This is a genomic window from Streptoverticillium olivoreticuli subsp. olivoreticuli, assembly GCF_003391135.1.
GTDB classification, from domain to species: domain Bacteria; phylum Actinomycetota; class Actinomycetes; order Streptomycetales; family Streptomycetaceae; genus Streptomyces; species Streptomyces blastmyceticus.
Genome location: NZ_CP031455.1, coordinates 7,593,256 through 7,649,414, shown reverse-complemented (window position 1 = coordinate 7,649,414; position 56,159 = coordinate 7,593,256). Strand labels below are relative to the sequence as shown.

At 72.7% G+C, this 56,159-nt stretch carries 50 protein-coding genes (2 of these 50 only partly in view); 21 read left to right on the top strand and 29 right to left on the bottom strand.

The window, feature by feature from the left end; genetic code table 11:
- The 3 genes from DXZ73_RS33190 to DXZ73_RS33180 form a co-directional block, all read left to right on the top strand.
- Window positions 1-651, top strand: partial view of a CAP domain-containing protein gene (locus tag DXZ73_RS33190; protein ID WP_116214648.1) — the 3' portion only. 243 nt of this gene lie to the left of the window's left edge; 651 of the gene's 894 nt are visible here — the last part of the coding sequence; its start codon lies beyond the left edge, outside the window; the stop codon is at window positions 649-651.
- Between the two features lie 60 nt (window positions 652-711).
- Window positions 712-1,062, top strand: coding sequence for a VOC family protein (locus DXZ73_RS33185; RefSeq protein ID WP_116214647.1), 351 nt, complete (start codon window positions 712-714; stop codon window positions 1,060-1,062).
- Between the two features lie 159 nt (window positions 1,063-1,221).
- Window positions 1,222-2,736, top strand: coding sequence for a glycosyltransferase family 39 protein (locus DXZ73_RS33180; RefSeq protein WP_240351602.1), 1,515 nt, complete (start codon window positions 1,222-1,224; stop codon window positions 2,734-2,736).
- A gap of 366 nt (window positions 2,737-3,102) precedes the next feature.
- Here DXZ73_RS33180 and DXZ73_RS33175 read toward each other — a convergent pair whose 3' ends face one another.
- From DXZ73_RS33175 to DXZ73_RS33155, 5 genes are all read right to left on the bottom strand, one after another.
- Window positions 3,103-5,088 carry a DUF5107 domain-containing protein gene (locus tag DXZ73_RS33175; protein ID WP_116214646.1) on the bottom strand — a complete coding sequence of 662 codons (1,986 nt, stop codon included), beginning with the start codon at window positions 5,086-5,088 and terminating at the stop codon, window positions 3,103-3,105.
- Between the two features lie 15 nt (window positions 5,089-5,103).
- Complete coding sequence (locus tag DXZ73_RS33170; RefSeq protein ID WP_240351601.1) at window positions 5,104-5,670, bottom strand: GNAT family N-acetyltransferase; 567 nt, start codon at window positions 5,668-5,670, stop codon at window positions 5,104-5,106.
- A gap of 98 nt (window positions 5,671-5,768) precedes the next feature.
- Window positions 5,769-7,169 carry a CoA transferase gene (locus DXZ73_RS33165; protein WP_116214644.1) on the bottom strand — a complete coding sequence of 467 codons (1,401 nt, stop codon included), beginning with the start codon at window positions 7,167-7,169 and terminating at the stop codon, window positions 5,769-5,771.
- A gap of 104 nt (window positions 7,170-7,273) precedes the next feature.
- The gene (locus DXZ73_RS33160) at window positions 7,274-7,771 is read right to left on the bottom strand and encodes a MarR family winged helix-turn-helix transcriptional regulator (protein WP_116214643.1); all 498 of its coding nucleotides are present in this window, start codon (window positions 7,769-7,771) and stop codon (window positions 7,274-7,276) included.
- On the bottom strand, window positions 7,696-9,252 hold the full coding sequence (locus DXZ73_RS33155) for an MFS transporter (RefSeq protein ID WP_116214642.1): 1,557 nt from the start codon (window positions 9,250-9,252) through the stop codon (window positions 7,696-7,698). The genes DXZ73_RS33160 and DXZ73_RS33155 overlap by 76 nt, the downstream gene beginning before the upstream one ends.
- A 410-nt stretch (window positions 9,253-9,662) precedes the next feature.
- Here DXZ73_RS33155 and DXZ73_RS33150 point away from each other — a divergent pair, with 410 nt between their 5' ends.
- Together DXZ73_RS33150 and DXZ73_RS33145 are read left to right on the top strand one after the other, a co-directional pair.
- Entirely contained in the window at window positions 9,663-11,438 is a 1,776-nt protein-coding gene (locus DXZ73_RS33150) for a SulP family inorganic anion transporter (protein ID WP_162890422.1), read from the top strand.
- Window positions 11,435-12,025: a DUF4232 domain-containing protein gene (locus DXZ73_RS33145; protein WP_116214640.1), complete on the top strand. Its 591-nt coding sequence runs from the start codon at window positions 11,435-11,437 to the stop codon at window positions 12,023-12,025. Before DXZ73_RS33150 ends, DXZ73_RS33145 begins: the two co-directional genes overlap by 4 nt.
- Window positions 12,026-12,087: 62 nt before the next feature.
- On the opposite strand, the gene DXZ73_RS33140 is transcribed toward DXZ73_RS33145, so the two are convergent.
- The 3 genes from DXZ73_RS33140 to DXZ73_RS33130 all read right to left on the bottom strand — a co-directional run bounded on the left by DXZ73_RS33140 (window position 12,088) and on the right by DXZ73_RS33130 (window position 14,263).
- Window positions 12,088-12,987 (bottom strand): oxidoreductase, encoded by a 900-nt coding sequence (locus DXZ73_RS33140; RefSeq protein ID WP_116216037.1) that lies wholly within the window; start codon window positions 12,985-12,987, stop codon window positions 12,088-12,090.
- Window positions 12,988-13,163: 176 nt separating this feature from the next.
- On the bottom strand, window positions 13,164-13,448 hold the full coding sequence (locus tag DXZ73_RS33135) for a DUF397 domain-containing protein (protein ID WP_338059149.1): 285 nt from the start codon (window positions 13,446-13,448) through the stop codon (window positions 13,164-13,166).
- Complete coding sequence (locus tag DXZ73_RS33130) at window positions 13,436-14,263, bottom strand: helix-turn-helix domain-containing protein (protein ID WP_116214638.1); 828 nt, start codon at window positions 14,261-14,263, stop codon at window positions 13,436-13,438. Before DXZ73_RS33130 ends, DXZ73_RS33135 begins: the two co-directional genes overlap by 13 nt.
- Window positions 14,264-14,395: 132 nt before the next feature.
- Here DXZ73_RS33130 and DXZ73_RS33125 point away from each other — a divergent pair, with 132 nt between their 5' ends.
- Genes DXZ73_RS33125 through DXZ73_RS33120 form a run of 4 tightly spaced genes read left to right on the top strand, consistent with a single transcriptional unit; the run spans window position 14,396 to window position 15,441 of the window.
- On the top strand, window positions 14,396-14,629 hold the full coding sequence (locus DXZ73_RS33125; protein ID WP_116214637.1) for a hypothetical protein: 234 nt from the start codon (window positions 14,396-14,398) through the stop codon (window positions 14,627-14,629).
- A complete protein-coding gene (locus tag DXZ73_RS38495; RefSeq protein ID WP_162890421.1) occupies window positions 14,626-14,793 on the top strand; it encodes a hypothetical protein in 168 nt (55 codons plus the stop codon). Before DXZ73_RS33125 ends, DXZ73_RS38495 begins: the two co-directional genes overlap by 4 nt.
- Window positions 14,775-15,038: a DUF6255 family natural product biosynthesis protein gene (locus DXZ73_RS38490; protein ID WP_162890420.1), complete on the top strand. Its 264-nt coding sequence runs from the start codon at window positions 14,775-14,777 to the stop codon at window positions 15,036-15,038. The genes DXZ73_RS38495 and DXZ73_RS38490 overlap by 19 nt, the downstream gene beginning before the upstream one ends.
- A gap of 10 nt (window positions 15,039-15,048) precedes the next feature.
- A complete protein-coding gene (locus DXZ73_RS33120) occupies window positions 15,049-15,441 on the top strand; it encodes a VOC family protein (protein ID WP_116214636.1) in 393 nt (130 codons plus the stop codon).
- Between the two features lie 26 nt (window positions 15,442-15,467).
- Here the strand turns inward: DXZ73_RS33120 and DXZ73_RS33115 are convergent, their stop codons facing one another.
- The 12 genes from DXZ73_RS33115 to DXZ73_RS33060 all read right to left on the bottom strand — a co-directional run bounded on the left by DXZ73_RS33115 (window position 15,468) and on the right by DXZ73_RS33060 (window position 29,979).
- The gene (locus DXZ73_RS33115; protein WP_162890419.1) at window positions 15,468-16,625 is read right to left on the bottom strand and encodes a serine hydrolase domain-containing protein; all 1,158 of its coding nucleotides are present in this window, start codon (window positions 16,623-16,625) and stop codon (window positions 15,468-15,470) included.
- A gap of 175 nt (window positions 16,626-16,800) precedes the next feature.
- Window positions 16,801-17,259: a hypothetical protein gene (locus DXZ73_RS33110; RefSeq protein ID WP_116214635.1), complete on the bottom strand. Its 459-nt coding sequence runs from the start codon at window positions 17,257-17,259 to the stop codon at window positions 16,801-16,803.
- Window positions 17,260-17,330: 71 nt separating this feature from the next.
- Window positions 17,331-18,014, bottom strand: a complete 684-nt coding sequence (locus DXZ73_RS33105) for a 4'-phosphopantetheinyl transferase family protein (RefSeq protein WP_240351600.1) — start codon at window positions 18,012-18,014, stop codon at window positions 17,331-17,333.
- Between the two features lie 169 nt (window positions 18,015-18,183).
- Window positions 18,184-20,871, bottom strand: coding sequence for an AMP-binding protein (locus tag DXZ73_RS33100; RefSeq protein ID WP_338059148.1), 2,688 nt, complete (start codon window positions 20,869-20,871; stop codon window positions 18,184-18,186).
- On the bottom strand, window positions 20,868-21,098 hold the full coding sequence (locus DXZ73_RS33095; RefSeq protein WP_116214633.1) for a phosphopantetheine-binding protein: 231 nt from the start codon (window positions 21,096-21,098) through the stop codon (window positions 20,868-20,870). The genes DXZ73_RS33100 and DXZ73_RS33095 overlap by 4 nt, the downstream gene beginning before the upstream one ends.
- A gap of 5 nt (window positions 21,099-21,103) precedes the next feature.
- Window positions 21,104-21,736, bottom strand: a complete 633-nt coding sequence (locus DXZ73_RS33090) for an isochorismatase family protein (RefSeq protein ID WP_116214632.1) — start codon at window positions 21,734-21,736, stop codon at window positions 21,104-21,106.
- 47 nt (window positions 21,737-21,783) lie between these two features.
- Complete coding sequence (locus DXZ73_RS33085) at window positions 21,784-23,445, bottom strand: (2,3-dihydroxybenzoyl)adenylate synthase (protein WP_116214631.1); 1,662 nt, start codon at window positions 23,443-23,445, stop codon at window positions 21,784-21,786.
- Entirely contained in the window at window positions 23,442-24,650 is a 1,209-nt protein-coding gene (gene dhbC / locus DXZ73_RS33080; protein ID WP_116216035.1) for an isochorismate synthase DhbC, read from the bottom strand. Before dhbC ends, DXZ73_RS33085 begins: the two co-directional genes overlap by 4 nt.
- A gap of 176 nt (window positions 24,651-24,826) precedes the next feature.
- Window positions 24,827-25,642: a 2,3-dihydro-2,3-dihydroxybenzoate dehydrogenase gene (locus DXZ73_RS33075; RefSeq protein ID WP_205519279.1), complete on the bottom strand. Its 816-nt coding sequence runs from the start codon at window positions 25,640-25,642 to the stop codon at window positions 24,827-24,829.
- A gap of 156 nt (window positions 25,643-25,798) precedes the next feature.
- Window positions 25,799-27,781: a prolyl oligopeptidase family serine peptidase gene (locus DXZ73_RS33070; protein WP_116214629.1), complete on the bottom strand. Its 1,983-nt coding sequence runs from the start codon at window positions 27,779-27,781 to the stop codon at window positions 25,799-25,801.
- Window positions 27,782-27,815: 34 nt separating this feature from the next.
- Window positions 27,816-29,153, bottom strand: a complete 1,338-nt coding sequence (locus DXZ73_RS33065) for a M20/M25/M40 family metallo-hydrolase (RefSeq protein WP_116214628.1) — start codon at window positions 29,151-29,153, stop codon at window positions 27,816-27,818.
- Window positions 29,146-29,979 carry a M55 family metallopeptidase gene (locus DXZ73_RS33060; RefSeq protein ID WP_116216034.1) on the bottom strand — a complete coding sequence of 278 codons (834 nt, stop codon included), beginning with the start codon at window positions 29,977-29,979 and terminating at the stop codon, window positions 29,146-29,148. Before DXZ73_RS33060 ends, DXZ73_RS33065 begins: the two co-directional genes overlap by 8 nt.
- A gap of 273 nt (window positions 29,980-30,252) precedes the next feature.
- Between DXZ73_RS33060 and DXZ73_RS33055 the strand changes: the two genes are divergently transcribed.
- Complete coding sequence (locus DXZ73_RS33055; RefSeq protein WP_116214627.1) at window positions 30,253-30,618, top strand: hypothetical protein; 366 nt, start codon at window positions 30,253-30,255, stop codon at window positions 30,616-30,618.
- On the opposite strand, the gene DXZ73_RS33050 is transcribed toward DXZ73_RS33055, so the two are convergent.
- The 3 genes from DXZ73_RS33050 to DXZ73_RS33040 form a co-directional block, all read right to left on the bottom strand.
- Window positions 30,608-31,549: a GlxA family transcriptional regulator gene (locus DXZ73_RS33050; RefSeq protein ID WP_116214626.1), complete on the bottom strand. Its 942-nt coding sequence runs from the start codon at window positions 31,547-31,549 to the stop codon at window positions 30,608-30,610. The genes DXZ73_RS33055 and DXZ73_RS33050 overlap by 11 nt on opposite strands.
- On the bottom strand, window positions 31,546-32,130 hold the full coding sequence (locus DXZ73_RS33045; RefSeq protein WP_116214625.1) for a cysteine hydrolase family protein: 585 nt from the start codon (window positions 32,128-32,130) through the stop codon (window positions 31,546-31,548). Before DXZ73_RS33045 ends, DXZ73_RS33050 begins: the two co-directional genes overlap by 4 nt.
- Before the next feature lie 98 nt (window positions 32,131-32,228).
- Window positions 32,229-33,842, bottom strand: a complete 1,614-nt coding sequence (locus tag DXZ73_RS33040) for a carboxylesterase/lipase family protein (RefSeq protein WP_162890418.1) — start codon at window positions 33,840-33,842, stop codon at window positions 32,229-32,231.
- A 184-nt stretch (window positions 33,843-34,026) separates the two neighbouring features.
- Here DXZ73_RS33040 and DXZ73_RS33035 point away from each other — a divergent pair, with 184 nt between their 5' ends.
- Window positions 34,027-34,743 (top strand): hypothetical protein, encoded by a 717-nt coding sequence (locus DXZ73_RS33035; RefSeq protein ID WP_116214623.1) that lies wholly within the window; start codon window positions 34,027-34,029, stop codon window positions 34,741-34,743.
- Between the two features lie 25 nt (window positions 34,744-34,768).
- Here DXZ73_RS33035 and DXZ73_RS33030 read toward each other — a convergent pair whose 3' ends face one another.
- The 5 genes from DXZ73_RS33030 to DXZ73_RS33010 all read right to left on the bottom strand — a co-directional run bounded on the left by DXZ73_RS33030 (window position 34,769) and on the right by DXZ73_RS33010 (window position 42,068).
- The gene (locus DXZ73_RS33030) at window positions 34,769-35,491 is read right to left on the bottom strand and encodes a class I SAM-dependent methyltransferase (RefSeq protein WP_116214622.1); all 723 of its coding nucleotides are present in this window, start codon (window positions 35,489-35,491) and stop codon (window positions 34,769-34,771) included.
- A gap of 99 nt (window positions 35,492-35,590) precedes the next feature.
- Entirely contained in the window at window positions 35,591-38,008 is a 2,418-nt protein-coding gene (locus tag DXZ73_RS33025) for an ATP-binding SpoIIE family protein phosphatase (protein ID WP_116214621.1), read from the bottom strand.
- 150 nt (window positions 38,009-38,158) lie between these two features.
- On the bottom strand, window positions 38,159-40,609 hold the full coding sequence (locus tag DXZ73_RS33020; RefSeq protein WP_116214620.1) for an MFS transporter: 2,451 nt from the start codon (window positions 40,607-40,609) through the stop codon (window positions 38,159-38,161).
- A gap of 278 nt (window positions 40,610-40,887) precedes the next feature.
- Window positions 40,888-41,331, bottom strand: coding sequence for an SRPBCC family protein (locus DXZ73_RS33015; protein ID WP_116214619.1), 444 nt, complete (start codon window positions 41,329-41,331; stop codon window positions 40,888-40,890).
- 143 nt (window positions 41,332-41,474) lie between these two features.
- Window positions 41,475-42,068: a HEAT repeat domain-containing protein gene (locus DXZ73_RS33010; protein ID WP_116214618.1), complete on the bottom strand. Its 594-nt coding sequence runs from the start codon at window positions 42,066-42,068 to the stop codon at window positions 41,475-41,477.
- Window positions 42,069-42,417: 349 nt separating this feature from the next.
- On the opposite strand from DXZ73_RS33010, the gene DXZ73_RS33005 reads away from it, so the two are divergent.
- From DXZ73_RS33005 to pssA, 9 genes are all read left to right on the top strand, one after another.
- Window positions 42,418-44,250: a 3-hydroxyacyl-CoA dehydrogenase family protein gene (locus tag DXZ73_RS33005; protein ID WP_116214617.1), complete on the top strand. Its 1,833-nt coding sequence runs from the start codon at window positions 42,418-42,420 to the stop codon at window positions 44,248-44,250.
- A 100-nt stretch (window positions 44,251-44,350) separates the two neighbouring features.
- Complete coding sequence (locus tag DXZ73_RS33000; RefSeq protein ID WP_116214616.1) at window positions 44,351-45,178, top strand: TetR family transcriptional regulator; 828 nt, start codon at window positions 44,351-44,353, stop codon at window positions 45,176-45,178.
- Window positions 45,179-45,561: 383 nt separating this feature from the next.
- Window positions 45,562-46,899, top strand: coding sequence for a crotonyl-CoA carboxylase/reductase (gene ccrA, locus DXZ73_RS32995; protein ID WP_116214615.1), 1,338 nt, complete (start codon window positions 45,562-45,564; stop codon window positions 46,897-46,899).
- Complete coding sequence (locus tag DXZ73_RS32990) at window positions 46,899-48,911, top strand: protein meaA (RefSeq protein WP_116214614.1); 2,013 nt, start codon at window positions 46,899-46,901, stop codon at window positions 48,909-48,911. The genes ccrA and DXZ73_RS32990 overlap by 1 nt, the downstream gene beginning before the upstream one ends.
- On the top strand, window positions 48,908-49,873 hold the full coding sequence (locus DXZ73_RS32985) for an HpcH/HpaI aldolase/citrate lyase family protein (RefSeq protein ID WP_116214613.1): 966 nt from the start codon (window positions 48,908-48,910) through the stop codon (window positions 49,871-49,873). The genes DXZ73_RS32990 and DXZ73_RS32985 overlap by 4 nt, the downstream gene beginning before the upstream one ends.
- A gap of 5 nt (window positions 49,874-49,878) precedes the next feature.
- Window positions 49,879-50,391, top strand: coding sequence for a MaoC family dehydratase (locus DXZ73_RS32980; RefSeq protein WP_116214612.1), 513 nt, complete (start codon window positions 49,879-49,881; stop codon window positions 50,389-50,391).
- 1 nt (window position 50,392) lies between these two features.
- A complete protein-coding gene (locus tag DXZ73_RS32975; protein ID WP_116214611.1) occupies window positions 50,393-51,598 on the top strand; it encodes an acyl-CoA dehydrogenase family protein in 1,206 nt (401 codons plus the stop codon).
- A 170-nt stretch (window positions 51,599-51,768) separates the two neighbouring features.
- Window positions 51,769-52,416 (top strand): phosphatidylserine decarboxylase, encoded by a 648-nt coding sequence (locus DXZ73_RS32970; RefSeq protein ID WP_116214610.1) that lies wholly within the window; start codon window positions 51,769-51,771, stop codon window positions 52,414-52,416.
- The gene (gene pssA / locus DXZ73_RS32965; protein WP_205519278.1) at window positions 52,403-53,257 is read left to right on the top strand and encodes a CDP-diacylglycerol--serine O-phosphatidyltransferase; all 855 of its coding nucleotides are present in this window, start codon (window positions 52,403-52,405) and stop codon (window positions 53,255-53,257) included. The genes DXZ73_RS32970 and pssA overlap by 14 nt, the downstream gene beginning before the upstream one ends.
- 105 nt (window positions 53,258-53,362) lie before the next feature.
- Here the strand turns inward: pssA and DXZ73_RS32960 are convergent, their stop codons facing one another.
- Window positions 53,363-54,544, bottom strand: a complete 1,182-nt coding sequence (locus DXZ73_RS32960; RefSeq protein ID WP_116214608.1) for a glycerate kinase — start codon at window positions 54,542-54,544, stop codon at window positions 53,363-53,365.
- A gap of 153 nt (window positions 54,545-54,697) precedes the next feature.
- Here DXZ73_RS32960 and DXZ73_RS32955 point away from each other — a divergent pair, with 153 nt between their 5' ends.
- Window positions 54,698-56,159 carry the 5' portion of a BCCT family transporter gene (locus DXZ73_RS32955; RefSeq protein WP_116214607.1) on the top strand. 269 nt of this gene lie beyond the right edge of the window, so the window shows 1,462 of its 1,731 coding nt (coding positions 1-1,462); the start codon lies at window positions 54,698-54,700; the stop codon falls past the right edge of the window.

Sequence of the window (56,159 nt, the reverse complement as noted above, 5' to 3'; positions counted from 1 at the left end):
GTGAAGGCGCTCGGCAAGTGCCTGGACGTGGCGTCGAGCGGCACCGCCGACCGGACCGCGGTCCAGCTGTGGGACTGCAACGACTCCGGTGCCCAGAAGTGGGTCTACGCCGAGGGCGGCGTCCTGGTCAACCCGCAGTCGAGCAAGTGCCTGGACGTCCCGGGCGGCAACGCGGCCGACGGCACCCAGCTGCAGATCTACACCTGCAACTACACGGACGCCCAGAAGTGGTCGCGCCCCTCGGGCGGCGGCTCCACGACGCCGCCCGCCGGCACGCTCCAGCAGCAGGTGCTGGACCTGGTGAACAACTACCGCGCGCAGAACGGCAAGCCGGCCCTCCAGTACGACCCGGCTCTCACCCACACCGCCCAGGACGAGGCCGACGAGGAGGCCCGCCGCGGGCAGCAGGGCCACTGGGCGTTCGGGCACATCTACGAATCGCTCAAGGCGTACGGCTACACCCACGGCGGCGGTGCCGCCGAGAACGCCGCGGGCTATCCCGGCTTCTGGAAGGACGCGCGTTCGGTCGTCCAGGCCTGGATCGACGAGCCCGGCCACCGCCAGATCATGCTCGGCGACTACAAGTACACCGGTGTCGGCGTCACGGTCGTCGACGGCAACTACTGGTGGGCGCAGGACTTCGCGGGCTAGTACCGGCTTGTTCCGGTTGCCGCGCCCGCGGGGGCGTCGCCTCCAACTAGCCTTGTTCCCATGAACATTCTGGGGACTTCGCTGAGGGTGTGTGTCAACGATCTGGAAGCAGCCGTCGCCGTCTACGAACGCCTCACCGGCGCGGAAGCTCTCCGCTTTCAGCGCGGTGGCGTCTCCGTCGCCGCCGTCGGCTGCTTCTTCCTGATGAGCGGCCCGGAGCGGGAGCTGTCGATCCTGCGGAAGATCACGGCCACCATCGCCGTCTCGGACGTCGACGAGTCGCTGGCCGATCTCCGGGCGGTCGGCGCGGAGATCATCGCGGGGCCGGTGCCGACGCCGATCGGCCGCAATCTGGTGGCCCGGCACCCGGACGGCCTGGTCTTCGAATACGTCGACCGCAAACCCGGCTGAGCGCACACGCTCCACGAGGACCCTCGAAGCCCCGGCACGGAAGCCACCGTGCCGGGGCTTCGCGCGTCCCGTGGATCTTCGGTTGACCTCGGCACACCCTCTCCATCATGCTTTCACTAAGTGATTAGTGAAAGCATGATGGAGGGAGGCCAGGGAACCTTGGCAACACTGGCTCCACCCCGGCCGTCCACCACCGGCCGCGCCCCCGCCGCGATCCCCGCGGCACGGCGGCCGCGGCTGCGGACCCGCGCCCTCGTCCCGGGCATCCCGGCGGCCGTGACGCTCGCCCTCGGGCTGTGGGGGATCACCCGCCGGCACAGCATGTGGCGCGACGAGGCCGCGACCTGGCAGGTCACCCATCGCTCGCTCGGCGGGATATGGCACCTGCTGGACGAGGTCGACCTCGTCCACGGCCTCTACTACGTGATCACGCACGGCCTCTTCGCCCTCTTCGGGGACAGCCTCTACACCCTGCGGGTGCCCTCCGCGCTGGCCATGGCCGCGGCCGCCGCCCTCACCGCGTCCCTCGGCGCGCGGCTGGCCGGCCCCTGGGCGGGGCTGAGCGCGGGGCTCGCGTTCGCACTGTTCCCTGCGGTGCAGCAGTACGCGCAGGAAGGCCGGGCGTACGCCCTGGTCACGGCCGGGGCGGCGCTGGCCACCCGGCTCCTGGTCGCCGCGCTGGAACGCCCGGCGCCGAGGTGGCGGTGGGTCGCGTACGCCCTGACGGTGCTGGCCGGCGCGCTGCTCAACTGGTTCTCGCTGCTGGTCCTGCCCGCCCACGCCCTGTCGGTCGCGCTCGTACGGCCCGGCCGTACACCGGTGCGGCGGTGGGCCGTGTCCGCGGCGGCGGCCGTCGGCGGGGCGCTGCCCCTGATCGCGGCGAGCCGCGCCCAGTCCTTCCAGGTCTCGTGGATACGCCCGCTCACCTGGCCCACGGTCCTGGCCATCGGGCTCCTGATCGCCGTGGGCTGCCTGTGCGCCAGGGTCTCGCACCGGCGCGCGGGGCGGATATCGCCCGTGTCGATAGCGCTGCCGCTGCTCGCGGTGCCGCAGCTCGCGCTCGTCCTGGCCTCGCTGGTCCAGCCCGTCTACCTCGTGCGCTACGTCCTCTACACCCAGATCGGGCTGGCACTGCTGCTCGGCCTCGCGGCCTGCCGGGCGATCCGGGCGGTGACCTCCCGGCGGCGGACGGCACGGCCCCGGCTCCTGCTCACCACCGCCACCGGGCTCGCCTTCACCGCGCTCCTCCCCGTGGAACTCCACCTCCGCACACCGCACAGCCGCGTCGACGACGTCCTCGCGGCGGCGGACCAGGTGGCACGGGTCGCCCGCCCGAGCGACGCGGTGCTCTTCATCCCGGCGGCCCGGCGGGACACGGCGCTGGTGTCACCGTCGAAGTTCACCGGACTGAGGGATGTGGCCCTGATCGAAAGCCCTGGCCGTTCGGGGACGTTGAAGGGCGAGGAGGGATCGCCCCGGGAGATCCGCGCTTCGCTTCGCGCTGTGCGGCGGGTGGTGGTGGTCAGTGACGCGGCGCGGATCGCGGGGCGGTCGCTGGATCCTGTCCGCGAGCGTACGAAATTGAGCGTGCTGCGGGAGGAATTCCGGATCGTCTCGGACGTGACGGTGAACGGCCGTCGGGTGGCAGTGTACGAACGCGCGGACGCGCGCTGATTTTTTCCCCCACCCCGCCCCTTCCCACAGCGTCTGATGCGCGGCTCCGCCGCGGCCGGGGCTCCGGCCCCGGACCCCCGCTCGGGTGCGGCCCGGCGGGCTTTGTTCCCCTACCCCACCCCTTCCCGCAACTGGGGCGCGTGCCCCAGACCCCCGGCTGCGGGCCGGTTGCCGCCTGCGGCGGGAGCGGCCTTCGGCCGCGTCCTCAATCGCCGGACGGGCTGATTCAGCCCGTCCGGCGATTGAGGACAGCGCGCGAAGCGTGCTCCGGGGTCTGGGGCGAAGCCCCAGTTCGGGAAGGGGCGGGGCTGGGGAACAAGCCCGCCGCAGGCGCAACGTACGCAACGGACCCGCACCCACAGCCGCTTACTCAGGTCGCATGCGGAACTCATACCCCTCAGGCAACCGCGCCTCCGACCCCAACCGCTCCGCGATCGCGTACCACGTATCCGTCAACACCTCGTCCCCCTCCCGCAGATCATCAACCTCGAACCCCCGGTCGAAGATCTCGCGAGCCCCCACCGCATCCCCCTGAGCAAGAAGCACACGCGCGTGCAAAAGCCGGAAACGGCCGCGTTCGCGGATGCCGGGGCGCAGGCCCGCCAGGACCGTCGCGGCGTCGTCGGCGCGGTCCACGGCGAGCAGGGCCTCGATCGTCTCGCGGCCGAGCGCGGCCGTCGCGGCCGTCCACGAGGCGCCTTCGTGGGCCTGCGCGCGGGCGCTGTCGAAGGATTTCAGGAAGCGGTCCGCGGCCCGCTCCGGGTGGCCGTCCTCCTGGTCGGCGACGGCGAGGCAGCGCATCGCGGGCCAGTCGCCGTCGGCGATCTGTTCCCAGCTGCGGACGGCCTGCGAGCGGTCCCCTGCGTGCCAGCGGGCGACGCCGAGGTGGTAGGCGAGGTAGCGGTCGTAGTGGGGGTTGCCGGTCTCGGCGGTCTCCAACTGGTCGCGCCAGTAGGGCGACACCAGGGTCGGCACCGGTGGCAGCACCTGCCGCGGCGGGGTCAGGGAGCCGGAGCGCAGCAGCTCCAGCCAGGGCGCCTGCTCCTCGCCCAGGGTCGAGGGGTCGAAGGGCGTGCCGGGCAGGGTGAAGCGGCCGCGCTCGACTTCGAGGGCGCCCCAGCCGGATCCCGTCGCGAGGCTCTCCTTGGGGTCGAGGTCGGCGTAGGGCCGCCACGCGGCGTACGCCTGCTCGACGTCGGCGCGCGGCAGCGCCGCTTCCAGCCGGGTCCCGACCTCGCCGCACGCGGCGCCCCAGTCGGCGCCGTGCACGGTGGCGGGGTCGGCGGCCAGCGGCCCGTACGCCTCCAGCCAGGCGAACTCCCCTTCCGCTTCGAGCCGGACGTGCTCCAGCTGTGTGCGGGCGAGGCCGGCCTGGATCTCGGCGTAGCCGGGCGTGCCGGGCTCGGTGAGCCACTGCTGCCAGCGGCGGCCGCCGCGCCCGGCGCCCCAGACGAAGAGCTTGCGGCCGCGCAGCAGGTCGGTCGAGGTCTGCACCAGGCCCCGGCCGTCCGCGTCCAGGGAGGCGATCCAGCGGCGCGCGCCGTCGGGCACCTCGTAGAAGAAGTCGGCGGCGTGCTCGCTGTTGAGGGGGTATGTGCGATCGGCGCCCTCCCAGTGCGGCACGGGGACGCGGCGCAGGCTGCGTTCGTAGCCGAAGCGCCAGGCCTCGTCGGCGGGGGCGAGCACCCGGCTCGTCGCGCTCTCCGGCACGGCGATGTTGGACCACCAGTAGACGGGGGCGGGCCGGTCGTGGGGGTTGCGGATGCGTACGCCCACGTAGAGGAAGTCGGAGTCGTCGGGCAGCCACAGGTCGACCTGGAACGGCAGGTCGCGCATCCGCTCCCACTCCCACAGCCGCAACATCTCGCCGCCGTCGGGGGCGGGGACCCGGGCGGCGTGCAGGGGTGCCATGGAGAGCGGGGTGTGGCCGGTGGCGCCGATGTTCCACTCGATGCCGCCGGAGAACCAGGCGCCGTTCAGCGCGAACTCGGCGGGCTGGACGACGGGGTTGCGGTAGAGCAGCTGGGTGCCCGTCGGCTTGTGCTCCAGGGAGTGGACGCGGCCGCCGAGGCCGGGCAGGACCGTCGCGCGCAGCCGGTCGTTCTCGATGACGACGGCCTCGACGTCGGTGGGGGTGCGCTCACGGGAGTAGCCGTCGCGGCGGCGGACGGGCAGGACGGAGCGGAGCGGGCCGTAGCCCACCTGCCGGGCCATGGCCGTGGGGAGCCGCGCGCGTTGCGCGGCGTCGAGGTGGTGCGGCTTGAGGGGGGACAGCAGCGCGGGCAGCGGATTCTCCGGGCCCAGCGGGGCGGCGGGAAGCGACAGCACGGCTCGTCTGATGGTCGTGGGCACGGCAACCTCGTTCTCTCAGCCCTGGTGGTCCGGGATCATTTCGGCGGTGATCGCCCAGCGTTTGTGGTCGCGCCACGCCCCGTCGATGAAGAGGAACCCCGGCGAGAACCCCTCCAGCCGGAACCCGTGCCGCTTGACCAGCCCCAGGGACGCTGCGTTGCCCGGCTGGATGTTCGCCTCCAGCCGGTGCAGGCCCAACGGGCCGAAGGCGTGGCGGAGTACGAGCCCGAGGCCCTCGCTCAGGTGCCCGCGCCCGGCGCTGGGCGCGAAGGCGCCGTAGCCGAGGGCCCCGCTCTGGAAGCCGCCGCGCACGATGTTGTTGATGTTGACGAATCCCGCTATCGCCCCTCCGGAGTCGGGCAGGCAGACCAGCAGGGACACCGACTGCCGCTCGGCGATGCGGTCGACGTACGCCGTGAACGCCGCGTACGCCGTGGGCATCGCCAGCCACGGGTGGTGCAGTTGCGTGCTGGCGCGCGCGAGGGCGGTGAACTCGGCCGCGTCGTCGTGGGTGAGGGGGCGGAGGGCCACGTGCGGGCCCCGGGCGAGGTAGGAACCGTGCTGGTGATCGGGATCGGGCACGTTTTCATCGTAAGGGCCGGTACGGACATCGCCCGGTCCCCGGCAGGGGTCTTGACGCGACGGCTCCGCCGCGCCGCGCCCCGCCGCTGCCTGAACCGTCAGTTCCACTTCGGCTCGTCCGTCCCCCATCGCCCCGGCGTACGCGACCAGTCGGCCGGTCCGCCGGCGAACCGCACCGGTGACCCCGCGAATCGCACGCGCCCCAGGGGGCCGTCCGCCTCCCGCAGCCACTCCCCCGGCTCGTACGTACCGCTGGGTTCTCCCGTGTCCCGCCCGCCCGTTCCGCCGCCGGTCAGCCATGCCGCCGTCTGCGCGAGTGCGAACCGCGCGAGGTGGGTGCCGCCGCCCGCGCACTGGTCGGTGAGCGCCCGCAGCACGGCCGCCGCCAGCAGGTATCCCGTGCCGTGGTCCAGCGCCTGCGCGGGCAGGGCGCCCGGCGTCCCGTCCGGCGCCGCCTCGGTGACCGCGATGCCGCAGGCCGCCTGGACCAGGCTGTCGAAGCCCCGCCGGCCGCCCCACGGCCCGTACGTCCCCCACGCGCTCAACTGGCCGATGACCAGCCCCGGGCGGCGCTCGGCGAGCGCCTCGGCCGACAGCCCGTGGCGGTCCAGCGCTCCGGGGCGGTAGCCGGTCACGACGACGTCCGCGGCCGCGAGCAGTTCTTCGAACGTGGCCCGGTCTGCGGCCCGTCCGAGGTCGAGCAGGGCGGAGCGCTTGCCGAATCCCGTGTCGTCGTGGGCGTCCTGGCTCTCGGGCAGCTCCGGCGTGTCGATCCGCAGCACGTCCGCGCCGAGCAGCGCGAGCGTGCGGGTGGCCACGGGGCCTGCGATGACCCGGGTGAGGTCGAGCACGCGCAGCCCGTGCGCGGCCGGACCCCTCTCCGGCCTGCGTACGGGTCCGCCCGCGATCCGGTCCAGGGAGAGCAGGGGCCGCCGCGCGACGGCCGCGCCCTGGGGGTGGCGGGCCCAGTCGCCGGGGGTGCGGACGGCGACGGCGAGCGCACCGGCCGCGTACGCCGCCTCCTCCACGTCCTCGGCGCGCCGTTCCGCGAGTGCGGCGGTGACACGGGCGACGAGGGCGTCTTCATCGGCGGCGTCGGCGATGCCGAGCGCGGCGAGGAGACGGGCGCGGTGGTGGGGGTAGTTGGCGTGTGTGCGCACCCAGCCGTCCGCGCTCCGCCAGAACCGGGACAGCGGCGCGAAGGTGCCGACCGCGCGCCCGTCGACCCGCAGAAGGCGCTCGCTGACGAACGCGGTTGCCACGGCCCCGTCGTCCACCGTCACCCTCGGCAGCGTGCCGCCGCCGCGTCGTACGGTGCTCAACTCGGCCGCGGCGAGCGCGCACACCGCGACGGTCGCCCGCGCGAACTCCCCGACGGGCAGCGGGGACGGCAGCGTCCGGGCGTCGGGCCCGCCGTACCCGACGGCGGCGGTGAGCGCCGGATCCCCGCCGAGCAGGGCCCAGGCCCGGTCGGTGGCGTCCGCGGATCGCTTGATCATCAACGCAGTCTGGCACTGGTGACCCCCGAGCCGCCAGCCTCAATATCTCTGCCCCGCGGCCGAGGTGGGCCCTTCCGGCCGGTCGGGGACGGCCGGGAGGCATGTCAGGAGGGGCTGCCCGGATCGAGGAGGTCGGCGATGCGGAGCAGGGCGGGGAGGGCCGCGCGGACGGCCGACCGGTCGTCCGCGTCCAGCGATTCGAGGGCCTCGCTCAAGCGGCGTTCGTGGGCCTGCGCCCACGCCGCGAGTTGTCCGCGGCCGGCGTCGGTGAGGGTGACCGCGGAGGCGCGGCGGTCCCGGGGGTCGACGGCGCGGGCCACGAGACCGGCGCCGATCATCTGGCCGATCAGGCCGCTGACGGTGCTGACGGCCAGGCGTTGCCGCGCCGCGATGTCGCCGACCCTGGCGGGTGAGTGCTCGGCCAGCACCTGGAGCAGCTCGACCTGGGCCATGGGCAGCGTCTCCCACGGGTATTCGGTGCGGATCGAGGCGCGCAGGGCCCGGCGGAGGTGGGTGACGGCCTCCGTCAGGAGCCGGGCGTCCGGTGCGCCCGCGGCGGTGGGCCGGGCCGTCGGCGGGTGGTGCCTGGACTGCGGGGACATGGCATCACTGTAATCGGCGCGGGGAGACGGCCGGTCCCCGGAAGGGTGCCAGGGGCCGCGTTCCGCCGCGCGACGGCGAGCGCGGCCAAGGCAGCGGCCAGCAGGGTGAGTACGGCACGCTGCGGGCCGTCCGGCCAGTGTGTGCCGCCGGGGAGTTGGAGGGCGAGGGAGACGAGGGCGACGCCCAGGGCCGTACCCAAGCCGCGGGCCATGTTGACCAGACCGCCGCCGGTGCCCGAGGAGCGCGCGGGGATCGCGGTCATGACGAGGGTGTTGTTGGCGGGGACGTGGACACCGAGCCCGAGACCGAGGAGGGCGAGGAGCGGTGCGAGCGACGAGGCGTGCCAGGGCAGGACGAGCATGAGGGCGAGCGCGCCCGCGGACAGGGCGGCGCCGAGCGTGCAGCGGGACCGCTCGTCCCATGCGTACGGCAGGACCCTGTCGGCGGTGGCGGCGGCGAGCGCGAAGCCCGCCGGGAGCGCGCTGAGCACCAGCCCGGCGCTCAGGGCCGAGGATCCGTGGGCGGTGAGCGCGAGGGGCACGAGCACGAGCGGGCCGAAGAGCACCAGGTAACCGCACAGGGCTCCGGCCAGGCCGAGGGGGACGGCGCGCACGCGCAGCAGTCCGGGGCTGAGCAGGGGTGACACGGCCCGGCGCTGGCGTACGGCGAAGCCGCCCGCCGCGCCCGCCGCGAGGACGAACAGCCCGGCGGTCCACCCCGCGGGGACGGCCGGTTGGGGCAGGAGGGAGAGGGCGAGCAGCAGGCCGGTGGTGGCGACGGCCAGGAGCGCGAGCCCGGGCCAGTCGAAGCCCTGGGCGCGGTGGCGGGTGCGCGTGCGCGGCAGCAGATAGTGCCCGGCGACCAGGGCGGCCAGTCCCACGGGCACGTTGAGGGCGAAGATCGACCGCCAGCCGAGGGTGGAGACCAGCAGGCCGCCCGTCAGGGGCCCCAGCGCGAGCCCGAGCGCCTGGGCCGCCGCCTGTACGCCCAGGGCGAGGCGCAGGCGGCCCGGGGGCGTGCTGGTGGTGACCAGGGCGACGCTGTTGGCCTGCATCATCGCCGCGCCCGCGGCCTGCACGACGCGCAGGGCGATCAGGGCGGAGAGGCTCGGCGCCAGCGCGCAGGCCGCGGAGCCGGCGGTGAAGACGACGAAGCCGTGGAGGTAGAGCAGCTTGCGGCCGTGGGCGTCGGAGAGCCGCCCCACGGGCAGCAGCAGGGCGACGAGGGTGAGGAGGTAGGCGAGGGACACCCAGGTGACGGCGGCGAGCGAGGCGTGGAACTCCGCGCGGAGGCTGCCGTAGGCGAGGGTGACGATGCTGGCGTCGAGCTGGCCCATGAAGGCCCCGGCGCACACGGTCGCGACGGCCGGCCGCCAGGCGCCCGGGCGGTTGCGTATGCGTTCCGGCCGCGCGCGCTCGCGCATCAGGACGCCGGGCACGCGGGGTCCGGGTGTGCGTGGACGTCTCAGGTCGCTTGCCATGCCACCTCCCGCGACTGAGATTACATCGGTCACCGAACTATTCGGCAACCGACGAGTCAAGGGCGCGGAGGGGTGCGGGCGGCGCCCGGGGGCGCGCGGACGGGCGGGCGCCCCCGGGAAATCTCCGTGGCCGGGGCACGGGAAATGCCGTGCAATTCCCCCTCTGTCTTGTTTTCGATGCACCTTCCAGGGAGTTCCCCGAACGCGGTTTCCCTCTTGCGTCGACGCCGTCGGAAATGCCAGCGTGCAACAAACGACGTACAGCGCACACGGAACCCCGGGTGCCGCGCTCACCCCTGTCCACCTGCTGCGATTCCTCAGGAGCCACGACCGTCCGACGCCCTCCTATTCCCCCCGCACCGGATTTCGGCAATGCGAAAAAATTCCAGATGATAAACACAGGAGACGTCATGTCGCACACGCAGACCGCCGTCCGGTATCTGTCGCGTGCAACGGCCCGGGTCCGCGGATACCTGCCCACGCATCTACCCACGTATCTGCCCACGCGGGACGACCTCGCCGTGATGTGCGCGTCGCCGCGCGAGGACGCCGTGGCCGGGCTGTCCGTGGCCGTGGCCGCGCTGCCCCTGTCCCTCGGTTTCGGCGTGGCCTCCGGACTGGGGGCGCAGGCGGGGCTGGTCAGCGCGGTGGTCGCCGGAGGGCTGGCGACGGTGCTCGGCGGCTCGAAGCTGCAGATCACCGGGCCGACCGGGATCCTGGCCGTGGCCCTGCTGCCGGTGGCCCGGGCCTATGGGGCCGCGGGCGCGCTGACGACCGGTCTGCTGGCCGGTCTCGTGCTCATGGCCGCGGCCCGCTTCGGGATCGGCCGGTACGTGCGCCTGGTGCCCGCACCCGTCGTCACGGGCTTCGTCACCGGCGGCGCCGCGGTGATCGTGTGCCAGCAGATGCCCGCGGCGCTCGGCACCCACGGCGCGGACGGCGAGGGCGTCGCCGTCTCGGCGGTCCGGGCCCTCGGCGACTTCTCGCCCGACCGGAACGGGGCAGCGGCGGCGATGACGATCGGCGTGCTCGCGCTGTGCCTGGCGGGCCGGCACCTGCGCCCCGTCCTGCCCGTACCGCTCCTGGCCGTGGGCATCGCGACCGCGCTCACCCACTTCCTGCACCTGCCGCTCGCCACCGTCGGGCGGCTGCCCGCGGGACTCCCGGCCCCCTCCCTCGACTTCGTCTCGCCGATGCTGGTGCCGCACCTGCTGCCCTCGGTGCTCGCCGTCGCGGCCCTGGGCGCGCTCGAAGCCCTGATGACGGCAGCGGCGGCGGACGCGCTGAGCGATGGCGAGCGCCACGACGGCGACCGCGTGCTCCTCGGGCTGGGCGTCGCCAACGTGGTCGCTCCCCTGTTCGGCGGGGTGGCCGCGACGGGCACCGTCTGCCGCACCGGCATCAACATCCGCTCCGGAGCCGTCTCCCGGCTGGCCGCCCTCGTCAACGTGGCCGCCATCGCGCTCGTCGCCCTCACCGCGGGTCCGCTGGTGTCCGCCGTCCCCCTGGCCGCGCTGGCGGGCTTCCTCATCGCCACCGCCGCGCGCATGGTCGACCTCACCGCGCTGCGGGCCCTGCGCGGCTCCGGCCACGGGCAGTTGGCCGTGGCCGCGGTCACCGCGACGTCCACCCTGCTGTTCGGTCTCGCCACCGGTGTCACCGTCGGCGTCGCGCTCACCGCGGCGCTGTCCCTGCACGCGGTGACGAGGACCGCCGCGGTCCACCGCATGCTGCCCCGGCAGAACCCGGCCCGCGAGGGCGACGCACCGCCACCCGTACCCGACGACGCGTCCGTCGCCGTCTACCGCATCGACGGGCCGCTCCTCTTCACCACAGCCGAACGGCTCCTCAAACCCGTCAGCGGCTCCCAGGCCACCGTGACCATCCTGCACATGGCCCGCGTCACCATCATCGACGCCACCGGTGTGCTCGCCCTCGGGGAGGCCATCGACATCCACTACCGGCGCCGCGCCCACATCCTCCTCAGCGGCATCCGCCCGAACCACCGCCCCCACCTGGATTCCCTGGGCGTTCTGCGCAGGCTGCGCTCCCACGAGCACCACGCCTTCGCGGCGCCCGCCGACGCGGTCCGCTACGCGCAGCATGCCCTGCTCAACCCGCTCGCCCTGCCGGCGCCGGCGCCGGATGCGTCGTGGCTGGAGACGGATGACACGATGTCGGGATGAGACCGGCCGCATCCATATCCGCAGCACGGCTCCTCCGGCTCGGCGTGCTGCTCGCCGCGGCGGGGCTGCTCTCGGGCTGCGTCGTGCCGGCACCGAGGCCGGCGGGCCCGCTGTCCGCTGATCCGACGCCCCATCCGGCCGACGAGTTCGCCCCACTTGCCTGCCCCGCGTCGGGGCTCCTCGTCCGGACCGGCCCGTCCGACGCGGCGATGGGACTGCGGGTGCTGACGATCGAGGTGTCCAACTGCGGCAAGGAAGAGCAGGTCGTGAACGGCTATCCGGACGTACGGATCCTCGACCGCGACCGGAGGCCGGTGGAGGTGGAACTCGAGCGCGGGGCGAAGTCCATCCTCGCCCAGGAGGACTTCGACGCGGGGCCCGTGCGGTTGACGTTGCCGCCGGGACAGAAGGCGGTGGCGGCGCTGGCGTGGCGGAACACGGTGGATATGGCCGGGTCGCCTGTGAACGGGGCGTATGTGTCCGTCGCCCCCGTGCCGGGTTCTGCTCGACAGGACGTGCCGGAGACGATCGACCTGGGCACGACGGGGAAGTTGGGCCTGAGCGCTTGGGCGGCGCCGAGGCGGTAGTCGGCCGGGCTGGGTTTTGGGCCGAGCGTCTACCTGTCCCGCCTCTCCTTCGCGGCGCACCCCTATGGCGCGGTGCGGCCGATCGAATCGAGGAGTTCGAGTTCCTCCGCCGTCAGCCGGAGTGCGCCCGCCGCCACGTTGTCGACGAGGTGATCCGGGGCGCCCGTACCGGGGATGGCCAGCACGTGCGCGCCTTGGTGCAGGATCCATGCCAGGCGTACCTGCGCCGGTGATACGCCATGTGCGCGGGCGACGGCACGGACCTCGTCGTGCTCGGTAAGTACGGCTCCTGCCTCGCGCCCTTGCCCGGCGATGGAGAAGAAGGGCACGAACGCGATACCGCGTGTCGCGCATTCACGGATCATCTCCTCGCCGATGGGCGCGTCGATGCCGTAGCGGTTCTGGACGCACACCACCGGTGCGATCGCCTGGGCTTGCGCCAGGTGCTCCGGGCGGGCGTTGGAGATGCCGAGGTGGCGGACGAGGCCGGCGTCGCGCAGCTCGGCGAGGACCCCGAAGTGCTCGCTGATGGAGCGCTGACCCATGATGCGCAGGTTGACCACGTCCAGGTAGTCGCGGCCGAGTTGGCGCAGATTCTCCTCGACCTGGCCGCGCAGCTGGTCGGGCCGCGCCGAATCGGTCCACTCGCCGGATGTGTCCCTGGCCGGGCCGACCTTGGTGGCGATGACGAGATCGTCCGGGTACGGCGCCAGCGCCGAGTTGATCAGCTCGTTGGCGGAGCGCAGCCGGGAGAAGTAGAACGCGGCGGTGTCGATGTGGTTGACGCCGAGTTCGACCGCGCTACGGAGTACGGCGATCGCCTGACCGCGGTCGCTGGGGGCGCCCTGGTGAAAAGCGGCGCTGCCGGTCAGGCGCATGGCGCCGAAGCCGATCCTGTTGACCTTGAGGTCACCGAGCAGCCAGGTGCCAGAGGCTGCCGCGTTGACCGTGCCCGACGTCATCTTCTCCATCAACTCCATCCGATCAGCCGTCGCCCTCGACGGTTCAAGGCGCGGCGGTCCTGGAGTATGCGCAGGTGAGAGGCGTGGCGGGAAGGCGCGGAGCGTCGGGGGAATGTCACAGTGCGACCGGGGAACCCCCGCAGGACCCCCCGAGTTGTCACTACTGACGCTTCCCCTCACCCCTTCCGGAGGGTCAGCAGGAACTCCGTCCAGGACGCGGCGGGAAAGAGCAGCGGGGGAAGGTCGGGGGTCTTACTGTCCCGGACGGGGACGAGGTCGGGTATGTTGTCGGCGATTTCGACGCATTGACCTTCATTGCCGCCGCTGTACGAGGATTTACGCCAGCTCGCGCGCGAAGCGAAGTTTCGGGCGACCTCCACGCAGTTGCCTTCGTTGCCGCCGCTGTAGCTGGACTTGATCCACTCCGCACCGGAAAGGTCGAGCGTCTTCATCTGGTCCATTCCTCCATCACCTCACGAATCAGGTCAAGCGAATCCGATGGGGACAGCGCATCAGCGCGCAGCCGTTCGTAGGTTACGTTCGCATTCGCCACGATCGCAGGAGAGTCGATCACCTGGCCGGAGATCGGGTTCTCAACGTAGAGAACGTCCGGTTCCTCATCGCCGAACCGGAGAACGATGAACGGCAGCTGCGATGCCGGGGCACCCGACCTGAACGGAAGCACCTGAAGCGTGACGTGAGGCGACTCCGCCTCCTTCAACAGGTGTGCCATCTCCTCGCGCATGACTTCCGGGCTACCGATCATGCGACGGAGGCACGACTCATCGATGATCACCCAAAGCAGCGGCGGATTCTCGCGCTCCATCACTTGACGTCGCTTGAGTCGCCGCGTCACCTTCTCGGCGGTCACGTCCAGTTCGTCGCGCGGATGTGCTTTGCGGAACACGGCGTTCGCGTACCGCTCCGTCTGCAATACGCCCATGATGAGGTTCGAGCTGTAGTCCAGGATCACTGTCGCCCGCTGCTCCAAGCGCAGATACGGCTCGAACCACTCCGGATATCCACGCTGAGCGACCTGCCTACGCAGGCGCGCGAACGTGCCCGGCGTGCCGAAGATCCTGTCACATGCGGCCGCGAACTCCGGGCTCGCGAGCCGCTCCCCCGCCTCCACCTTGGCCACGTACTGCTGACCATACGTCGCCTTCTCGCCCAACTCGCGCTGGCTCAGCCCACGGTCCGTACGCCACGCGCGCACCTCGGTGCCGAAGTACGCCGCGCCGGTCAGGTGCGCCCCATCGCTCCAGTCGTCTGCCATGGCAAACCCCCTTCACCCCAGTCCCGTTGGGGTGACTTCAGATCTGTTCACCGTACGAGCGGAGGGCGAGCCTGGAACCACACACAGTGAACAACGCCCCATGTGGGCGAACCGGTTACGTGAGGTTGCCCTATGGCCCATACCCCTCAGCCCGCCCCCTACGCCGCCCGCAAGGGCGAACTCGTATGGGACAGCGCACTCGACCGCGTAGGCGAGGTCACGGACGACCGCTACCGGCTCCGTCCGCCCGGCGGCGGAGCCGAGTGGCACGCGGAGCCCCGCTCCATCCGCCCGGCCACCCGCGCGGAAGCGCTGCGCGCCCGCGTGGCCGTCGCGAACGCGGAGAGCCGGAAGGGGCAGAAGTGACCACTCCGGACGCCGCCGCGCAGGCGCCCGTACCACCGGCCCGCTGCGAGGAATGCCGACGGATCAAGGCCGGGCACTACGAGGCCAGTCGGGGTGGCGACCTCCAGAAGGCCAAGGCGTGGACGGCGGAAATGGGGCGCCACGTATGGGCGGCGCACGCGTGACCATGACCTGGCTGGGGCGCCTCGTCCGGCACTGCGCGCACGCGGCGGGCTGGCGCAGCAGCGGTGGGGTCGCGCGGTGCGCCGCCGGTTGCGGGACGGAGCGCTTCACGGGGTACGAGGCGCTGCTGCCCGCAGCAGGAATGGCCCCGGAACCGCCGCCTCCTACAGACACTTGGCGGGGACTCGGGGACACCCGGGACCAGCGCTGGACCTCCCCCCTCTACGCCGCGCGCGCCCTTGAGTGATGATGGCCCGATGAATCGTCTCGGCCTGGTGGCCCTCGTCGTGCGCGACTACGACGAGGCCATCGACTTCTACGTCAACTCCGTCGGCTTCGAGCTAGTCGAGGACACGCGCATCGACGAGCACAAGCGGTGGGTGGTCGTGTCCCCTCCCGGCGCGAGGGAGGCGGGCGTGCTCCTCGCGCGGGCCGTCACCCCGGAGCAGGAGGCCCGGATCGGCGATCAGACGGGCGGGCGCGTGGGGCTGTTCCTTCATACGGACGATTTCGCAAGGGATCACGACAGGATGCGCGCGGCCGGGGTCGCCTTCGAGGAGCAGCCGCGCGAGGAGCCGTACGGCACGGTGGCGGTCTTCCGGGACCTGTACGGCAACCGCTGGGACCTGCTCCAGCCCGCCCACGGCTAGTTCGTACGTCTACGGCCGACCCGACATCAGTGGCACAGGGCCTTGTCCACGAGGCTCTCCACGCGTTTCATCGTCGCCCCGTCGCTCGGCTGGGTGGTCACCGCGATATTGGCGGCGCGGCCCTTGGCGGTGACTCCGCCCCGGGTCTCGTATCCGGTGGTGCTGCCGCCGTGGCCCCAGTAGACGCCGCCGCACGACAGTGGCGTGCTCACGAGCCCCAGTCCGTAGCGGGCACCGTCGGCGAAGGGGGCTCCGGCGGGGACGGTGGTGTGCATCTGGGCGAGCTGGGCCGGCGGGAGGAGGCGGCCGGCCAGGAGCGCGGTGAAGAACTGGTTGAGGTCGGAGTTGGTGGAGATCATCTGGCCTGCCGCCCAGCCCCAGGAGGGGTCGAATTCCGTGACGTCGAGCGGGGCGCCCGCCACATCCCGGTCGTAGCCCTTGGGATGGGCTTCCCGGATGGTCGCGTCACCGGGGGCGGGGAAGTAGGTGTGGCGCAGCCCGATGCGCTTGATGATACGCCGGTCCATCTCCTTGGCGACGGAGTGGCCGGTGACCTTCTCGACGATCAGGCCGGCCAGCACGTAGTTCGTGTTGCTGTACTCCCATTTCTTCCCGGGGTCGAACTCCGCCTTGTGCCGGAGGGCGAGGTCGAGGAGCTCTCGGGGGACGTAGTACCGGGGTTCGTCGGCGAGGTACTTGACGTAGTTGGGAAGTCCGCTGGTGTGCTGGAGGAGCTGGCGGACCTTGATGTGGCGTCCGTCGATCCCCTCCCCGCGGACGAGGCCCGGCAGATAGGTCTCGACAGAGGCATCGAGACCGATCTTCCCCTCACCGACCAGTTGCAGCACGACCACCGCGGTGAACGTCTTGGTGTTGCTGCCGATCCGCACCTGCCCGTCGACCGGCACCTTCGAGCCGGTGGCCAGGTCGCCCGCCCCCGCGGTGTAGGTACGGGTGCGGCCCTCACGGTCCTTCACACTCGCCAGCGCGGCGGGCACGCCATCGGTGCGTACCAGCGAGGTCAGCCCCTGCTGGACGGTGTCCGGCCCGGCGGCGGCGAACGCGGCGGGCGGCGCCAGGACACCCACCGCCATGACGCCCGCGGCCACTGCGACCGGCACCGCTCTGCGCCGACCACTCCGCCGCCCGGAAGAACGGAACCTCTGCCATGTCTGCTCGCGCACGAGTCAACTCCTACGGAATCGTTGGGAAACCAGTGGTATGTACCGGGCCCAGCATTTCCGCATGCGACCGCCCGGGACGATCCCGCTACCCGCACGGCCGCAAGTAGGGCTAACCCCCGGTAGGGCCCTGGGGCAGCCGCGCGGACAGTGTGTGCCGGAAGACGTTCCCCGGGTCCTATTCCGGGGCGAGGCGGTCCGCGAGGCGGCCCAGGCCGCCCTTGATCATTTTTCCGTAGCCGTCGTCACCGAGCTCGTCCGCCGCGGCCTGCCCTCGGGCGAGGTGATCGCGCGCACGGTCGAGATCACCGAGCTTGCGGTACGCCTCTCCGAGGTTGAGGTGCAGCGAGGGGTAGAAGGCGGCCACCGGGCTCGGCACACCGGCCTGCCGCGCCCGCTCGTCCGTGATCAGATCGGCCGCTTCGAGCGCGCGCAGGTCCCAGAGAAGCTCCTCCCGGACGTCGTCCTGGACATCGGCCATCGAGTGCGCGAGCGCGCAGCGGTGCAGCGCGTCACCAGCGGGGCCGATCGCCTCCCACAGGTCGGTGAACAGGCGGCGGGCGCGCTCCCGTTCGCCGCTCTGGCCCAGCTCGATGCCGCGGCCGATCTCGGTCATCGTCGGGTCGGGTGCGCTCATGCTGACTCCTCGTCGGGGCGGACAACCAGTGATCGCCGAGCGTAGGGCCGACCACTGACAACCGGCCCCGGCTACCCCCCGGCGGTCGCCACCGCGATCGCCGCCGCGTATCCCCCGTCCACTTCAACGTCCGTCAGCGTCCAGCCTCGCGGTGACGTCGGGGTGCGGCCCGTGCCGACGTACTGCTTGGCGGGGTTCTCGGAAAGACCTGTTCCGATGCCCTTGAGGTACGCCTCCTTGCGCGTCCAGCAGCGCGCGAACGCCGTCGGGAGTTCCGCCGCCGGGAGCGCCGCCAGCTCGGCGGTCTCGTCGGGGTGGAGCATGCGCGCCACCCCGGTGACGACATCGGCCGGGTGCTCCTGCTCCACGTCCGCCCCGACCGGAGTGTCGGCGAAGGCAAAGAGCGCAAGGTCACCGGCGTGCGAAAGGTTGAAGTGGAAGGGTGCGCCGACCGCGGCGGGGCGGCCGTGCGGGCCGCCGCAGCCGGGGCACGGCTCGCGCGTCAGCGCGACGGCGGCCGGGTCGGTACCGAGGTAGGCGCCGAGCAGTTGGCGCAGCGCTCCGTGGCTCGCGACATAGCGCTGCCGGAGCGGTTCGCGCGCGAACGCGGCCGCTCTGGTCCGCTCCTGGGCGTCCAGTGTCTGCTCGTCCGCTTCTGCGGTGGTGTCGATGCGCAGCAGCCATACGTGGGGTGGGGTGGGGGTCCAGACGGCGGGGAGGGGGTCGTTGCCGAGGATGCGGGGCGTGATGGTCACCCGGTGGATCTTCCCCTACCCCGCCCCTTCCCGCAGCGTCTGTTGCACGGCTCCGCCGCGGCCGGGGCTCCGCCCCAGACCCCGAAGCACGCTTCGCGCGCTGTCCTCAAACGCCGGACGGGCTGGAAAAAGCCGGCCCCAGCGGCGGCATCCGCTGGGGCCGGGGTCATTACCGCAGTGGGCCTACGCGGTCGACACTGCCGTCGTCCCGCCACCGCGCAAGCACACCCGCGCGGTACATCCGAGCGCCCGGCGGCCCGTACGGATCAGGCTCCGTGTCCGCCGTCGCGAGCCGCTCACCCGCCACGTACAGCTCTCCCGCCACACCGGGCGGGCAGAGTCGGCCAGCCGGGTCGAGGACGTAGAGCCTGGTGTTCCAGGTGGGGCGGCCGATCGGGAGGGGGCCGGTCGTGCCCGGCTCGCACGTGTGGTGCGCCACGGCCTGCCCGTACAGCTGGTGCAGCCGGGTGCCGGGCAGCGCCCGGTGGAACGCGTCGGCCGTGGCGCGCGGCAGCGCGTCGCCACCGCTGAGCACGTCCCGCAGCTCCGTGCACGCTGCCGCGCCGGGCTCCGCGAGGAACGCCGCGAGCGCGGAGGGCGTGAAGTGCGCGACGGTGACGCGGTGTTGACGGATCGTACGGGCGACGCCCTCGGCGCCGGGTTCCGCGAGAACCAGCGTCGCGCCCTCGCGCAGCGGCCAGAACAGCTCCGGTACGGAGGAGCCGGTGCACAGGACCCGGTCCCCGGGGGCGAGGCGGTAGCGCGACTGCGTCCAGCGCAGCCGGTTGTCGACCGTGGCGTGCGGTACGGGCGCGGCCCCGGGGAGCGCGTACGCGGGGTGCTGCGGGGTCAGCGCGCGGCCCGGGTCGGTGGGGAGGTACGCGGCGAGCCCGGCGGTCAAATCAGGGTCGTCGAGGGCGAGCACGGGGACGCGGGCATCCGGCAGCGCGGCGCGCCCCGCGCGGTCGGTGAGGACGCACACAAGGCCCTCGCCCGACTCCGGCCGGTCGAGCGGCACATACGCGCCCCCGGCCTTAAGCACGGCGAGCAGGGCCACGACGAGCTCCGGGGAGTGCGGCAGCGCGACGGCGACGAGCGCACCGGGCCGTACGCCCAGCGTGCGGAGGTGGCGGGCGAGGCGGTTGGCCCGGGTGCCCAGTTCGGCGTAGGTGAGGGTCCCGGCGGCGGAGATCAGCGCGGGCGCGCCCGGGGTGCGGGCGGCGCGGGCCTCGAAGGGGCCGATGAGCGTGGTGGGCGGCACGGCGACTGCGGTGTCGTTGAACTCTGCGCGGATCCGGTCGCGTTCGGCGTCCGTGGCGAGGTCGAGGCCGGCGAGGGGGCGGTGCGGGTCGCTGTCGGCGAGGCGGGTCAGCAGGTCGAGGAAGCGGGTGTGGTGGGCGTCGAGCGCGTCCTGGCCGTAGAGGGCGGGGTTGGCCTCGTAGTCGATGCGCAGGCCGGTGCCGTCGGCGCGGTCGTGGAGGTGGACGGTGAGGTCGTCGACGGGCCCGGAGGCGAGGGTGTGCAGGTCGGAGCGGGCTCCGGCGAAGGCCGGTCCGTCGCTGAGGGGCACAATGTTGACGCGTGGCCCGGCGAGGGCCCGGTCCCGCCCGGTCAGGCCGAGGTCGCGGCGGATGTCCTCGTGGCGCAGGCGCTGGTGGCGGCGTGCGACGCGGATGCCGGTGACGACCTGGTGGGTGAGCTCGGCGAACGTGGTGTCGGGGGTGACGGTCAGCCGCAGCGGGAGCACGTTGACGGCCATGCCGGGGACGCGCAGGGCGACGGAGCCCGTACGGCCCATCACCGGCAGGCCCAGCACGACGACGTCGCTGCGGGTGGCGCGCGCGAGGTAGAGCGCCTGGGCGGCGAAGGCGGCGTCCTTCCAGGTGGCGCGCACGGACGTGGCGAGGTGGCGCAGCCGCTCGGCGGTGCCGGGCGCGAGGCGGGCGGTGCGGCGCAGCGGGGTGCGGGAGGGCGGGGCCGTGCGTCCGGCGAGGGTCGGGACCTCGGGGCGGTCGGCGAACTCGCCGAGCCAGTGGGCGCGGTCGCGGGCGCGGAGGCCGGAGGCGCGGTACGCGGCGTCCTCCTCGACCAGCGCGGCCAGCGGCCCGAAGGGGCCGGGGCCGGGCTCGGCGCCGGTGGCGAGCGCGGAGTACACCTCGGCGACGCGGCGGGCGACGAGCAGGTGTCCGTAGCCGTCGAGGACGGCGTGGTGCGCGCGTTGGTACCACAGCCACCGCCGCTCCCCGACGCGCAGGAGCGCGTGCCGGAACAGCGGTCCTTCGACGAGGTCGAGGGGCTCTTCGAGGTCGCCCCGCATCCAGGCCAGCGCGGAGGCGTCGGGGGCGCGCCGGTCGCGGAGGTCGGCGACGCGGAAGGGGAGGCGCAGCGGCCGGTGGACACCGGAGGGCGGAAGGGCGCGCAGGGATGCCCCTGAAGCGTCGGTCGCCTTGCGGTCGGTCGCCTTCTGGGAGGCGGGGGCGGGGTACGGGGCCGACGTCCCGCGGACCGGGGCCGTGCGCGGGGCGGTCGCGGCGCGCGGCGGCTCGGCCGGGCGGTGGGCGCCGGCCGCGGTCCCGTCCAGCGGTTCGAGTGCGACCGGCAGTTGGCGGAGGCCGTCGGCCGTCGGCACGATGCGGACGCGCAGGGCCTCGGCCTCGGTGACGGTGCGGTGCAGTGCGGTGACGAACAGGCCGGGGTCGACCGGGCCGTGGATCTCCAGGAAGCCGGCGGTGTCCGCGGGCCGGGCGGACCACATGGCCGCCTGTGCCGCGGTCAGCGGCAGCGGCGGGCCCGCCGACGCGGGCGGCTGCGGCCGCGCGTCGGCGGGTGACACCCGGTCCAGGGTGCGGAGGTTCATCCCCGGGCCCCCAGCAGGGGAACCCACTGCTCGATCGCCGGCTGTTCGGCCAGTTCGACGAAGGTGACCTCGGTGCCGTGCGCACGGCGCCAGCGCTCGGCGAGGGTCATGATGCGGACGGAGTCGAGTCCGTAGTCGACGAGGTTCTCGTCGTCGGGGATGTCGGCGGGGTCCTCGCCGAGTACGTCGGCGACGTCGGCCCGGATCTGTTCGAGGGTGAGTGCCATGGGTGTCACGCTCCTTCGAAGAGCCGGTCGGTGGTGGTGACGACGGCGCACTTGGCGGCCGCCCAGCGCAGGGCCATCGCGTGGTCCTCCGGGGAGAAGTCCGCGACGGCGTCGGCGACGACGAAGGGCTGGATGTCGCGCATCCAGGCGTCACCGGCGGTCATCAGCACGCCGATGTGCGCGTACACGCCGACGATGACGAGCTGGTCGCGGCCCTGCGCGGCCATCCGCTCGGCGAGGTCGGTGCGGACGAAGGCGCTGTACTTCCACTTCGTCAGGACGGTGTCGCCCCCGGTGGGCGCGACGGCGGCGGGGATCGCCTTCGCCTGCTCGTCGTCCGGCAGGCCCGGTCCCCAGAAGTCCTGCTGGAGGCCGCGCTCGGCGGGGCTCTGGCCGCCGGGCTGGGCGGAGTAGACGACCGGGACGCCGAGCCGCTCGCAGTGCTTCTTGAGCGTGGCGACGTTGGCGAGGAGCTCGGTGACGGGCGAGGCGCCCTCGGTGAAGGCACCGAGGAAGTAGTTCTGGAGGTCGTGCACGAGCAGGACGGCGCGGTCCGGGTCCACGGTCCAGCCGACCTTGTTCGCGGGCAGCGCGTCGGCGGCCGGCATGGGGTAGGGGGCGATGGCTGGCAGTGCCATGAAGGGGCCTTTCGGGTACGGGAGAGCTACGGGGCGGGCGGCGCGGCTCAGCCCGCGGCGGCGAGCGACGCGGAGATCGCGGCGCGGAGGTCCTTCTTGCTGACCTTGCCGATGCCGGTCTGCGGGAACTCCTCGACGAACTCGACCCGGTCGGGGACCTTGTAGGCCGCGAGTCCGCGCTCGCGCACGAACTTCTTGATGGCGAGGGACTTCACCGGCGCGGCGCCCGCCCGCAGGACGACGTAGGCGCAGGTGCGCTCGCCGAGGTAGGCGTCGGGCATGGAGACGACGGCGACGTCGTGGACGGCGGGGTGGGCGAGGATGTGGTTCTCGATCTCCTCGGCGGCGACCTTCTCGCCGCCGCGGTTGATCTGGTCCTTGGCCCGTCCCTCGACGACGAGGTGGCCGGTCTCCGTGAGCCGGACGATGTCGCCGGTGCGGTAGAAGCCGTCCTGCGTGAAGGCCGTGGCGTTGTGCTCGAGGGCCCGCCAGTAGCCGCGGATGGTGTAGGGGCCGCGGGTGAGGAGGTGGCCGGTCTCCCCCACGGGCAGGTCGTTGTCGTGGTCGTCGACGACGCGGATCTCGTCGTCCGGGGAGATCGGGCGGCCCTGGGTGGTGACGATCGTCTCGAAGGGGTCGTCGAGCCGGGTGTAGTTGACGAGGCCCTCGGCCATGCCGAAGACCTGCTGGAGCGTGCAGCCGAGCGCGGGCGTCACGCGCCGGGCGGCCTCCTCGCTGAACTTCGCGCCGCCGACTAGCAGCACCTGAAGGCTGCTCAGGTCGTACCGGGTCGTCGCGGCGGCCTCGGTCCACACCAGGGCCAGCGGCGGTACGAGCCCGGTCAGGGTGACGCCCTCGGCCTCGATGACGGGGAAGGCCACGTCGGGGCTGGGGTTCGGGGTGAGGACGACACGGGCGCCGGCGTGGAGGGCGCCGAGGGTGCCGGGCGAGCTGAGGGGGAAGTTGTGGGCGGCGGGCAGCGCGCAGAGGTAGACGCTGTGCTCGTCCACCGCGCAGATCTCGTTGGAGCCGCGCAGCGAGTAGATGTAGTCGTCGTGGGTGCGCGGGATGAGCTTGGGCACGCCGGTGGAGCCGCCGGAGAGCTGGAGGAAGGCGAGGTCCTCGGGGCGCGGGGCGTCCGGGGCCGGCACGGGGTCGCGGGGCACGTCGGTGAGCGCGGTGTGCTCCCCGGGGTCGCCGACGACGAAGACGTGGCGCAGGGTGTCCACCTCGGCCCGTACCTTCGAGGCCAGCTCGCGGTGGTCGAACCCGGCCTCGGTGTCGGGGACGACATAGGCGACGGCCTCGGTGAAGGCGCAGAAGTGCCGGATCTCGCTCTCGCGGTGCGCGGGCAGCGCGAAGACGGGCAGGGCGCCGATGCGGAAGAGGGCGAAGACGACCTCGAAGAACTCGGCGACGTTGGGCAGTTGGAGGACGACGCGGTCGCCCTTGCCGATGCCCTTGGCGAGGAAGCCGGCGGCGAGCCGGTCGGCGCGCTCGTCCAGTTCGCCGTAGGTCCAGGCCCGTCGCTCCTTGCCGCGCGCCGCGTCCGCGGGGTCGACGATCGCGATCCGGTCGGGGTGGGCGAGCGCGCGGTCGCGCAGCATCCCGCCGAAGGTCTCGCCGCGCCAGTGGCCGGCGGCGCGGTAGCGCTCGGCGTACTCGGCCGGGTACGCGGGGGCGTCGTGGGTGATCGGCTGGGCGCTCATCGGCCGGCCTCCTGGTGGTCGGCGCCGACGGCGTCGAGGAACGTACGGAACTTGGCGCCGGTCTCGGCGGTCTCGGCCTCCGGCGACGACCGGTCGACGATGCCCGCGCCGGCGTAGAGCCGCAGGGTGCGCTCCTCGGCCTCCGCGCAGCGGATGGTGACGACCCATTCGCCGTCGCCGCTCGCGTCGCCCCAGCCGACCATGCCGGTGAAGTAGCCGCGGTCGAAGGGCTCCAGCTCGCCGATGACGTCGCGGGCGGTACGGGTGGGGGTGCCGCACACGGCCGGGGTGGGGTGCAGGGCCGAGGCCAGTTCCAGCGCGGAGACGGCGGGTTCGGCGAGCTCGCCGCCGATGGTCGTGGAGAGGTGCCACATGGCGGCGGTGCGCACGAGCGTGGGGCGCTCGGGCACGTCGAGGCCGCGGCAGTAGGGGGTGAGCGCCTCGCGGACGGCGTCGACGACGACGGCGTGCTCGTGCAGGTCCTTCTCCGACTGCAGGAGGGCCGCGGCCCGCCGGACGTCCTCGGCGAGGTCGGCGCTGCGGGGGGTGGAGCCGGCGAGCGGGTTGGCGGTCAGGGTGGTGCCGCGCCGGGAGACGAGGAGTTCGGGGCTGGCGCCGAGCAGGGTGCGGCCGGGGCCGGAGGGCACGGCGAAGGTGTATCCGGCGGGGTCGCGGCGGGCGAGCCGCTGGAGGAGCGCGGGGAGGTCGAGTTCGCGGTCGGAGGTCAGCTCCAGGGTGCGGGCGAGGACGACCTTGGCGAAGTCGCCGCGCTTCATGCGGCGTACGGCTTCGGCGACGGCGGCGCCGTAGGCGGCGGGCTCAGGGACGGGGCGGATGTCCCAGCGGGCCGCGGTGGGCGCGGCGGCGGGCAGGGCGATCAGCGGGTCGTCGGCGAGCGGCGGCGCCCAGCGGACGGCCAGGGGCACGGCGAGCTCGGCGGGTGCGGTGGGGTCGAAGGGCACGGTGCCGACGACGATGGGTGCCTCGTGGCCTGCGAGCAGCTGGGCGTCGAGGGTCTCGGTGACGCGCCGGGCGAGGGGGGTGTCGCCGTGCGGCACCTCGGCCCGTACGCCGTGGGCCAGCAGGGTGCGGGTCGGGGAGGCGAAGAAGCGGGCGCGGCCGGGTTCGTAGGCGTCGAGGAGCGAGGTCGCGGCGCCGACGGTGTCGACGGCCCCGCCGGTTCCGCGCCCGGGGTCGCCGGGTATCGCGGTGAGGCGGCCGGCGGGGCGGGCGGCGGGTCCGCTCGTCCGGTCGGCGACATGGTGGACCGTGGTCACCTGTTGCTCCGTTTCCTCCGGTGGGTCTCACCGGCGTGGTGTGAAGGGGGTGCGGCGGGCCGGTGGGCGCGTCGGCCCCGGGTGCTGCCGGGTGTGGCGTGCCGTCAGGCGCGCAGCGTGGCGCCGCCATCGACGTAGAGGTCGTGCATGGTGATGTGCCGGGCGCGGTCGGAGACCAGGAAGGTGACGGCCTCGGCGATGTCGGAGGGCTCGGCGATGCGGCCGAGGGGGATGCCGACGCGGTAGCTCGCGGGGTCGCCGTCGATGACGCGCCGGGGCGCCTCGTCGTCGGTCCACAGGTCGCGCTGCATGGCGGTGTCGGTGGAGCCGGGCGAGACGACGTTGCAGCGGACGCCGCTGCGGGCCAGCTCCAGGCCGAGGCACTTGGTGAACATGGTGGCGGCGGCCTTGGAGGCGGCGTACGCGGCCATGCCGGTGCGGGGCACCCCGGCGGCGTTGGAGCCGACCGTGACGATGCATCCGCCGCGGCGTTCGGTCATCCGGCGGGCGACGGCCCGTGAGGCGACGAAGACGCCGGTGGAGTTGACGGCGAAGGTCCGCTCCCAGATCTCGTCGGTGATCTCGACGACGGGGGAGGCGCGGAGCACCCCGGCGACGTTGACGAGGATGTCGAGCGGGCCCATGGTGCGCTCGACCAGGTCGACGACGGCTTCGACGGCGGTGCTGTCGGCGACGTCGGCGGTGTGGGCGGTGACGGTGGCGGTGCCGAATTCGGCTTCGAGGCGCTTGATGCCGTCCGGGGTCCGGTCGAGGGCCGCGACGCGCGCTCCCTGTGTGACGAGGGCGCGGGTCACGGCCTCGCCTATGCCCTGGCCCGCGCCGGTCACCAGCGCGACGCGGCCGGAGAGTTCTGACTGCTGCACGGCGGTTCCCCCGATTCCCATACGAACGATTCCCATACGAAGTAAGGTAAGGCTTACCTTACATGACGGATTCGGTCGAAGCGCACCGGTCGGCACCTCCGCGACAGCGGCGCACCCAAGGGCTTAGGTTAGGCTAACCTCAGGCTCTTGCCTATAGGGGGAGCCCCCTGGGGTGACGGTTCGTCACCCCGCTCACCGCCTGAGCTCCAGGACGGGTGTGCCGGGCACCTCGACGCCGAAGGTCTGCGCGTAGAGGGACAGTTCCGCCTGCAGCGCGCGGACGATGGTCTCGGCGCGCCGGAAGCCGTGCCCCTCCCCCTCGAAGGCGATGTACGCGTGCGGCACCCCCCGCCCGGCCATCGCCGCGGCGAAGCGCTCGCTCTCCACCGCCGGGCAGACCGGGTCCTCCAGCCCCTGGAGCAGCACGAAGGCCGCCGAGATCCGGTCCACCCCGTACAGCGGCGAGCGCTCGCGGTAGCGGTCCTCGGACAGCGGGCCCACCAGCGTCTCCAGATAGCGGGACTCCATGTCGTGCGTACCGCCCCGGGCCCAGCTCAGCAGGTCCAGCACGGGGTACGCGATGGTCGCGCAGGCGTAGAGGCCGGTGGAGACGAGCGACGCCGCCGCCGTCCAGCCGCCCGCGCTGCCGCCGCGGATCGCCAGCCGGGCGCGGTCGGCGGTGCCCTCGGCGGCCAGCGCCTCGGCGACCGCCGCGCAGTCCTCCACGTCGACCGTGCCCCACGCCTCGCGCAGCCGGTCGCGGTAGGCCCGGCCGTAGCCCGTCGAACCGCCGTAGTTCACCTCGGCGACACCGATGCCGCGCGAGGTGAAATAGGCGATCTCCAGGTCGAGTACGAGCGGGGCGCGGCTGGTGGGCCCGCCGTGCGCCCACACCACGAACGGCGGCAGCTCCCCGTCGGGCGCCGTGTGGTCGGGGCTGTGCGGCGGGAAGACATGGGCGTGGATCTCCCGGCCGTCCGGGCCGGTGAAGGTGCGGATCCGCGGCCGGGGGTAGTAGGCGGGGTCCACGGCGTCGGTGTGGCGGGCGCCGATCGCGCGGGCCCGGCCGGTGCGGGTGTCGAGCTCCACCACTTCGTACGAGGTGCGGTCGCTCGCGGCCACCCCGACGACGCGGGTGCCGCTCACCGCCAGGGTCGGGGCCCACTCCGTCCAGGGCCCGGCCGCGTCGGCGATCTCGCCGGTGGCGGGGTCGAGTATGCCGAGGACCGCGGCGCCCCTGCCGTGCAGCACCGCGACGAGACCGCTGGCCAGCGGCGCGAACCAGCGCTGGTGCGTGCGCCACAGCGGCCCCGCGAACTCCTCCTCGCGGGCACAGAGATTGACGCTCCGTCCGGTGTCCGCGTCCACGCGGTGCAGATTCCACCAGCCGCTGCGGTCGGTCGCCGCGATCAGGGAGCCGTCCGGGGCCCACTCCGCCTGGGCGACGGACTCCCGCGGCCCGCCCAGGACCGTACGGACCTCCGTGAAGCCGCCGCCCTCGGCGACCCGGGCGGTCTTCAGCTCGCTGCCGTCCCAGGGCATCCGCGGGTGGTCCCAGGCGATCCAGGCCGCCCGCCGGCCGTCCGGGGAGAGCCGCGGTCCGGTCACGAAGCGGTGCGCGTCGTCCGTCAGCTCGCGGACGGCGGAGCGGTCCTCGGCCGCCGAACCGTCCAGCGGCACCGCGGCGATCAGCCTGCGCACGTCGGTGGGGCCCTCGCCGGTGAACTCCTCCAGCACGCACCACACTTCGCCGCGCCCGGGCAGGAGCACGGGATCCGCCCAGCGCAGCCCGCCGCCGACCGGGGAGCGCGGGGTCAGCGGCCGGGGCTCCCCGCCGCCCGGAGCGTCGGGCTCGACCGCGTACAGCCGCTGGTCGGCGAAGTGCGTGAACACCGCCAGCGGGCCGCCCTCGTCCCGGGGCACCGCCGCCCAGGGACCGCCGCCGTACTCGATGACCCTGCTCCGCACGTTCCACGGCGCGGCCGGCAGCGAGGACTCGGAGCCGTCGGCCCGCCGCCGCACCAGGGTGTGGCGGCCGCCCTCGGCCGGGCGTGGCTCCACCCACCACACCTCGTCGCCGACCACGCCCACGGCGTCCGGCCTGCCGCCGGAGTGCGCCGCGTGCCCGGCCTCGATCGGGGACTGCCAGGCTCCGTAGGGCGCCGTGGACACCATGTCCGTCACATCTCCTGTCCGTTGAAGTCGAATCTCAGAGGTCCATCAGGAAGTGGTCGAGCACCCGGACGCCGAAGTGCAGCCCGTCGACCGGTACGCGCTCGTCGACGCCGTGGAAGAGCGACTGGTAGTCGAAGCCGGGCGGCAGCCGGACCGGGGAGAAGCCGTAGCCGACGATGCCCAGGGAGGCGAACTGCTTGGCGTCCGTACCGCCCGACATACAGAAGGGCACCACGTGCCCGTCCGGGTCGAAGTGCTCGACGGCCGAGCGCATCCGCGCGAACAGCGGCACGTCGACGGGGGCCTGCAGGGCGTCTTGGCGGTGATAGAAGTCCCAGCCCACCTGCGGCCCGGTGAGCCGGTCCATGGTCGCCGCGAACTCCTCCTCACCGCCCGGCACCGTCCGCCCGTCCACGTGCCCGACGGCCGTCCCGGGGATGACGTTGACCTTGTACCCCGCCTGCAGCATCGTCGGGTTGGCGCTGTTGCGGAGCGTCGGGGCGAGCAGCGCGGCGGCCGGGCCGAGCTTGCCGAGCAGGTCCTCCACATCGAAGTCGGGGGCGTCGGGGTCGGCGTCGATGCCGTGCAGCGCGGCGATCTCCATCAGCGCCGCCCGCACGGTCGGGGTGAGCCGCAGCGGCCACCGGTGGTCGCCGATGCGGGCGACGGCGGCGGCGAGGGCGCTGACCGCGTTCTCCGTGTTGACCTTCGAGCCGTGGCCCGCCCGGCCCCGCGCGGTCAGTCCGATCCAGGCCGTGCCCCGCTCCCCCGCCGCCACCGGATAGAGCCTCAGCCGCGGGCCCGCGTGGAAGGTGTACGCGCCGGACTCCCCGATGCCCTCGGTGCAGCCCTCGAACAGCCCGGGGTGCTCGGCGGCGAGGAAGGCCGACCCGAAGACGCCGGTGTCCTCCTCGTCGGCGGTGAAGGCCAGCACGATGTCCCGGCGCGGCCGGACCCCGGCCCGCGCCCACGCCCGGACGACCGCCAGGATCATCGCGTCCGTGTTCTTCATGTCGATCGCGCCGCGGCCCCACACCACTCCGTCGCGCACCTCGCCCGAGAAGGGGTCGACGGACCACTCGGCGGACTCGGCGGGCACCACGTCCAGGTGGCCGTGGACGAGCAGGGCGTCCGCGTCCGGGTCGGTGCCGGCGATCCGGGCGACGACGTTCGTGCGGCCCGGCGCCTTCTCCAGCAGCACGGGGTCGAGACCCGCCTCGCCCAGCCGCTCGGCGACGTACTCGGCCGCCGGGCGCTCCTCGCAGTCGCCGCCGCCGCGGTTGGTGGTGTCGATGCGGATCAGCTCGGAGGTGAAGCGCACCGCCTCGTCCAGCGCCCGTCCGTCGACCCGCTCCGCCTGGGTGTCAGCCATATTCTTCCTCCACGGCGGCCGACACGACGGTCGTGACCGCTTTGAAGCAGCGAATGCCCTCGTACATGGTCGGCGTGGTGTAGGCGACCCGGCGCTCACCGCTCCGCTCGACGCCCGGCACGCACGTGGCGGCCCCGGCGAGGTGCTCGGCGTCGAACTCCAGCTCCATGGTGAGCGGCCCCCTGCGGACCGGCTCGTGGCGCACCGCGAGCGGCACCGCCTCCCGCGCCGCGGCCCGGATCTCCGCCGCCGTGCGCGCCGGGGTGCGGCACACCGCCGCGTACCGCGACACATAGTCCTTGACGGCGACCGAACGGGCCGCGGGGGCATAGCCCTTGGCGTCCTCGCAGGTCCGGTCGTCACCCGTCACCAGCACCACGGGCACACCGTATTCCGCGACGACCAGAGAGTTGAGCAACCCCTCGCTGGCTCGCGCGCCGTCCACCCATACGCCGGTGAGCGAATTGGCCAGATAGGTGTGCGCGAGGACGCCCTCGGCGCCGGCGGCCGCGTGATAGCCGACGAAGGCGACGCCGTCCACGTCGCCGTGCTGCACGCCCTCGACCATGCTCAGCGTCTTGTGCTTGCCGGTGAGCATCTCGGCGCGCTCGTCCAGCTTCTCCAGCAGGAGGTTGCGCATGCTCCAGTGCGCTTCGTTGACGAGGACCTCGTCGGCGCCGCCGTCGAAGAACCCGGCGATCGCGGCGCTGACGTCGGAGGTGAACAGATGGCGGCAGCGCTCCCACTGCGGGGCGCCCGGCAGCACGTCGCCCGGCCAGGTGACGCCGGTGGCGCCTTCCATGTCCGCGGAGATCAGGATCTTCACCATGCGACAGTCTTATCGCAGGGGGTGGCGGTGCGCACGGGTATCGGCGGGGTTTCTCTCCTCGCCCCGCCGAAGGGCGCTCGCGCGGGCACGAGGAGAGCGGCCGCCATCCGGCGATCGGCTCCGCCCCTCCTGGAGGCCAAGGGCCCCTTGGGGAGCGGCTGTTCGGCGCGCTCGGCGCGCAGCGCCCACCGACGAGTGAATCCCCGCGCGCGGGCGGGGTGCCGTGGGTAGCTGGGGGCACCAGACCGTCACCTTGCGAGGGGATTCCCGATGCGTATCCGCCGTGCCCTGGGCGCCGTTGTGCCCGTCCTGCTGCTCGTCGCCGCGCTCTGCCCGGACGCGCGCGCCGCGAACGGCGCGCTGACCGTGGAGTACGACCGGTGCTCACCGGGCACCGGCGCGGCGGACACGGTCTGCCTGCACGAGACCGTGCGGCGGCGCACCGAGAACCCGCCGGCCGGCAAGTGCGTCCAGCTGCTCTCCGGCGGGCACACCACGATCCTCCAGATCAGCAACGGGACGAACAGCCACGCCTTCTACTACTCCGACAACCGCTGCACCCGGCGGCTGGGAACGCTGGCACCGCGCGCAGCGGTCGGGAACGTCGCCGCGCGCAGCGTGAAGTTCACCCGCTGACCGGCCGGCGCGCCGCCTCCGGCACCGGTGTCCGTCCCCGGAGGCGGCGCAGCATCCGCGCGTCCTGGAAGCCGACCGCGCGGGCCGCCGCCTCCACGGTCGAGCCCTGGGCGATGAGGTGCTCGGCGCGCTCGACGCGCAGATCCTGCTGGTACCGCAGCGGGGTCAGGCCGGTGGCGGCGGTGAAGCGGCGGGTCAGGGTGCGCTCGCTGAGGCCGCAGGCCGCCGACAGGTCGGCGAGGCCCAGCCGTTCGGTGAAGCGGGCGTCGATCAGGTCCTGCGCCTGGTGGACGGCGTCGATCAGGTGGTCGCGGTGCCGCAGCATCACGCTCGCCTGCTGCTCGTCGCCGTTGCGGCGGGCGTGGACGACCATGGCGCGCGCCACGCGGGCGGCCACGGCCGGGCCGTGCCGGGCGGCCACGAGGTGCAGCGCGAGGTCGATGCCGCTCGCGATGCCCGCGGAGGTGACGACGCGGTCGTCCAGGACGTAGAGCACGTCGCGGACGACCCGCGCCCGGGGGTGGCGCCGGGCGAGCTCGTCCTGGAGGTCGTGGTGGGTGGTGCAGCGGCGGCCGTCGAGCAGGCCCGCCCGGCCGAGGGCGTCCGCGCCTGCGCAGACGCTGGCGACGGTGCCGCCCGCGGCGTGGTGCGCGGCCAGCCGCTCCAGCGTCGCGGCCGACAGGTCCCCGTTCTCGCGGAAGGTGCGGGAGCACCAGCCCGGGACGACGACAAGGTCGTCGGCGGTCAGCTCGGGCCAGTCGACGGCGGCCCGCAGCAGCACACCCTGGGCGGTGGGGACGTCCTCCTGCTCGGCCACGTATCCGATGGTGTAGTCGTGGCCGAGGCCGGCCGCCGTGGAGAAGACCTGGGCGGGCCCGGCGAGATCCAGCAGATGCAGCTGCGGGACGAGCAGGAAGACGACCTGTGTCACGATCCGGTCAGCTCCTCGACGGTGGCGATCCTGGCGAAGCGGCCCGCGAGCGCGTACTCGGTACGGGCGACGATCGCGTCCGTGGTCAGGGTACGGGGGTCGGCCAGGATCTCGTCGAGGCTCCGGCCGGCCGGGGCGTCCCAGTGCTCGATGGGATGGGTCGCGGTCGCGTCGGTGACGAAGGTGACGCCGTAGCCGAGGTCGGAGGCGACGCGCGCGGTGGTCTCGCAGCACTGCTCGGTGCGGATGCCGCTGACGACCACGTCACGGATGCCGCGTTCGGTGAGGAGCTGCTGGAGGTTGGTCGTCGTGAAGGCGTTGTGCGAGGTCTTGGTGATGACGGGCTCCCCCTTCAGCGGGGTCAGGCCGTCGATGAGGCGGGTGAAGCCGAGGGCGGGGTCGAAGACGTTGCCGGTGCCCGGCTCGTGGTGGAGCACCCAGACGACGAGGTCGCCCTTGGCCCGGGCGGCGGCGACCAGGCGGTCGACCTTGCCGACGATCCCGGGGTTGGACACGGCCGCCCAGTTGGGCCGCTGACGGAAGGACTCCTGGACGTCGATGACGACGAGTGCGCTGTTCATGGCCTCATCCTCGCCGCCGCGCGGGCCCTCGCCCAAGGCATGATCGGGGCCCGGTGCGGAACGATCCGGTCAAGCACCCGGGCCCCGGCGCGGTCCGCTCAGGAGTCCTGGGAGGGGAAGGAGTAGTCGTCCCACAGGGCGCGCTCGCTCTCCAGCGGGGCGCGCTCGACGCGGGGCGTGAGATCCCAGATCAGCGTGGCCCGGTCCGTGGTCCGGTACGGGCGCCAGCCGGGGGTGCCGAGGCGGGCGAACGTCGTCCAGGCGTCCTCCATCGCGTGCGACAGGCGCGTCAGGGCGGGCCGCTGGGCGCGCACGGTCTCCGTGCCGCGCGGCACCCACCCGAGGTCGAGGTTGCCGAAGACGAACGGCATCTCCAACTGGTGCATGGCGCCCAGGTTCCGGGCGTCGGGCACCCCCTTCGCGTACGGGACGTGCCAGTCGAATTGGTACACGTACGAGGGGCGCCAGCGGGACTGGGCCTGGGCGAGGCGGAGCGTGGGCATCCGCTCGACCTGGTCGGTGAGCATGGCGTTCACCACCCGGCCCTCGCTCAGCCCGGGGCGGTCCGCGGCGTAGACGTCGTACATGTGCTGCTTGCGGGCCGCGAGCACGGGCGGGAAGGAAGGGTAGGCGCTGAGCGGCAGCTTCAGCAGGTCGGGGGTGAACAGCGCCCAGAAATCGGTCTCGTTGGTGTTGGTGCCGGCCATGACGTCGACGTTGCGGGCGCTGCCCGCGGCGATCCGGTCGACGACCGGCCCGGGTACGAGCGAACCGTCGATGTACGGCCCGAAGAACACGGCGCCGGAGAGCCCCGGAAGACCGGCGCGGGCCTTCTTCTGGAGCTCCAGGATCTGCCGCGTGGAGAGGGCGTCGAGGTCGCCGACGCCTCGGATGCCGCCGAGTCGGAAGACGCGGGCGGCGGCCGTCCGCGCCGAGTGCGCGGTGTGCACGGCGTTCCCGGGACCGCTCTCCGCGATGGCCCGGTGGAAGAGCCGCTCCGGGCGGTCCCCGGCGAGCAGCGCGTCGACGGAGACGGCGCCCGCCGACTGGCCGAAGACGGTGACGTTGCCGGGGTCGCCGCCGAAGTCGCGGACGTGGTCGTGCACCCAGGAGAGCGCGGCGACCTCGTCCCGGAGGCCGTTGTTGCCCGATCCGGCGTACGAGCGGTCCAGGCCGCCGAGTTCCGTCCAGCCGAGGATGCCCAGGCGGTAGTCGGCCGAGACGACGACCGCGTCGCCGCGCGCGGCAAGCGCGGCGCCGTCGTCCAGAGCGTCGCTCGCGGATTCGTAGATGTCCTCCCCGCCGTGCAGGAAGACCATGACGGGCTTGCGGGCGCCGGGCGCGCGGGAGGACCACACATTGACGTGCAGGCAGTCCTCGACGCCGCTGCCGTCACCGTCGGAGAGGTCCTGGGGGCACGGCGGTTTCGCCTTGTCGGCCGGGAGGGTGTCCTGCCAGGCGGCGGGCGGCTCGGGCGGCCGGAACCGCCGCGGGCCGGTGGGCGGCGCGGCGTACGGCACGCCGAGATAGGCGCACACACTGCTCCTCGGCGCGCCCTGCACCGCGCCCAGCGACGTACGCGCCCGGCAGCCGGCCGGGTCCGCGCCCTCGGCGCCCGCGGGCGCGCCCATCGCTCCGGTGAGCACCAGGGCCGTGACGGCCGCGGCCACGGCACGGCGGCGACCACGCCGCGAACTGCTCCTCGGGAACACCAGCTCTTCTCCCTCGACCGTTTTGCGATCTCATTGCGGACCCCGTGCCGGACTTCCGCCCCGCCTCGTCCAGAATCGGTTGACGCACCGCCCCGGACCATCACCTGTCCGGGGGAATCCGGGGTACAGATCGCCTCGGAGGCGCGTACGGAGCCGACGCGCCCTCACCCATAAGGAGTCGAACATGGACAACACCCCGGTGGCGCCCCGCCGTACGCTGTTGCGGATGATCACGTTCGGCGGGCTGGTGACCGCGGCCGGAGCCATGACGACCGCCTGCGGCAAGGGCGAGGGCAAGGCTTCGGCGGCGTCCGACTCCCCCGCCAGTGCGGCCAATTCCGCTTCAGGAGCCGACATGATCATGATCATCCGGCATGGCGAGAAGCCGAAGGAGAACGGCAAGAAGCCGCCCTTCGGCATCACCGAGGACGGCGAGCGGAGCGACCACGCCCTGATCGTGCGCGGCTGGCAGCGGGCGGGTGCGCTGGTGACGCTGTTCGCCCCCGAGGGCGGAACCCCGCGCAAGGGGCTGCGGCGCCCGACCGCCGTCTACGCCGCGGGCCCGCACCCCGGCGCGAAGGGGCTGCGGCCGAGCGAGACGGTGGCGCCGGTGGCCGCGAAGCTGAAGGTACGGACGAACCTCACGTACCGCACCGGTGACGAGGCCGCGCTGGCGAAGGAGCTTGCCGGGCGGCACGGTTGCACGCTGGTGTCGTGGGAGCACCACGCGATTCCGGAGATCGTCAAGGGGCTGGGCGGGGAGGTGCGGCCCTCCCCGCCGTCGGCTTGGCCGGATTCGCGCTTCGATCTGGTGTGGGTGCTGGTGCGCTCGGGTGGAGGGTGGACGTTCACGCAGGTGCCGCAGCTTCTGCTGGACGGCGACAGCCCGGATCCGGCGTAAGGAATGGCTGCCGCGCGCCGTCGGATCAGCCCGCGCGGCCCGTGACGAACCACCGTGCCGGCAACACGATTCGCTCGCCGTCCGCCCGGAACTCCGTCATCGCGAGCGTGACGGCCCCCTCGGAGAGAATCGTGAGACCCGCCTCCCGGAGCAGTGACGGGACCTCGTCCTCGGCCACCTCCGCGGGGCGCAGGCCGTGCTTCATGACGAGACTGCCCTTGGGTGACGGACCATCAGGCCGGAGGATCGCCTCCGCCAGCACGTCCTTCGCCGCCCCGGTGAGCTCGGCCACGAACGCGCGGCCCCGCGCGCCGGTCAGTTCGGCGACCGCCCGCGCGACCGCCGGGCGGTCCTCGGGGCGGCTCTGGTGGATCACGGCCCGCATATAGACGTTGGCGTCGCCGATCCGCGCGTGGAGCGCGCGCACCGCCTCGGTGTCCGTCAGGTCGAGCCGCTCGAACTCCGCCACGCCGTCGGTGTCCGCGCGGCGCGCGTGCTCGACGGCCGCCGCCGAGATGTCCACGCCGACCGCGCGCGGGAAGCGGGTGGCGAGATAGCGGGTCTGGGTGCCGTTGCCGCAGCCGAGGTCGACGACCGGCAGGGCGGGGTCCGCGTGCGGGGCGAACAGCTCCAGATGGGGGGCCGCGGTCAGCGAGGGGTCCGCGTCCCAGATCGCGTCGCCCGGGGTGCCGGAGGCCTCCCGCCAGAAGCCTTCCCACGCCTCGGCGTACTGCTGCGATGTGCTCATACACGCTCCCGGGTAGCCGGTATGACTGATCGTCATGATCTTGACTACCGTCGCCCGGCGCCCCGCGGCAAGATCTCCGCGGCTACCGTGCCCGTACCTTCACCGGGTGTTCGACCCGGGGCGCGCGGCGCTGACCAGCGACTGCTCGAACCACACCGTCTTGCCCCGGCCCGTGTGGCTCGCGCCCCACTCGCGCGCGAGTGCGCTCACCACCCTGAGCCCGCGCCCGGACTCCTCGCCGAGGTCGGAGCCCATCAGCGCGGGAAGCGCGTGGTCCTCGTCGGTGACCTCGCACAGCAGCGCATCCGTGCGGACCAGGCGGAGCCCCAGCCGCCGTGACTCCGTGTGCCGTACGGCGTTGGTGACGATCTCGCTGACCAGGATCTCGGCGGTCGCGGCCGCCGCGGCGAGCCCCCACTCGGCCAGTTGGTCCCGCACGAGCCGGCGGGCCCGGCGGACCTCGGCCGGGGTGCGCTCCAGCTGCCACGCGGCCGCGTGCTCGGGAGGGATGCCGTTGAGCCGGGCCATCAGCAGTGCGACGTCGTCCTTGCGGCCGTCGCCAGTGTTGAGCGCGCGGATGATGGTGTCGCAGGCGTCGTCCATGGACGCCGCGGGGTGGGCGGCGGACTCGCACAGCGCGGCGAGCCCCGCGCCGATGTCCTGGCCGCGGACCTCCACCAGCCCGTCCGTGCACAGCACCAGCCGGTCGCCGGGCGCGACCGGGACGGTCGCCGCCTCGAAGGCCACCCCGCCCACGCCTATGGGGGCGCCGGTGGGCAGGTCGAGCAGCACGCTGCGGCCGTCCGCCGCCCGGACGAGCACGGGCGGGATGTGTCCGGCGTTGGCGATGCGCAGCTCGGAGCGGATCGGGTCGTAGACGGCGTAGAGGCAGGTGGCGAGGTAGTGCTCGCCGAGCCGCTGGGCGAGGTCGTCGAGGTTGCGCAGCAGCTGCTCGGGCGGCAGGTCGAGGGCCGCCATCGTCTGCACGGCGGTGCGCAGTTGACCCATCATGGCCGCGGAGTTCAGGCCGTGGCCCATCACGTCGCCGACGACGAGGGCGGTGCGCGAGCCGGGCAGCTTGATGCTGTCGAACCAGTCGCCGCCCACCCTGCCGAGGCGGGTGCCCGGCAGGTAGCGGGTGGCGGTGTCGCACCCGGCCATGCGCGGGGCGAGCTGCGGGAGCATGCTGTCCTGGAGGGTGTCGGCGACGTTCTCCTGGTAGGTGTACATGCGGGCGTTGTCGAGCACGAGCCCGGCGCGCGCGGCGAGTTCGGCGCCGGTCGTGCGGTCCATGTCGTCGAAGGGCGTGCGTCCGTCGCGGCGCATCAGGACCATGAAGCCGAGCACCACGTCGCGCGCCTTGAGGGGCACGACCAGCATCGACCTGCCGTTGATGAGCGGTCGCAGGTCCCGCTTCTCGAACTGGCCGGAGATGCGGTTGGCCAGTTCCTCGCCGATGCGCGGGATGAGCACCGGCTCGCCGGTGACCATGCACTGGAAGAACGGGGTGTGCTCGGGGAAGGCGATGGCCTCGCCGACCGGCACGGTGTCGTCCCAGCGGCCCGGTTCGTCGTTGTGCTCGACCCAGACGCGGTGCCAGACGGTGGTGACGTCGGGCGGGCCGTCGGGGAAGCCCTCGCCCGCGAGGACGGCGGCGCGCAGGTGCGTGCCCGCGAAGTCCGTGAAGCGGGGCACGGCGGCGCTGGTGACCTCGCGGATGGTGCGGGCCAGGTCGAGGGAGGTGCCGATGCCGCCGCTGACCTCGTTGAGGAACTCCAGCCGCTCCCGTACGGCCGCGTATTCGAGGTCCGGCGCGTCGGCGGGGTCCGCGGGGGCGTCGGGGGACGTCCGCTGCCGCGGCGGGGCGGTGGCGGTACGGGCGCGCCGCGCCGCGCGCTCCGTGTACTTCGGGGTGCCCCAGTCGGGGGTGACCGGGATCCGCTGCCGGTGGCTGATCTCCAGGACGGGATAGCCCAGTTCGAGGACCTGGGAGACGATCCGGCCGCTGAGGGCGGGGCCCATGCCGGGCAGGATGTCGGGCAGCCGCCCGGCGAGGGCGTCGCCGTCGGGCAGCGCGGTGTGCGGGGCGAAGCCGGGGAAGATCTGGTCCCGCGGGGCCTCTTCGACGGGCCCGCACCGCGCGGCGTCGGCGGCGAGGACCAGCAGCCGCTCCTCGCCGGGCCCGGCGAGCGGATAGGCCCACCACAGCACGTCGACGGGCCCGCGCCCGGGGGAGCCGGAGCGGGCCCGTCCGGCGCTGGGGTAGCCGGTGGCGCCGTCGGCGGAGGGGCGGCCGAGCCGGGTGCCGAGGCCGGTGCCGCGGTGGCCGTCGTCGGTGTCGTGGGGCAGGGCGCCGCCGATGGGCATCAGGTCGGCGGCGGGGGCGCCGACGGCCTCGTCGCGCCCGTACCCGAAGAGTCTGCGGGCACCCGTGCTCCAGTGGGTCACCAGGCCGGCCGACCCCACGACGACCACCGCGAGCGGGATCCGTCCGGGGACGGGCGTGCCATGGTGCATGGGCGGATGCTCCTTATGGTTTGCGCCACCGTTACTACGGTAGGGGGCGGGGAAGGGCGTACGGGCGGATTCCCCGGAACCGGCGTCCACGATCGCCCGGCAGGCCCGGGGCCGGCCGGGCTCGGCCGGCCCCGGGCGCGCCCCCGGTGCTCAATCCGCGTGGCCCAGTTGGAGGTCGCGTTCCGTGCGGCCGCCGCCCGCGACCTGGAGGACCGTGGCCACCGGGGGGTATCCCGCCGCGATGACCGTGTATTCGCCCGCCGACAGGTCCACGAAGCGGAACGCCCCGTCCGCCCCCGTGGCCGCCGAGTCGACCACGTTGCCCGCCGCGTCCAGCAGGGTCACGCGCGCGTCCTCGACGGCCCGGCCCCCGCCCGCCCTGACGACGCCGCGCAGCACCGCGCCGCCCGCCAGCTCGATGTCCTGGCGGGTCTCGCGGCAGGACTGCACGGTCACGGGCAGCGCCGCGGGCCGGAAGGCGGGGGCGCTGGAGGCGAGGGTGTACTCGCCGGCGACCAACTCCGAGATCACATAGCCGCCTTCGCGCCCGGTGCGGGTGGTGGAGACGACCTCGCCGTGCACATTGGTCAGGGTGACGAGCGCGTCGCGCACGGGGTTGCCGTCGGGGGTGAGCACGGTGCCCGCGAGGCGTCCGGCGCCGCCGAGGACCACGTCGAGCTCGATGGGCCGCTCGCCGATGGTGACGGTGACCGCCTGCGGCTGGTGCCCGCCCGCCGCGGCGATGAGGACGTACGAGCCCGTGCCGGGTGTGCTGAGCGCGTACCGCCCGTCCTCCCCGCTCGCGCCGCGCCCGATCTGCTGGCCGCGGACGTCGATGAGGGTGAGGGCGGCGCGCGGCACGGTGGTTCCGTCGGGGTGCTGGACGGTGCCGGTGACGGGGATGCCCGCGACGAAGGGCGCCGGACCGTCCTGGGGTTCGGCGCGCGCGTGCGGGATGACGGGGGCTTCGGGGGCGTTGTGGGACACCAGGGGTTTCTCTTTCAGCAGGAAGGCGAGCAGAAAACCGAGGATGAGCACCGGTACGAGATAGAGGAAGATCCGCGGCATGGCGTCGGCGTAGGCCCGGACGTAGCCGTCGCGGACGGCGGCCGGCAGGGCGTGCACCAGCTGCGGGGTGATCGAGTCGGGCGAGGGCAGTCCGGCGCGGTGGGGCAGTTCGGCGTGCAGCCGGTCGGCGAGGCGGCGGGCGAAGAGCGTGCCGAAGACGGCGGCGCCGACCGAACCGCCGATCTGCCGGAAGTAGTTGTTGGCGCTGGTGGCGGTGCCGAGGTCGGCGGGGTGGACGGAGTTCTGCACGGCGAGGACGAGGACGGGCAGGGCGAGCCCGATGCCGACGCCGAGGATGCCCATCCAGAGGCTGTAGACGGCCCGCGGGGTGTGGGTGCCGAGGTGGGAGAGGAAGTACATGCCGACGGCGGAGAAGGCGCCGCCGACGATGGGGAAGGGCTTGCAGCGGCCCGTGCGGCTGATGAGCTGGCCGGTGACGAGGGAGGCCAGTACGACCCCGCCCATCATGGGGAGCATCAGCAGCCCGGACTCCGTGGCGTCCGCCCCGTCGACCATCTGGAGGAACGTCGGCAGGTAGCTGGCGGCGCCGAAGAGGCCGACGCCCATGGCCGCGCCGACGAGACCGCAGACGTTGAAGACCCGGTCGTGGAAGAGGTGCGGCGGAATGATCGGTTCTGTCGCGATGTGCTCGACCACGACGAAGAGCAGGGCGGTGCCGAGGGCGCCCGCGGCGAGCCCGAGGATGACGCGCGACCGCCACTCGTACTCGGTGCCGCCCCAGGTGGTCAGCAGCACCAGGCACGTCGAGAAGGCCATGAGCAGCAGCGCGCCGAGGACGTCGAAGCGCCCCCTGCGGAAGCGTGCCGGGAGCCTGAGGCCCAGCGCGACGACGAGGAAGGTGAGGAGGCCGAAGGGGATGTTGACGTAGAAGCACCAGCGCCAGGAGGCGTGGTCGGTGAAGTAGCCGCCGAGCAGGGGACCGGCGACGGAGGCGAGCCCGAAGGCGGCGCCGATGACGCCCATGAAGCGGCCGCGCTCCCGCGGCGGGACGATGTCGGCGATGATCGCCTGGACGCCGATCAGCAGTCCGCCGCCGCCGACGCCCTGGAGGACGCGGAAGGCGATGAGCTCGTTCATGGTGGCGGCGTGCCCGGCGAGCGCGGAGCCCGCGACGAAGACGACGATCGAGAAGAGGAAGACCCCCTTGCGCCCGCAGAGGTCGCCCAGCTTCCCGTAGACCGGGAGGACCGCCGTGGAGCTCAGCAGATAGGCGGTGACGGCCCAGGACATCCGGTCGAGGCCGTGCAGCTCCCCCACGATCTTGGGCAGGGCGGTGGCGACGATGGTCTGGTCGAGCGCGGCGAGGAGCAGCGCGAGCATCAGGCCGACGAAGACGACGCGGACGCGGGCCGGGCCGTGGCGGGGCACCGGGCGCTGGGAAGACGGCCCGGGCCCGGGGAGGACGGGCGGTGGACCGTCGCCGTGCGCGAGGGCCGCGCCCTGGTCCCGCAGGGCCGGGGACGGTGGTCCCTCGCTCTGCACCAAGGTGGTCCCGAATGTGGTCCCGCCCACGTACGACTCCCCTCATCGCGCCTGCATCGCCGCCCTTTTCTCGCATTTGGCAATAACGGCTAGCAAGCGCGGTGATTGACCGGAGAGTGCACCCTGTGCGGCTTTCGCGCCGGTCGGAGGCATACGGGGCATGGTGGGAGGGTTGGGGAAACCACCCGAAACGGTGAAGCCCGGACCGCCTGCGGTCCGGGCTTCCACCGATCTGTTCTCACGTTGTTCCAGGGCTGGTTCGCGACCGGCCCCGGTGGCCCGCCGCCGTTCGGCGGCCGCTTCGCGCCCTACTTCTCGACCTCGGCGGCCAGCTTGACGAGCACGGCGTCATAGATGCGGCCGAGGCCCTTGGGGGCGAAGGTGCGCTCGAAGAAGCCGCCGATGCCGCCCGCGCCGTTCCACACGGTGGAGACGACGACCTTGGCCTTGCCCTCGCCCGCCGGGGTGACGGTCCAGGTGGTGACCATCGAGGAGTTGAGGTCCTTCTCGACCAGCTGCCCGGTGGTCGGCTCGGTGACGTCCAGCAGGCAGTCGCGGACGCGCTTGCTGGTGGCCTGGAGCTTCCAGTGCACCTGGGTGCCCTCGCCGTCGCCGCCCTTGCGCACCTCGTACTCGCTGAAGTGCTCGGGCAGCAGCTTGGCGCGGGTGCCGCTGTAGTCGGCGAGCGCGTCGAACACCTCCTCCGGGTCCGCCGCGATGATCCGCTCCGTGGTGGCCTCGACCTGGCCCATGGCTGTCCTCCCGGACGTCGTGCGTTGTCCCTGCGAAGCTCAGCCAACCACCAACGTGACGGGTGCCCAAATCCGGGGCGGCGCGGCGGGGGCCCGGAAGCGGGCACGCTCCGCCCCGGCCCCCGGGCGGGCCCGGCGCGCCGTCACGCCAGGCGGGCGAGGGCCTCGTGGGCCGCCGCGCTGAGGCGGTCGTGACCGCGGGCCGCCACCAGGGCGTCCTCCGCGCGGCGGTCGCCCAGGATGCCGAGGCCCTCGACGCAGGCGCGGGCGACGGGCCAGCAGTGGTCCCGGGCGGCGAGCAGCCGCTCCAGGGTGGCGAGCAGGGCCGGCACGGACTCCGGCGCGCGGAGCTCGGTGAGCAGCCGGACGGGGTGCAGGGCGTAGGCGGTGCGCAAGGGGTTGGTGGCGAGGGCGGCGGCCGCGCGGGCCGTCCTGGGGTCGCGCAGCCGGGCGAGGACGAACGCGGCGGTGGCGCACCGCACGGGCTCGCGGTAGTTCAGGAGGAGCACCAGGGTCTCGAAGGCCCGCCGGTCGCCTTCGGCGCCCAGCGCGAAGGCGGCTATCTCCCGGGCCCACAGCGGGCGTTCGGGGGCCACCAGGATGGCCGCGAGCTCGTCGCGGCGCCCGTCGCGGGAGGTGCGGACGAGCGCGAGCAGCCGCTCGTAGGCCGCGAACTCGGCGGGGGTGACCAATTCGGCGCGTACCCGCTTCAGCAGGGCGCGAAATTCCTCTTCCATTGCCCGCTCTCCTCCCCGAGTGGCCTGAACCACATCGTAAGTCGCGCGCGCTTCCCCTGGTGCTCTTGGTTACCCGTGAGTTAATCTCCCGGCAAGAGCAGCACCCCTGCTCGGGCGGCCTGGTGACGCAGCCGCCGCGCATGTGATGTCGGTTCGTCGGTTCGGCACGTTTCAGTACGGCTCGGCCCCGGGACAGGGCCGGCCGGTGAGCTCAACTCCCTTTCCGTGGGCGCTCCTTACCCGTACCCGGAAATCCCACGGCCGTCGCGGGCCGACACGGTCCGCGCACCCGACCGGCACCCAACCGACGTATCCCCCGCGCATGGGGAACACTTTCTGGAGTCTCGCGATGGACCGTACGTCCACCCCTGAGCCTGTCCCCTCCCAGCCGGGTCCATCCGGCCCGGCCCTTCGCACCGTCGCCGTCGTCGGCCTCGGCACCATGGGCACCGGCATCGCCGAAGTACTGGCCCGGGCCGGCCGCGAGGTCATCGGCATCGACGTCTCCGAGACCGCGGCGGCGCACGCGCACCGCGCCCTGGAGGCCGCGACCGCCCGCGCGGTGCGGCGCGAGCGGATCACCGAGGAGGAGCGGCGGGCCGTGCTGGCCCGCTTCCGCACCTCCCACGAGCTCGAAGCCGCCGCGGACGCCGATCTGGTGATCGAGGTGGTGCCGGAGAACTACGCGCTCAAGCACGAGGTCTTCACCGCCCTGGACGCGATCGTGCGGCCCGCCGCCATCCTGGCGACGGGCACCAACGCCCTGTCCGTGACCCGGCTCGCCGCCGACTCCGCGCGCCCCGAGCGGGTCCTCGGCCTGCACTTCTTCAACCCGGCCCCGGCGATGAGGCTGGTCGAGGTCGTCTCCTCGGTGCTCACCGCGCCCGCCGCCGTCACGGCCGTCACCGAGCTCGCCCGCGAGCTGGGCAAGGAGCCGGTCGCGGTCGGCGACCGGCCCGGATTCGTGGCCGACGGGCTGCTGTTCGGCTATCTCAACCAGGCGGCCGCGATGTACGAGTCGCGCTACGCCACCCGCGAGGACATCGACGCGGCGATGCGGCTGGGCTGCGGTCTGCCGATGGGCCCGCTGGCCCTGCTCGACCTGATCGGCGTCGACACCGCCCGTACGGTCCTCGAGGCGATGTACACCGCCTCCCGCGACCGGCTGCACGCGCCCGCGCCGATCCTCGGCCAGCTCGCCGAGGCGGGCCTGACCGGCCGCAAGTCCGGCCGCGGGTTCTACACGTACGAGGCGCCGGACTCGGCGGTCGTCGTGCCGGACGAGCGGACGCCGGACGCCGGCGCGCGCGGCGGCGGCGAGGCGCGCGAGGTGCGTGCCGTGGGCGTCGCGGGCTCGGGGACGATGGCGAGCGGCATCGCGGAGGTCTTCGCGAAGGCGGGCTACGCGGTCGTCCTCGCGGCCCGGTCGGCGGAGAAGGCGGAGGCGGCGAAGGCCCGGATCGCGAAGTCCCTGACCCGCTCGGTGGAGAAGGGCAGGCTGACGCCGGCGGAGCGGGAGGCGGCGCTGGCCGCGATCACCCCGGCGGGCTCGCTGGACGCCTTCGCGGAGGTGGACCTGGCCGTCGAGGCGGTGGCCGAGGACCTGGCCGTCAAGCAGCAGCTCTTCGCCGCGCTGGACAAGGTCTGCAAGCCGGGCGCGGTGCTGGCCACCACCACCTCGTCGCTGCCGGTGGTCGCCTGTGCCCGCGCCACCTCGCGCCCGCGGGACGTGATCGGGATGCACTTCTTCAACCCGGCGCCCGCGATGAAGCTGGTCGAGGTGGTGCGTACGGTCCTCACCGGTGACGACGTGCACGCCACGGTCAGGGCGGTGTGCGCCCGCGTCCGCAAGCACCCGGTGGACTGCGGGGACCGGGCGGGCTTCATCGTCAACGCGCTGCTCTTCCCGTACCTCAACAACGCGATCAAGATGGTGCAGGAGCACTACGCGACGCTCGACGACATCGACGCCGCGATGAAGCTGGGCGGCGGCTATCCGATGGGGCCCTTCGAGCTCCTGGACGTGGTCGGCCTCGATGTGTCGCTGGCCATCGAGAAGGTCCTGCACCGCGAGTTCCGCGATCCGGGGCTCGCGCCGGCACCGCTGCTGGAGCACCTCGTCGCGGCGGGGTGCCTGGGCCGCAAGACGGGGCGCGGCTTCCGTGAGTACGCCCGGCGCTGACCGCTCCGTGCTCGCCGACGGCGTGGGGTGGGGCGGGCTGCTCGAACCTGCGGGAAGTCCGCCCCGGCACGCCCACACGGACGCGTGTTACGTTCCCCACATGCCCCAGCCCGCCAAGGCCGCCCGCACCCCGCGCCCGTCCGTCGAAGCATCCCGAGAGCCGCACGGCACCACCGAGAGCGCCGGCAGCCGCCGCGCCGCCGCCCAACGGCTCACCATGCGCCGCAAACTCGCCGCGGCCGCGATGGAGTTGTTCGCGACCAAGGGCTACGAGGCGACGACCGTCGACGAGATCGCGGCCACGGCCGGCGTGGCCCGGCGGACCTTCTTCCGCCACTTCCGCTCCAAGGAAGAGGCGATCTTCCCCGACCACGACGACACCCTCGTCCGCGCGGAGGGCGTGCTCGACGCCGCCCCGCCGCACGAGAACCCGCTCGACACCGTCTGCCGGGGGATCAAGGAGGTCATGCGGATGTACGCGGCCTCCCCCGCGGTCTCCGTCGAGCGCTACCGCCTGACCCGCGAGGTGCCCGCGCTGCGGGAGCGCGAGATCGCCTCGGTGGCCCGCTACGAGCGGCTGTTCACCCGCTATCTCCTGGGTCACTTCGACGAGAGCGCCCACCACGTGGGCGACGACGACCCGTTGCTCGCCGAGGTCGCCGCGTCGGCGGTGGTCACGGCGCACAACCACGTGCTGCGGCGCTGGCTGCGCGGCGGCGGCGAGGGCGATGTCGAGACCCAGCTCGACCACGCGTTCGCCATCGTGCGGGAGACCTTCGGCACCGGCATAGGAGCCGGCCGCTCCGACCGGAGCACGCCCGCCGCCACGGCGCGGACCGAGGGCGAGGTGCTGGTGACGGTGGCCCGTACGGACGCGCCGCTCGGCGAGGTCATGCGCGCCATCGAGAAGGCGCTCAAGAAGAGCTGAACAAAAAACCCACACAGCAGATCCCGAAATAGCCGACGACATCGGGACATCCACGGCGGCCACCCTGGACGGGGTGGCCGCCTTTCCTTGCTCATACGTGCCGTCCGGATGACATCTGAGAGAAATTGTTGGCACTCGGTGTCTTGTCCCATGGCACGCGGTGCCACTACCTTGTGGGTGTCCGGGCGGCCGGCGCGCAGACTCAAACCGTCGTGCGCCGGCTGTCCCCACAACTAACCCTGTGCGCCCGGACGCCTGCGTCACAGGCCCCCGCGCCACCCGCGCCGCCAGCACCACCCGCCGGACCGACGGCACCGCCTCTGCACCACCCCCGACGTTCCCTCGAGCCCGTTCCACGACGCGCTTCGCCGGAGGCACTACAGATGAACCACATATTGGACGCGATACTCGCGCCGGACAGCTCGGCCGAGGACTTCGCCGCACTGCCCCTCCCCGAGTCCTACCGCGCGGTGACCGTGCACAAGGACGAGGCCGAGATGTTCGCCGGCCTCAGCAGCCGGGAGAAGGACCCCCGCAAGTCGTTGCACGTCGAGGACGTCGCGGTGCCCGAACTGGGGCCCGGCGAGGCCCTGGTGGCCGTGATGGCCAGTTCGGTGAACTACAACTCGGTGTGGACCTCGATCTTCGAGCCGGTGTCGACGTTCGCCTTCCTCGAGCGGTACGGGAAGCTGTCGCCGCTGGGGAAGCGGCACGACCTGCCGTACCACGTCATCGGCTCCGACCTCGCGGGTGTGGTGCTGCGCACCGGGCCGGGGGTCAACGCCTGGAAGCCGGGCGACGAGGTGGTCGCGCACTGTCTGTCCGTGGAGCTGGAGTCCGCCGACGGGCACAACGACACGATGCTCGACCCCGAGCAGCGGATCTGGGGTTTCGAGACCAACTTCGGCGGTCTGGCGGAGATCGCGCTGGTGAAGTCCAACCAGCTGATGCCCAAGGCGAAGCACCTGACGTGGGAGGAGGCGGCGGCGCCGGGGCTGGTGAACTCCACCGCCTACCGGCAGCTGGTCTCCCGCAACGGCGCGGGGATGAAGCAGGGCGACAACGTCCTGATCTGGGGCGCCAGCGGCGGGCTCGGCTCCTACGCCACCCAGTTCGCCCTGGCCGGCGGGGCCAATCCGATCTGTGTGGTCTCCAGCGAGGAGAAGGCGGAGATCTGCCGGCGGATGGGCGCCAAGGCGGTCATCAACCGCAGCGCCGAGGACTACCGGTTCTGGAAGGACGAGCACACCCAGGACCCGCGCGAGTGGAAGCGGCTGGGCAAGCGCATCCGCGAGCTGACCGGCGGCGAGGACGTCGACATCGTCTTCGAGCACCCGGGCCGCGAGACCTTCGGCGCCAGCGTCTACGTCACCCGCAAGGGCGGCACGATCGTCACCTGCGCCTCGACCTCGGGCTACCGCCACGAGTACGACAACCGGTACCTGTGGATGTCGCTGAAGTCCATCGTGGGCTCGCACTTCGCGAACTACCGCGAGGCGTGGGAGGCCAACCGCCTCATCGCCAAGGGGAAGATCCACCCGACCCTGTCGAAGACCTACACTCTCGCCGAGACCGGGCAGGCGGCGTACGACGTCCACCGCAACCTCCACCAGGGCAAGGTCGGCGTCCTCGCCCTCGCCCCCGAGGCGGGCATGGGCGTGCGCGACCACGAACTGCGCGAACAGCACATCGACGCGATCAACCGGTTCAGGAACGTGTAATGACCGAACGTCAGAAAGACCGTCCGTGGCTGATGCGGACGTACGCCGGGCACTCCACGGCCGAGGCGTCCAACGAGCTCTACCGGCGCAACCTCGCCAAGGGCCAGACCGGCCTGTCGGTCGCGTTCGACCTCCCGACGCAGACCGGCTACGACTCCGACCACATCCTCGCCCGCGGCGAGGTCGGCCGGGTCGGGGTCCCGGTGGCCCATCTCGGCGACATGCGGCGGCTGTTCCAGGACATCCCGCTGGACCGGATGAACACCTCCATGACCATCAACGCCACCGCCATGTGGCTGCTGGCGATGTATCAGGTGGTCGCGGAGGAGCAGGGCGCCGACATCACCCGGCTGGCCGGGACGACGCAGAACGACATCGTCAAGGAGTACCTCTCGCGCGGGACGCACGTCTTCCCGCCGGGGCCCAGCCTGCGGCTGACCACGGACATGATCACGTACACCGTGGCCCACATCCCCAAGTGGAACCCGATCAACATCTGCAGCTACCACCTCCAGGAGGCGGGAGCCACCCCGGTCCAGGAGATCGCCTACGCGATGTCCACCGCGATCGCCGTGCTGGACGCGGTGCGCGCCTCCGGGCAGGTGCCGGAGGAGAAGTTCGGCGACGTCGTCGCCCGGATCTCCTTCTTCGTGAACGCGGGCGTCCGCTTCATCGAGGAGATGTGCAAGATGCGCGCCTTCGGCCGCATCTGGGAGAAGATCACCCGCGAGCGCTACGGCATCGAGGACCCCAAGCAGCGCCGTTTCCGCTACGGCGTCCAGGTCAACTCGCTGGGCCTGACCGAGGCGCAGCCGGAGAACAACGTCCAGCGCATCGTGCTGGAGATGCTGGCCGTCACCCTCTCCAAGGACGCCCGCGCCCGCGCCGTCCAGCTGCCCGCCTGGAACGAGGCCCTGGGTCTGCCCCGGCCCTGGGACCAGCAGTGGTCGCTGCGCATCCAGCAGGTCCTGGCCCACGAGAGCGACCTGCTGGAGTACGAGGACATCTTCGCCGGGTCGCACGTCGTCGAGGCCAAGGTGGCGTCCCTGGTCACCGAGTGCCTCGCCGAGATCGACCGGATCCAGGAGATGGGCGGCGCGATGGCGGCCGTCGAGTCCGGCTACCTCAAGTCCCGGCTGGTGTCCTCGCACGCCGAGCGGCGGGCCCGGATCGAGGCCGGCGAGGAGAAGATCGTCGGCGTCAACTGCTTCGAGTCCACCGAGCCCAACCCGCTGACGGCCGATCTCGACACCGCGATCATGACGGTCGACCCGGCCAACGAGGCCCGCGTGGTGGCGGCCCTGCACTCCTGGCGCGACAACCGCGACGAGACCCGCGCCCAGGAGTCCCTGTCGGCGCTGAAGAAGACGGCCGCGGGCACGGACAACCTGATGGCGGCCACGCTGGAGTGTGTGCGCGCGGGCGTGACGACCGGCGAGTGGGCCTGGGCGCTGCGCGACGTGTTCGGCGAGTTCCGCGCCCCCACGGGCGTGAGCAGCGCCCCGGTGGCGGTCACCGCCGAGGCGGGCACCCCGCTCGCGGCGGTGCGCGCGAAGGTCGCCAGGACCGCCGAGGAGCTGCGCAGCGGCAAGCTGCGCCTGCTGGTCGGCAAGCCCGGCCTGGACGGCCACTCCAACGGTGCCGAGCAGATCGCCGTACGGGCCCGTGACGCGGGCTTCGAGGTGGTCTACCAGGGGATCCGGCTGACCCCTGAGCAGATCGTCTCGGCGGCCGTCGCCGAGGACGTGCACTGCGTCGGGCTGTCGATCCTCTCCGGGTCGCACGCCGAGCTGGTGCCCGACGTGCTGACCCGGCTGCGGAGCACGGGGGCGGACGACGTCCCCGTGATCGTCGGTGGCATCATCCCGTCCGCGGACGCCGTCGCCCTGCGGGCGGCGGGTGTGGCGGCCGTCTTCACCCCCAAGGACTTCGGTATCACGGAGATCATCGGCCGTATCGTCGACGAGATCCGGAAAGCGAACCACCTCGACCCTCTGGAGGTCCCCGCATGACCACGCCCGTCAACCGTCTGCGGCCGCGCCGCTCCTGCCTCGCCGTCCCCGGCAGCAATCCCCGCTTCCTGGAGAAGGCCCAGGGCCTCCCGGCCGACCAGGTCTTCCTGGACCTGGAGGACGCGTGCGCGCCGCTCGCCAAGGAGGGCGCCCGGCACACCGTCGTCGACGCGCTCAACAACGGCGACTGGACGGGCAAGACCAGGGTCGTACGGGTCAACGACTGGACGACGCACTGGACGTACCGGGACGTCATCACGGTCGTTGAGGGCGCCGGCCCCAACCTCGACTGCATCATGCTGCCGAAGGTGCAGGACGCCGAGCAGATCGTGGCGCTGGACCTGCTGCTGACGCAGATCGAGAAGACGATGGGCTTCGAGGTCGGGCGCATCGGCATCGAGGCGCAGATCGAGAACGCCAAGGGCCTGGTCAACGTGGACGCGATCGCCGCCGCGTCGCCGCGCGTGGAGACGATCATCTTCGGCCCGGCGGACTTCATGGCCTCGATCAACATGAAGTCGCTCGTCGTCGGCCACCAGCCGCCCGGCTACGGCGCGGACGCCTATCACTACATCCTGATGCGCATCCTGATGGCGGCCCGCGCCAACGACCTCCAGGCCATCGACGGCCCCTACCTCCAGATCCGCAACTCCGACGGCTACCGCGAGGTGGCGGGGCGGGCGGCGGCGCTGGGCTTCGACGGCAAGTGGGTGCTGCACCCGGACCAGGTCGGGCTCGCCAACGAGATCTTCTCGCCGTCGCAGGAGGACTACGACCACGCCGAGCTGATCCTGGACGCGTACGACTACTGCACCTCGGAGGCGGGCGGCAAGAAGGGCTCGGCGATGCTCGGCGACGAGATGATCGACGAGGCCAGCCGGAAGATGGCGCTGGTCATCTCGGGCAAGGGCCGCGCGGCGGGCATGACCCGTACCTCCAAGTTCGAGATCCCGGAGGCCTGAGCACGATGCAGTTCGGCCGCACTTTTGAAGAGTTCACTGTCGGCGATGTCTACAAGCACTGGCCGGGGAAGACCGTCACCGAATACGACGACCACCTCTTCTGTCTGCTCACCATGAATCACCACCCGCTGCACATGGACAGCAACTACGCGGGGAAGACGACCGATTTCGGCAAGAACGTCGTGGTCGGCAATTACATCTACTCATTGCTGCTGGGCATGTCCGTGCCGGATGTCTCGGGCAAGGCGATCGCCAATCTGGAGGTCGAGTCGCTCAAGCACATCGCGCCGACCTTCCACGGCGACACGATCTACGGCGAGACGACCGTGCTCGACAAGACGCCGTCGAGGTCGAAGAGCGACCGCGGGATCGTCCACGTCGAGACCAAGGGCTACAAGCAGGACGGCACCGTCGTCTGCGTCTTCCGGCGCAAGGTGATGGTCCCGACCGCCACATACATCGAGGAGCGCGGCGGAGAGCAGCCCGGCCGCCCCGAGCCGATCATCCGGGAGAAGTGAGATGGGACGCCTCGCGCAGACCGACGGCCTGACGGACATCCAGCGGGAAATCCTCGCCACCGTCCGGGAATTCGTCGACAAAGAGATCATCCCGGTCGCGACCGGACTGGAGCACCGCGACGAGTACCCGACGGACATAGTCGAGGGCCTCAAGGAACTCGGGCTGTTCGGCCTGATGATCCCGGAGGAGTACGGCGGGCTCGGTGAGTCGCTTCTCACATACGCGCTGTGCGTCGAGGAGATCGCCCGCGGCTGGATGAGCGTGTCGGGCATCGTCAATACGCATTTCATCGTCGCCTACATGCTGAAGCAGCACGGCACACAGGAGCAGAAGGACCATTTCCTGCCACGGATGGCGACCGGCGAGGTCCGGGGCGCGTTCTCGATGTCCGAGCCGGGGCTCGGTTCGGATGTGTCGGCCATCACATCCAAGGGCGTCCGGGACGGCGAGGACTACGTCCTCAACGGCCAGAAGATGTGGCTGACCAACGGCGGCTCCTCCACGCTGGTGGCGGTGCTCTGCCGGACCGACGAGGGGCATCCCGAGGGCACCGCGCCGCACAAGTCGATGACCACCTTCCTCATCGAGAAGGAGCCCGGCTTCGGGCAGGTCAAGCCGGGACTGACCATCCCCGGCAAGATCGACAAAATGGGCTACAAGGGCGTCGACACCACCGAATTGATCATGGATGGGCTGCGCATCCCGGGCAACCGGGTGCTCGGCGGCGTCACCGGCCGGGGTTTTTACCAAATGATGGACGGCGTGGAGGTCGGCCGGGTCAATGTCGCAGCGCGTGGCTGCGGCGTCGCTCAGCGCGCCTTCGAACTGGGCGTCTCCTACGCGCAGCAGCGGCATACCTTCGGAAAACCCATCGCCCAACATCAGGCCATTCAATTCAAACTGGCCGAAATGGGGACAAAGGTCGAAGCGGCGCATGCGATGATGGTCAATGCGGCACGCAAGAAGGACTCGGGGCACCGCAACGACCTCGAGGCCGGAATGGCCAAGTACCTGGCTTCCGAGTACTGCAAGGAAGTGGTCGAGGACGCGTTCCGCATCCATGGCGGCTACGGTTTCTCCAAGGAGTACGAGATCGAGCGCCTCTACCGTGAGGCCCCGATGCTGCTCATCGGAGAGGGTACGGCCGAGATCCAGAAAATGATCATTGGCCGTCGGCTACTCGAGGAGTACCGGCTCCAGGGATAATTGTCCCGATTGGGAGTGGTTTCACCGAGAAGAAGATCACACCGAGTCATCGGTGTTCGGCCATCGACTGGCCCTGGCGCTTAGCCAGTTGCCGCCCGCAACCGATAGCATCCCCGGAAAGCCGCCGTCCCCCAATCGTTACGCGGCACCCTCCGCTACGAAGGTCACCCATGCCCCACAGCTCTTCCTCTGCACCACGCGGCCGCGTCCGCCTTGCGCGCGGAGCATCGCCGTGGCTCCTCCCGACCGTCGCCACGGCCGCGGTCAGTCTCTCCCGCGCCCGGCGCTCCGGCCGCTGGGCGGCGCTGGCCGTGCCCACCACCGCGCTCGCGGCGGGCATGCTGTGGTTCTTCCGCGACCCCGATCGCGAGATCGCCCAGGGCCGGGTCATCTCCCCGGCCGACGGCGTGGTCCAGAGCATCATGCCCTGGAAGGACGGACGCACCCGCGTCGCGATCTTCATGAGCCCGCTGAACGTCCACGTCAACCGGGCGCCGCTGGCCGGCACGGTGACGTCGGTCGAGCACATCCCGGGTGGATTCGTTCCCGCTTTCAACAAGGAGAGCGAGAACAACGAGCGCGTCGTCTGGCACTTCGACACCGAGCTCGGTGACATCGAGATGGTGCAGATCGCCGGCGCCGTCGCCCGGCGTATCGTTCCTTATGTACCGCAGGACACAAAGGTGGAGCAGGGTGAGCGGATCGGCCTGATCCGCTTCGGCTCTCGCGTCGACGTCTATCTCCCGGAGGGGATCGAGGTCGCGGTCGAGGTCGGCCAGCCCACCACGGCAGGGGTGACACGCCTTGACCGTGATTGATCCGGACACACAGGCCGCCTGGGTGCCGGAAGCGGAGCCGGAGGACGAGGTCGACATGCCGCTGTCCACGCGGCTGTCGATAGCGGACACGCTGACCCTCGGCAATGCGATCTGTGGCTTCATGGCGGTGTACTTCACCACCACCGGCGTCCTCATGCCGCACCTCACGGGCAACGAGGACGGCGGCATGGCCCGCCACAGCGCGGCGACCGCCGTGATACTGATGCTGCTCGCGTCGGTCTTCGACCTCTTCGACGGGCTCGTCGCGCGGAAGCTGCGCAGCTCGGCGATGGGTGCGGAGCTGGACAACCTGTCCGACCTGATCAGCTTCGGTCTGGCGCCCGCGTATTTCGTGGTCGTCTGGGGCGTCGTCGCCCAGGACGCCCATCAGCGGGTGTCGGCGGTGGCGGCGATCGTGGTGCTGCTCGCCGTGGTGCTGCGGCTCGCGCGCTTCTCGTGCGTCCAGCTGCGGGACGGCATCTTCCAGGGGATGCCGAGCCCCTTCGGGGCGCTGACCGTCGTGTCGATCGTGCTGCTGGAGCTGCCGTTCGTCCCGACGCTGCTGGCGATCGTGGGCGTGGCGTGGCTGATGGTGAGCCGCGTCGAGTACCCCAAGCCGCGGGGCCGGCTCGCGGTGGCGATGCTGAGCTGGATCGTGCTGAGCATGGGCCTGCTGGCGGCCTGGGCGTTCGACGCGCCCGGCGGTGAGCTGCTCCTGCAGACCGGGTGCGCCCTCCAGGTCGTCCTGGGCGCGGTCATCCCGCTCTTCGCGACGGCGCGCCGTGTGAACACGTTCCGCGACAACCGTCGCGAGGCACGCGAGGCGGCGCAGCTGCCGTAGCGCTTGCGCTTGCTCTTCGGGGCGGGTCAGGGGTTTTTCTCCCCTGACCCGCCCTTTGCCGTTACCGGGGATTCAGCCCGTCCGCCGCAGGCGGGCCCGCGCGCGTCACGTCAGGAAGTCCGCCGCCACCCGCTCCGCGAGCCGTTCCAGCAGGGGCCCGGCCTCGGCCATGCACCGCTCCCGGTCCCGCTCCAGCGAAGCGAGCGCGTACGCCTTCGAGATCCCCGCCCCCCGCAGCGCGCCCTCGTCGAGCGAGAGCACGCCGCAGACCGCCACCACGGGCACGCCCCGGCGGCGCGCGGCCGCCGCCACCCCCACCGGCGCCTTGCCGTGGAGCGTCTGGGCGTCGAGGGACCCCTCCCCCGTGATCACCAGGTCCGCCCGTTCCAGCGCCGCGGCGAAGCCCAGCACGTCGAGCATGACGTCGATGCCCGGCCGGAACACCGCGTCCAGGCCGATCAGCGCCCCGTACCCCATACCGCCCGCCGCGCCGGCGCCCGGCGCCCGCGCGTACTCGGCGGCCCGCGGCCCGACGGCCGCTTCCAGCACGCGGGCGTAGTGGTCGAGAGCGGCGTCCAGCGCGGTCACGTCGTCCGGTGAGGCGCCCTTCTGCGGCCCGTAGACGGCCGCCGCGCCCTTCGGCCCCGTCAGCGGGTTGTCGACGTCACCGGCGAGCACGACCCGGGTCCGTGCGAGCCGGGGGTCCAGTCCGGTCAGGTCCGCCGCCGCGAGCCGCGCCAGGGCCCCTCCGCCGGGGGCGAGCGGCGCGCCGTGCTCGTCCGTGAAGCGCGCGCCCAGGGCGGTCAGCATGCCCGCGCCGCCGTCCGTGGTGGCGCTGCCGCCGACGCCGAGGACGACCGTGCGGGCGCCCGCGTCGAGCGCGGCCCGCAGCAGCTCGCCGGTGCCGTGCGTCCCGGCCGTGAGCGGGGCGTACGTCCCGCGCGGCAGGTGCCGCAGGCCCGAGGCCTCGGCCATCTCCACCACGGCGGTGTCGCCGCGCAGCGCGTACGCGGCCGTGACGGGCTCCCCCAGCGGCCCGGTCACCCGCTCCGTGCGGCGCTCGAAGCCCGCGGCGACGGCCGCGTCCACCGTGCCGTCGCCGCCGTCCGCGACGGGCAGTGCCCGGGCGTCCACGCCGGGCGCCGCGCGCCGCAGCCCGGCGGCCACGTGCCCGGCGACCTCGACCGCCGTGAGCGAGCCCTTGAACTTGTCCGCGGCGATCAGCACCCGGCGGCCGGACGCGCCGGAGCCCCCCGCCGTCGCCCCCGCGGCCGTCGCGTCTGTCATCTCGCCGTCCCCTCGCCGTCCGGGCCCGCGCCGCACAACGAGCGCGGGCCTCCGCGCCGCAGCGACCCTACCCGGGGGAATGCGCGTTGCCCATGCCTGCGGACGGCGTGCCAGGGCGCCCAATTCAGTGCATCCCGGCCATAGTGGGGCGGCATGAGCACCGACGCGCACGAGTCGCCCGACCCGGCTCCCCCCTCCTCGGCCGCCTCCGGCCCGCCGCAGGACGGCTCACCGGACCTGACCCTCGTCGCGACCGGCGCCGCCGCCGTCCTCGCGGTGGTGGCGTGGGCGGCGCTGGCCAAGCGCTCGTTCGACCGGGTCTCGTCGGCCGCGTTGAACTGGGTGCTGTCCAACTTCGCCTGGCTGTTCGTCATCGCGGCCGATGTGTTCCTCGCCCTGTGCGTGGTGATCGCGTTCAGCCGCTTCGGGCGGATCCGGCTGGGCCGGGACGACGACCGGCCGGAGTTCGGCAACCTCGCGTGGATCGCCATGATGTTCAGCGCCGGCATGGGCATCGGCCTGATGTTCTACGGCGTCGGGGAACCGCTGCTGCACTTCGTGTCCCCGCCCCCCGGCAGCGGTGTCACCGCGAACTCGCCCGCCGCGGCCCGCACCGCGCTGGAGTACTCCTTCTTCCACTGGACCCTGCACCCCTGGGCGATCTACGGCATGGCCGGTCTCGCCCTCGCCTACGCGGGGTTCCGCAAGGGCCGCGGCAACCGCCTGAGTTCCGCCTTCGTCCCGTTGCTCGGCGAGAAGCGGGCGGCGGGCTGGCCGGGGCGGTGCATCGATCTGCTCGCGCTCTTCGCGACCGTGTTCGGCACCGCGACCAGCCTCGGACTGGGCGCTCTCCAGGTGTCGAAGGGCCTCAACATCACCACCGGTGTCAAGGACACCACCACCCTCGAACTGATCATCATCGGCTCGCTGTCCGCGGCCTTCGTGCTGTCGGCCTTCTCCGGCCTGCACAACGGCGTCAAGTGGCTGAGCACCCTCAACATCGCGCTCGCCGCGTGCCTGATGCTCTTCGTGTTCGTCCTCGGCCCGACCGTCTTCGTCCTCAACACCATCCCGGCGGCCACCGGTGGTTATCTGCACGACCTGGTGAACCTCGCGACGCGCACCGGGGCGTTCACGGACTCGGCCTGGCTGGGGGCGTGGACGATCTTCTACTGGGCGTGGTGGCTGTCCTGGGCGCCCTTCGTGGGGACGTTCATCGCCCGGATCTCGCACGGCCGGACCATCCGTGAGTTCCTGATCGGGGTCCTGCTGGTGCCCAGCGGGGCGACGGTGGTGTGGTTCTGCGTGATGGGCGGGAGCGCGCTGCGCCTGGACATGACGGGTGCGGCGGACATGGCCGGGACGGTCAAGGAGGGCGCGGAGGCATCGCTGTTCGCGCTGCTGGACACCCTGCCGCTGGAGACGCTCACCTCGTGGATCGCGATGGCCCTGGTGATGACGTACTTCATCACGAGCGCGGATTCCGCGTCCCTGGTGATGGGTTCGCTCTCCAGCCGGGGTTCGCCGCACCCGCGCACCTGGCTGGTGGTGACCTGGGGCGTGCTGATGGCCGCGGTCGCGGCGGTCCTGCTGGTGGCGGGCGGCCTGAAGTCGC

Excerpts from the sequence above, each read along its gene's own strand:
- DXZ73_RS33015 (WP_116214619.1), bottom strand. The coding sequence starts at position 41,331 with ATGGGCCAGGTCGAGGCCACCACGGAGCGGATCATCGCGGCGGACCCG.
- DXZ73_RS33055 (WP_116214627.1), top strand. The coding sequence starts at position 30,253 with ATGCGTATCCGCCGTGCCCTGGGCGCCGTTGTGCCCGTCCTGCTGCTC.
- DXZ73_RS32985 (WP_116214613.1), top strand. The coding sequence starts at position 48,908 with ATGACCACGCCCGTCAACCGTCTGCGGCCGCGCCGCTCCTGCCTCGCC.
- DXZ73_RS33150 (WP_162890422.1), top strand. The coding sequence starts at position 9,663 with ATGTCGCACACGCAGACCGCCGTCCGGTATCTGTCGCGTGCAACGGCC.
- DXZ73_RS33095 (WP_116214633.1), bottom strand. The coding sequence starts at position 21,098 with ATGGCACTCACCCTCGAACAGATCCGGGCCGACGTCGCCGACGTACTC.
- DXZ73_RS33125 (WP_116214637.1), top strand. The coding sequence starts at position 14,396 with ATGGCCCATACCCCTCAGCCCGCCCCCTACGCCGCCCGCAAGGGCGAA.
- DXZ73_RS33010 (WP_116214618.1), bottom strand. The coding sequence starts at position 42,068 with ATGGAAGAGGAATTTCGCGCCCTGCTGAAGCGGGTACGCGCCGAATTG.
- ccrA (WP_116214615.1), top strand. The coding sequence starts at position 45,562 with ATGAACCACATATTGGACGCGATACTCGCGCCGGACAGCTCGGCCGAG.
- DXZ73_RS33130 (WP_116214638.1), bottom strand. The coding sequence starts at position 14,263 with ATGGCAGACGACTGGAGCGATGGGGCGCACCTGACCGGCGCGGCGTAC.
- DXZ73_RS33145 (WP_116214640.1), top strand. The coding sequence starts at position 11,435 with ATGAGACCGGCCGCATCCATATCCGCAGCACGGCTCCTCCGGCTCGGC.
- DXZ73_RS33005 (WP_116214617.1), top strand. The coding sequence starts at position 42,418 with ATGGACCGTACGTCCACCCCTGAGCCTGTCCCCTCCCAGCCGGGTCCA.
- DXZ73_RS33160 (WP_116214643.1), bottom strand. The coding sequence starts at position 7,771 with ATGTCCCCGCAGTCCAGGCACCACCCGCCGACGGCCCGGCCCACCGCC.
- DXZ73_RS33070 (WP_116214629.1), bottom strand. The coding sequence starts at position 27,781 with ATGGTGTCCACGGCGCCCTACGGAGCCTGGCAGTCCCCGATCGAGGCC.
- DXZ73_RS33025 (WP_116214621.1), bottom strand. The coding sequence starts at position 38,008 with ATGCACCATGGCACGCCCGTCCCCGGACGGATCCCGCTCGCGGTGGTC.
- DXZ73_RS33155 (WP_116214642.1), bottom strand. The coding sequence starts at position 9,252 with ATGGCAAGCGACCTGAGACGTCCACGCACACCCGGACCCCGCGTGCCC.
- DXZ73_RS33075 (WP_205519279.1), bottom strand. The coding sequence starts at position 25,642 with ATGGGAATCGTTCGTATGGGAATCGGGGGAACCGCCGTGCAGCAGTCA.
- DXZ73_RS33090 (WP_116214632.1), bottom strand. The coding sequence starts at position 21,736 with ATGGCACTGCCAGCCATCGCCCCCTACCCCATGCCGGCCGCCGACGCG.
- DXZ73_RS33140 (WP_116216037.1), bottom strand. The coding sequence starts at position 12,987 with ATGACGTCGGGCACGGTCAACGCGGCAGCCTCTGGCACCTGGCTGCTC.
- DXZ73_RS33100 (WP_338059148.1), bottom strand. The coding sequence starts at position 20,871 with ATGAACCTCCGCACCCTGGACCGGGTGTCACCCGCCGACGCGCGGCCG.
- DXZ73_RS33065 (WP_116214628.1), bottom strand. The coding sequence starts at position 29,153 with ATGGCTGACACCCAGGCGGAGCGGGTCGACGGACGGGCGCTGGACGAG.
- DXZ73_RS33135 (WP_338059149.1), bottom strand. The coding sequence starts at position 13,448 with ATGGACCAGATGAAGACGCTCGACCTTTCCGGTGCGGAGTGGATCAAG.
- DXZ73_RS32960 (WP_116214608.1), bottom strand. The coding sequence starts at position 54,544 with ATGACAGACGCGACGGCCGCGGGGGCGACGGCGGGGGGCTCCGGCGCG.
- DXZ73_RS33165 (WP_116214644.1), bottom strand. The coding sequence starts at position 7,169 with ATGATCAAGCGATCCGCGGACGCCACCGACCGGGCCTGGGCCCTGCTC.
- DXZ73_RS33120 (WP_116214636.1), top strand. The coding sequence starts at position 15,049 with ATGAATCGTCTCGGCCTGGTGGCCCTCGTCGTGCGCGACTACGACGAG.
- DXZ73_RS33000 (WP_116214616.1), top strand. The coding sequence starts at position 44,351 with ATGCCCCAGCCCGCCAAGGCCGCCCGCACCCCGCGCCCGTCCGTCGAA.
- DXZ73_RS32970 (WP_116214610.1), top strand. The coding sequence starts at position 51,769 with ATGCCCCACAGCTCTTCCTCTGCACCACGCGGCCGCGTCCGCCTTGCG.
- DXZ73_RS33035 (WP_116214623.1), top strand. The coding sequence starts at position 34,027 with ATGGACAACACCCCGGTGGCGCCCCGCCGTACGCTGTTGCGGATGATC.
- DXZ73_RS33185 (WP_116214647.1), top strand. The coding sequence starts at position 712 with ATGAACATTCTGGGGACTTCGCTGAGGGTGTGTGTCAACGATCTGGAA.
- DXZ73_RS38490 (WP_162890420.1), top strand. The coding sequence starts at position 14,775 with ATGGGCGGCGCACGCGTGACCATGACCTGGCTGGGGCGCCTCGTCCGG.
- DXZ73_RS32980 (WP_116214612.1), top strand. The coding sequence starts at position 49,879 with ATGCAGTTCGGCCGCACTTTTGAAGAGTTCACTGTCGGCGATGTCTAC.
- DXZ73_RS33030 (WP_116214622.1), bottom strand. The coding sequence starts at position 35,491 with ATGAGCACATCGCAGCAGTACGCCGAGGCGTGGGAAGGCTTCTGGCGG.
- DXZ73_RS32990 (WP_116214614.1), top strand. The coding sequence starts at position 46,899 with ATGACCGAACGTCAGAAAGACCGTCCGTGGCTGATGCGGACGTACGCC.
- DXZ73_RS33085 (WP_116214631.1), bottom strand. The coding sequence starts at position 23,445 with ATGAGCGCCCAGCCGATCACCCACGACGCCCCCGCGTACCCGGCCGAG.
- DXZ73_RS33110 (WP_116214635.1), bottom strand. The coding sequence starts at position 17,259 with ATGAGCGCACCCGACCCGACGATGACCGAGATCGGCCGCGGCATCGAG.
- DXZ73_RS33045 (WP_116214625.1), bottom strand. The coding sequence starts at position 32,130 with ATGAACAGCGCACTCGTCGTCATCGACGTCCAGGAGTCCTTCCGTCAG.
- DXZ73_RS32975 (WP_116214611.1), top strand. The coding sequence starts at position 50,393 with ATGGGACGCCTCGCGCAGACCGACGGCCTGACGGACATCCAGCGGGAA.